Origin of the sequence: Streptomyces glaucosporus (genome assembly GCF_039533345.1) — a bacterium.
Classification (GTDB): domain Bacteria; phylum Actinomycetota; class Actinomycetes; order Streptomycetales; family Streptomycetaceae; genus Streptomyces; species Streptomyces glaucosporus.
In genome coordinates this window covers 155,154-198,659 of the sequence record NZ_BAAATJ010000008.1, presented here as the reverse complement: position 1 = coordinate 198,659, position 43,506 = coordinate 155,154, and the positions used below count along the sequence as shown (strand labels likewise).

Here is a 43,506-nt window from a genome sequence, read left to right as displayed (position 1 = left end):
CGCCGCCGGCCTGCTCAACCCGATGATCGCCGGAGCGGCCATGGCCTTCTCCTCCGTCTTCGTCGTCACCAACAGCCTCCGCCTGCGCGCCTTCCGCTGACGGCCCGCGGGAACGGCGGCCGCTCCGGACGGAGGGCGGGGAGGCGGCCGGAAAGGCGAGAGCGCCCCGCACGACAGGTCCCCCCACGGGCCCGTCGACGGGGCGCTCCCCTTCTCCCGGTCACGGACTCCCCCCACGGGATCCTGGCCGGGTGTCTTCCGGGCGATGTACGGGCGGGAGGGCCGCTCAAGCTCCCCCGAGGCACATCGTCCGCGGACCACCGTCCTCGTCCCCCACAGACGAAAACGGCGGGCGGCGGCGGCTCCGCCGGAGTACCGACCGCCACCCCCTTAGACACGCGGGGGGCCCGGATGGTTACCCCCGCACTCGTGTGAACTGCGTCACTCTTCCTCAACGCGTTCTCCACGGTTCTCGTTCCCGGTTTCCCGTTTCCGGTTTCCCGTTCCCGGCGGTCGCGGGCATGCGCCGGGGCCCCGCTCCGCACGGGCGTGCGGAGCGGGGCCCCGGGGTCCTGGCCGGCCCTGCGGGGGCGGGGCGCCGGACGGGTCAGCCGCGCTGCTCCACCGGGACGTAGTCGCGCTCGACGACACCGGTGTAGACCTGGCGCGGACGGCCGATGCGGGAGCCCGGCTCCTTGATCATCTCGTGCCACTGGGCGATCCAGCCCGGCAGGCGGCCCAGCGCGAACAGCACGGTGAACATGGTGGTCGGGAAGCCCATGGCCCGGTAGATCAGGCCGGTGTAGAAGTCGACGTTCGGGTAGAGGTTGCGCTCGACGAAGTAGTCGTCGGCCAGCGCGTGCTCCTCCAGCTTCAGCGCGATGTCCAGCAGCTCGTCGGACTTGCCGAGCGCCGAGAGGACGTCGTGCGCCGCCGCCTTGATGATCTTCGCCCGCGGGTCGAAGCTCTTGTAGACGCGGTGACCGAAGCCCATCAGCCGGACGCCGTCCTCCTTGTTCTTCACCCGGCGGATGAAGGAGTCGACGTCGCTGCCCTCGGCCCGGATGCGCTCCAGCATCTCCAGCACCGCCTGGTTGGCGCCGCCGTGGAGCGGGCCCCACAGGGCGCTGATGCCCGCGGAGATGGAGGCGAACATGTTCGCCTGGGAGGAGCCGACCAGGCGGACGGTGGAGGTCGAGCAGTTCTGCTCGTGGTCCGCGTGGAGGATGAGGAGCTTGTCCAGGGCGTTCACCACGACCGGGTTCAGCTCGTACTCCTCCGCCGGGACCGCGAAGGTCATGCGCAGGAAGTTCTCGACGTAGCCCAGGTCGTTGCGCGGGTAGACCACCGGGTGGCCCACCGACTTCTTGTACGCGTAGGCCGCGATCGTGGGCAGCTTGGCCAGCAGGCGGATGGTGGAGAGGTGGCGCTGCTTCTCGTCGAACGGGTTGTGGCTGTCCTGGTAGAAGGTGGACAGCGCGCTGACCACGGAGGACAGCATCGCCATGGGGTGCGCGTCACGGGGGAAGCCGTCGTAGAACCGCTTGACGTCCTCGTGCAGCAGGGTGTGCTGGGTGATCTCGGTCCTGAACTCGTTCAGCTGGTCGACGGTGGGCAGCTCGCCGTTGATCAGCAGGTACGCCGTCTCGAGGAACGTGCCGTGCTCGGCGAGCTGCTCGATCGGGTAGCCCCGGTAGCGGAGGATGCCTTTCTCACCGTCGAGGAAGGTGATCGCCGATTTGTACGCGGCGGTGTTGCCGTAACCGGAGTCCAGGGTCACCAGACCGGTCTGGGCGCGCAGCTTGGAGATGTCGAAGCCACTGTCGCCGACAGTGCTCTCCACCAGCGGAAGGCTGTACTCGCCATCCCCGTACCGCAGTACTACAGAGTTGTCGCTCACGTCATCCCTCACCGACGTAGTGCCTCTTCTTCGAGTGCCCTGTCCTCTTCCCACTCTCTCCCATCCGGTGCCGTGCGGTGCACTCGGGGTCGATCAGCGGGCTCTCGGGTGGCACGGAGTGCCTCCGGAAAGCTACGCGGGGTGTGGCGTGCCGCGCAATCGATGGTCCAGAGCGGTGCAGCGCCGCCCCGCCGAGACCGTCCGAACGGCCTGACCGATGGCCCTCCGGGAGCCCACCAGCACCACGAGGCGCTTCGCCCTCGTCACGGCCGTGTAGAGCAGGTTGCGCTGCAGCATCATCCAGGCCCCGGTGGTGACCGGAACGACCACCGCCGGGTACTCGCTGCCCTGTGAGCGGTGGATGGTCACCGCGTAGGCGTGCGCGAGTTCGTCCAGTTCGTCGAAGTCATACGCGATCTCCTCGTCCTCGTCGGTCCGCACGGTCAGCCGCTGCTCCTCCGGGCTCAGGGACGTGACCACGCCCACCGTGCCGTTGAAGACCCCGTTGGCTCCCTTCTCGTAGTTGTTGCGAACCTGAGTCACCTTGTCGCCCACCCGGAAAACCCGTCCGCCGAAGCGCTTTTCCGGAAGGTCGGGCCGGGCGGGGGTGATGGCCTGCTGGAGCAGGCCGTTCAGGGTGCCCGCGCCGGCCGGGCCGCGGTGCATCGGAGTGAGCACCTGCACGTCGCGGCGCGGGTCGAGGCCGAACCTGGCGGGGATGCGCCGCGTCGCCACGTCCACGGTCAGCCGCCCGGCCTCCTCGGTGTCCTCCTCCACGAAGAGGAAGAAGTCCGACAGGCCCTGGGTGATCGGCGGGACCCCCGAGTTGATGCGGTGGGCGTTGGTCACCACACCGGACTGCTGGGCCTGCCGGAAGATCCTCGTCAGCCGCACCGCCGGGACCGGGCCGCCCTCGGCGAGCAGGTCCCGCAGCACCTCGCCGGCGCCCACCGACGGCAACTGGTCCACGTCCCCCACCAGCAGCAGGTGGGCGCCGGGCGGCACGGCCTTGATCAGCTTGTTGGCGAGCAGCAGGTCGAGCATCGACGCCTCGTCCACCACCACCAGGTCGGCGTCCAGCGGCCTGTCCCGGTCGTACGCGGCGTCCCCGCCGGGTTTGAGCTCCAGCAGCCGGTGGACGGTGGACGCCTCGGCGCCGGTCAGCTCCGACAGCCGCTTGGCCGCCCGGCCGGTGGGCGCGGCCAGCACCACCTTCGCCCTCTTGGCCCGCGCCAGCTCCACCACCGACCGCACGGTGAAGGACTTGCCGCAGCCGGGGCCGCCGGTGAGCACCGCGACCTTCTCGGTCAGCGCCAGCCGCACCGCGGCCTCCTGCTCGGGGGCCAGTTCGGCGCCGGTGCGCTTCGCCAGCCAGGACAGGGCCGCCTCCCAGTCCACGTCCCGGAAGGCGGGGAGGCGGTCCTCCCCGGTGCGCAGCAGCCGCAGCAGCTGGCCCGCCAGGGAGAGCTCGGCCCGGTGGAAGGGCACCAGGTAGACCGCCGTGACCGTCCCCTCGGGGTGCTCCGCGTCGGGGACGCGCTCGCGCACCACCCCCTCCTCCTCGCCCGCCAGCTCGTCCAGGCACTCGATGACCAGGCCCGTGTCCACCTGGAGCAGCTTGACGGTGTCGGAGATCAGCCGCTCCTCCGGCAGGTAGCAGTGCCCCTGGTCGGCGGACTGCGACAGCGCGTACTGCAGCCCGGCCTTGACCCTGTCGGGGCTGTCGTGCGGGATGCCCACGGCCTGGGCGATGCGGTCGGCGGTGAGGAAGCCGATGCCCCACACGTCGGCGGCCAGCCGGTAGGGCTGGTTCCGCACCACCGAGATCGAGGCGTCGCCGTACTTCTTGTAGATGCGCACCGCGATCGAGGTGGAGACGCCCACGCCCTGGAGGAAGACCATCACCTCCTTGATGGCCTTCTGCTCCTCCCAGGCGGCGCCGATCAGCTTCGTCCGCTTCGGGCCGAGGCCGGGCACCTCGATCAGCCGCTCCGGCGCGTTCTCGATGACCTCCAGCGTCTCCAGGCCGAAGTGGTCCACGATCCGCTCGGCGATCTTCGGGCCGATGCCCTTGATCAGGCCGGAACCCAGGTAGCGCCGGATGCCCTGGACGGTGGCGGGCAGCACCGTCGTGTAGTTCTCGACGTGGAACTGGCGGCCGTACTGCGGGTGGGAGCCCCAGCGGCCCTCCATCCGCAGCGACTCCCCCACCTGCGCGCCGAGCAGCGAGCCGACGACGGTGAGCAGCTCGCCGCCGCCGCGCCCGGTGTCGACCCGGGCCACCGTGTAGCCGTTCTCCTCGTTGGCGTAGGTGATGCGCTCGAGGACTCCCTCGAGCACGGCGGGTTGGAAGGACATGTCACAGACCGTAACGCCGGGCGCCGACAATCGGGCGGCCCGGTGGGCGACGGGACGCCCGCCCGCGGGTCACGATCCGGTGTCGCCCCGGCGCCGGGGCCCCCGGAGGGAGGGCCCGCGCCCGGGGCCGAACGTTTACGAGGGGTCCGGCCGCGGCCGGACCCCTCGTGCCCCCCGTCGGTCTCCCCCGTCACCCCCCCGGTGCGACCGACACCAGCTATGACCCGCGAGCCCCCGGAACGGTTGCACGGCCGAACATGATTTTTTCCGAGGATTTCCCGGCGGCCCGCGCCGGCCCGTGCGGCCGGGTGGATTCGGCGGCCGGCTGGGTACCCGGCAAGCGCTGCGACCCACTGACCGACCGTCCGGCTGCCGCCGGCGGACCAGAGCAGAGAAGGAGGCGGCGCATGAGCGGGTGGACGCCATCCCAGGCCGAGGGCGAGCGGGACGACGACGAGGGTGTCGACCAGACCCGTGGGCTGAGCGAGCGGCACTCCGCCGAGAAGGCCGGGAAGCCGGAGAAGTCCGGGCGGACCGGGAAGTCCGGCGGCCGGGGCCCGACGCCTTCCCAGGCCGAGGGTGGCCGCGGGGACGCGGAGGGCTCCGAGCAGGACCGGGGCGGGAAGTGACGCCGCCGTCGCCTCCCGCGTGCGGGAGGCGACGGCGGCGGGCCGACGCGGACCGGGCGCGACAGGGTCCACCACGTCGGCGGTTCAGGGGTGTCCGGGCGCACGCGGCCTGTGCCGGCGCGCGCTCCGGTCACGGCACGCGGGCTACAGCACGTGGGCGCGGAAGCGCTCCGCCGTCTCCGCGAGGGCCTCGCGTCCGTCGCGGGCCCACAGCGCCTCGTTGAAGATCTCCACCTCCGTCCAGCCCGTGTACCCGGCCTCGTCGACCAGCTTCCGCCAGGCGCGGAAGTCGACCGAGCCGTCGCCGAGCTGGCCCCGGCCCAGCAGGACGCCGGCCGGGAGCGGGGTGCACCAGTCCGCGACCTGGAAGGCGGCGATGCGTCCGCCCTCGCCCGCCCGGGCGATCCCGGCGGGCGCCCGGTCGTCCCACCAGAGGTGGTAGGTGTCCACGACCACGCCGACCTGCTCGGCCGGGAACCGTTCGGCCAGGTCGAGGGCCTGGCCGAGGGTGGAGACCACACAGCGGTCCGAGGCGAACATCGGGTGCAGCGGCTCGATGGCCAGCCGCACCCCGCGTTCGGCCGCGTAGGGGGCCAGTTCGGCCAGCGCGTCGGCGACCCGCTCCCGGGCGCCGTGGAGGTCCCGGTCGCCGGGCGGCAGACCGCCGGAGACCATCACCAGGGTGTCGGTGCCGATCCCGGCGGCCTCGTCGACGGCCGCCCGGTTGTCGTCGAGCGCCCTGCCGCGCTCCTCCGGGTCGGCGGCGGTGAGGAAGCCGCCCCGGCACAGGCTGGTGACCGTCAGTCCCTCGTCCGCCATCAGGCGGGCCGTGGCCTCCACCCCGTACTCCTGGACGGGCGCGCGCCACAGGCCGACGCCGCCGACGCCCAGTTCGGCGCACGCCCTGGCCAGGTCCGGCAGGGGGAGCTGCTTGACGGTCTCCTGGTTGATGGAGAAGCGGGCGGTGCCGCTGTCGGCGAACAGGGTCATGCCGTCACCCCGTACACCGCCAGGAGCTGCCGCATCCGGGCCTCGGCCAGGGCCGGGTCGGGGAACAGCCCGAGGGAGTCGGCCAGCTCGTACGCCCGCGCCAGGTGGGGCAGCGAGCGCGCGGACTGGAGGCCGCCGACCATGGCGAAGTGGTCCTGGTGCCCGGCCAGCCAGGCCAGGAACACCACGCCGGTCTTGTAGTAGCGGGTGGGCGCCTGGAACAGGTGGCGGGACAGCTCGACGGTGGGGTCCAGCAGCTTGCGGAAGCCGGCCGGGTCGCCGGTGTCCAGCACCCGGACGGCCTCGGCGGCCAGCGGGCCCAGCGGGTCGAAGATGCCCAGCAGGGCGTGGCTGAAGCCGCGGTCGTCGCCCTCGATCAGCTCGGGGTAGTTGAAGTCGTCGCCGGTGTAGCAGCGCACCCCGTTGGGGAGGCGGCGGCGCAGGTCCACCTCGCGGCCCGCGTCCAGCAGCGAGATCTTGACGCCGTCGACCTTGTCGGGGTTCTCGGCGATGACCGCCAGGAAGGTCTCGGTGGCGGCGTCCAGGTCCTTGCTGCCCCAGTAGCCGGTCAGCGCCGGGTCGAACATCGGGCCGAGCCAGTGGAGGATCACCGGCTCGGACGCCTGGCGCAGCAGCCGCCCGTAGAGCTCGACGTAGTCCTCGGGGCCCCGGGCGGCGGCGGCCAGGGCGCGGGAGGCCATCACGATCGCCTGGGCGCCGGCCTCCTCCACCACGGCGAGCTGCTCCTCGTAGGCGGCGCGGATCCCGTCCAGGGAACCGGCGGACCCGGTGAGCTGGTCGGTGCCGACGCCGCAGGCGATGCGGCCTCCGCAGGCGGCGGCCTCGGCGGCCGAGCGGCGGATCAGTTCGGCGGCGGTGGGCCAGTCCAGGCCCATGCCGCGCTGGGCGGTGTCCATCGCCTCGGCGACGCCCAGCCCGTGGGACCACAGGTGGCGGCGGAAGGCGAGCGTGGCGTCCCAGTCCACGGCGGCCGGGCCGTCGGGCGTGGTGTCGGCCAGGGGGTCGGCGACGACGTGGGCGGCGGAGAACACCGTGCGGGAGACCAGCGGCGGACCCCCGGCCGCGGGGAGCGCGGACTCGGTGCGGGGGGTGTACTCGCGCAGGGCGCCGGAGAGGTCGGGGAGGCGGATCACAGGCTCAGCTCCGGAACGTCGAGGCGGCGGCCCTCGGCGGCCGAGGCCAGGCCCAGCTCGGCGAGCTGGACGCCGCGGGCGCCGGCCAGCAGGTCCCAGGTGTAGGGCTCGTCCAGCACGACGTGGCGCAGGAACAGCTCCCACTGGGCCTTGAACCCGTTGTCGAACTCCTCGTTGTCCGGCACCTCCTGCCACTGGTCGCGGAAGGCCTCGGTGACGGGCAGGTCCGGGTTCCACACCGGCTTCGGGGTGACGGAGCGGTGCTGGACGCGGCAGGTGCGCAGGCCCGCGACCGCCGAGCCCTCGGTGCCGTCGACCTGGAACTCCACCAGCTCGTCGCGGTTGACGCGCACGGTCCAGGAGGAGTTGATCTGGGCGACGACGCCGCCCTCCAGCTGGAAGATGCCGTACGCGGCGTCGTCGGCGGTCGCCTGGTAGGGCTTGCCGTGCTCGTCCCAGCGCTGCGGGATGTGGGTGGCGGTGACGGCCTGGACGGTGCGCACCGGGCCGAACAGCTCGTGGAGCACGTACTCCCAGTGGGGGAACATGTCGACGACGATGCCGCCGCCGTCCTCGGCGCGGTAGTTCCACGAGGGGCGCTGCGCCTGCTGCCAGTCGCCCTCGAAGACCCAGTAGCCGAACTCGCCGCGGACCGAGAGGATCCGGCCGAAGAAGCCGCCGTCGATCAGCCGCTTGAGCTTGAGCAGGCCCGGCAGGAAGAGCTTGTCCTGCACCACGCCGTGCTTGATGCCGGCGTCGCGGGCGAGCCGGGCCAGCTCCAGGGCGCCCTCCAGGCCGGTGGCGGTGGGCTTCTCGGTGTAGACGTGCTTGCCCGCCGCGATGGCCTTGCGGATGGCGGCCTCGCGGGCGGAGGTGACCTGGGCGTCGAAGTAGATGTCGATGCTCTCGTCGGCCAGGACGGCGTCGAGGTCGCAGCTCACGGCCGCCGGGTCGAGCCCGTGGCGCTCGGCGAGGGCCTTCAGCGCGTGCTCGCGGCGCCCCACGAGGACGGGCTCGGGCCACAGCACGTCACCGTTGCCGAGGTCCAGTCCCCCCTGCTCGCGGATGGCGAGGATGGAGCGGACCAGATGCTGGCGGTATCCCATCCGGCCGGTGACGCCGTTCATGGCGATCCGTACGACCCTGCGTGTCATGAGCGTTTCCCTCTCGCTTTAGAAAGCGCTTTCTATCTGAGGGCAAGCTAGCCTGCCCACAGCACTCACGACAAGACCCGCAGACAAGAACCGCACCGGAGGACGGAATGGCAGTGACGCTGGCGGATGTGGCGGCCCGGGCCGGGGTCTCGGCCGCGACCGTCTCACGCGTACTGAGCGGCAACTACCCGGTGGCGGGCGCCACCCGGAGCCGCGTCCTGCGCGCGGTGGAGGAGCTGGAGTACGTCGTCAACGGGCCGGCCAGCGCGCTGGCCGCCTCCACCTCCGACCTCGTCGGCGTCCTCGTCAACGACATCGCCGACCCGTTCTTCGGCATCATGGCAAGCGCCGTCCAGTCGGAGATGGGACCGGAGAAGGCCGGCGGGAAACTGGCCGTCGTGTGCAACACCGGCGGCTCCCCCGAGCGCGAGCTGACCTACCTCACCCTCCTCCAGCGCCAGCGCGCCGCCGCCGTGGTCCTCACCGGAAGCGCCGTCGAGGACGAGAAGCACACCACCGCCCTGGCCGCCCGGCTGCGCCGGCTCACCGAGGCCGGCACCCGGATCGTGCTGTGCGGCAGACCGCCGCTGCCCGAGGCCGCCACCGGGAGGGCCGACGGAGCCGACGGAGCCGACGGGGAGGAGACCGGCGACTCCACCGCGCCGATCACCGTCGCCTTCGACAACCGCGGCGGCGCCCGCCGGCTGACCGAGCACCTCCTCGCCCTCGGCCACCGCCGCATCGGCTACGTCGCCGGCCCGGTCGAGCGGACCACCACCCGGCACCGGCTGGAGGGCCACCGGGCGGCCCTGGCCGACCACGACCCGCAGCTCCTCGCCGCCTCCGACCGCCTCACCGTGCACGGCGCCTACGACCGCTCCTCCGGTTACGACGGCGCCCTGGAACTGCTGCGCCGCGCACCGGACCTGACGGCCGTCCTGGCCGCCAACGACACCGTCGCCCTCGGCGTCTGCGCCGCCCTCCGCGACCAGGGCCTGCGCATCCCCGAGGACATCTCCGTGGCGGGCTTCGACGACCTCCCCTTCAGCGCGGACGCCGCCCCGGCCCTGACCACCGTCCGCATCCCCCTCCACGAGGCCGGCGCCCGCGCCGGGCGGCTGGCGCTGGGCCGCGAGTCGGCGCCCCCCGGCGGCGTGGCGACCGTCCGCACCGAGCTGATGGCCCGCGCCTCCACCGCGCCCCCGCGCGTCAACTGAGGCCTGCCGCAGGGGGGTTGACGCGCCCGCTCCCCGGAGCGCCGCACCGGCCCTGCGGGGCGCTCGATAGTCTTCGGGTGACCTGAACGATCGATGGGGGGATCGGCCGGGAACGCCGCCCCCTGCCCGCGGAGGCACGCGGTGCGGACCGTGAGGACGATCATCGCCGCCGTGGTGGCCGTCCACGACCTGAAGACCGGGAAACTGGAGGTGTCCACGCCCTGCCGGGTGGACGAGCCGGAGGCCCCCGTCCTGTCCCCGGACAGCCGCTACGCCGTCGCAGGCCCCCTCGACTTCGACCTCGAGCGGAAGAAGGCGTACTGCTTCGCGGAGACCGAGGAGCGCAAGGGGATCCGGCTGCTGTCCGTCGGCGACGACGGCACCGCCTACGGCCTGACCGGAGGGGACCGGACCACCGATCTCGCCTACGTCACCGTCCCCCTCGACACGGGTGAGACCGAGGCGCTGCCCTAGGGGACCGAGGTCCCGTTCCTGTCCCTGAGGAAGGCCGGGGGCTTCTCGCCGGACGCCGACGGCGGAGGGCTGCTGTTCGTCTTCCACCCGCGTGCCTGACCGCGCCCCGAACGGACGGCGGGCGCGGCCGGACTTCCCCGGCCGCGCCCGCCGTCCACTCGGGCGATCCGCGTCCCTCTACGGGCGCAGCATCCGCCGCTCGTCCTTCTCCGCCTTGTCGAGCTTCGCGTCGTACGGCGCGAGCGGCGCCGCCTTCCGCTCGGCCGCCGCTCCGGCACCGGCCTCCAGACCGGCCCACTCCAGCAGGGCGGCGGTGGCGACGGCCCGGTCGTCCTCCTCCAGCGCGGCGATGTTCGCGCCGTGGTTGGCGCCCGGCGCGGTGAAGACGTGGGAGTCCTCACTGCCGCGGCCCAGACGGAAGGGCTCCGCGCCCCACGGGTCGTTCTCGCCGTAGACGAACAGCATCCGCTCGGCGTCCGTGCGCACCCACCTGTCGATGTCGCGCATGGCCTTCCGGTCGAAGCTCATCGGGATGTCGCGCGGCACGTAGGAGCGCGGCTCGTAGATGCCCGGGTGGCGCAGCAGCCCCTTCAGGTGCGGGGTGGCGAACGTCGGCGAGCCGAGCTGGGTGCCCGCCTGGTAGTAGTACGGCGTGTAGTACTCCAGCCCCTGGTCGGTGTAGAACGCGAAGCCCGACACCTGGTCGACGAACTCGTACAGCTCGTCGGTGCTCGCGCTCGCCGGCGGGACCTCGTCGCAGTCGGCCTCGGAGCCGTACTGCCACCAGGCCCACACCAGGTCCAGGCCGACGTTCTCGAACGCCTTGTCGGCGCTGCCGACCACCTCGAAGGTGCGGCCCTCCCGCTCGGCCCAGGCCTCGTAGCGGTCCACGAGTTCGTCGCGGCGCACGAAGACCTCGCGCTGCACGGCGTTCAGCCTCTCGCGGCACTCCTCGGTGGAGACGGTGGCGAAGAACTCGTCGTAGGCCGAGTCCTCCTTGTCGTTCACGTCGTTGGGCGCGACGTAGGCGACCGTGCCGTCCATGTCGTCCGGGTAGAAGCGGCGGTAGTAGGTGGCCGTCATGCCGCCCTTGCTGCCGCCGGTGGAGATCCACTCCTCGTCGTAGATCCTCTTCAGGGCGCGGAAGATCCTGTGCTGGTCGCTGGCCGCCTGCCAGATGTCGAGCTTGGACCAGTCGGCGGGCTGAGGACGCGACGGAGTGAAGAACCGGTACTCCATGGAGACCTGGTTGCCGTCGACGATCCGCGTCGGCTCGCTGCGCGCCGGGTTGGTGTTCAGGCCGTAGCCGGAGGTGTGGAAGACGGTGGGCCGGTCGTCGTCCCTGTGGAGCACCGTCAGCCGCTGCTGGAAGGTTCCCTTCCAGGGTTTGCGGTGGTCGACGGGCTGGCGGTAGTTCAGCACGAAGAAGCGGTATCCCTCGACCGGCTTCTCCTCTATCAGGCTCATCCCCGGTATCGCGAGGATGCGGTCCTCGATGTCGGGGGTGTCGGAGATGCCGGCGGTGTCGGCCTCGGCCGCGGTGGCGGCTCCCGCCGACACGCCGCCGGCGCCGGTGGCGCCGATCAGCGCCAGCGACGTCAGCAGCGCTCTGAACGCCTTGCGCATGTGCCCTCCCCTGGGCTCGTCCACAAAACGCCGTGAACCTATCCGCCGCACCACACGCCCCGCCAGACCCCATTGGGCTCATCTGGCTCGTGCGGCTCGTACGGCTCGTACGGCTCGTGCGGCCCCGCGGCCACCGCGGCGGACTCCCCGTGCCGCGCGGCCCCGCGGACCTGCGCTCGCCGCCGCGGACCGCCGGCGGACATCCGGCTGCGCACCGCCGCCCCGGACCGTGCCGTTCCCGCCATGCCCCGACCCCACGGATTCGACCGGCGCCGGTACGAGGACGGCACGGTCGTCGTCACCCACCACGGCCGGACGGCCGCCACCCTGCGCGGCGACCGCGCCCGGCGCTTCCTGGCGGAGACCGGGTCCGGCGACCCGCAGGAGGTGATGGCCCGCTGGACCGGAAACCACCGGCGCGGCAACCACCGGCGCGGCAACCAGCGCACGGCGCGGAACCACCCGCGCAACCGCCGCCGAGCGCCCCCGGCAAAGGGGCGCGCTCGGCGGCGCCGCTCTCACGCAGCCGCGGGCTCCGTCTCCCCCACGTAGGTGCGCCACAGCTCGGCGTACCGTCCGCCGCGCTCCAGCAGCTCGGCGTGGGTGCCGTCCTCCACCACCCGGCCGTGGTCCAGGACCACCACCCGGTCGGCGCGGGCGGCCGTGGTCAGGCGGTGGGCGACGACCAGGGTGGTGCGGCGGCCCGCCAGCCGGTCGGTGGCCTCGTTGACCAGGGCCTCCGTCGCCAGGTCGAGCGCGGCGGTGGCCTCGTCCAGCAGCAGGACGTCGGGCCGGACCAGCTCGGCGCGGGCCAGGGCGATGAGCTGCCGCTGCCCGGCCGAGAGGTTCCGGCCGCGTTCGGCCACCGGGTGGAGGTAGCCGCCGGAGAGGGTCGCGATCATGTCGTGCGCGCCGACCGCCCGCGCCGCCGCCTCCACCTCGGCGTCGGTGGCGTCGGGACGGCCGTAGGCGATGGCGTCGCGGACGGTTCCCGGGAAGAGGTACGGCTCCTGCGGCACCACGCCGAGGCGGCGCCGGTAGGCGGTCAGGTCCATCTCGCGCAGGTCCACCCCGTCCACGCGGACGGCGCCCGAGGTCGGGTCGTAGAACCGGGCGACCAGCTTGACCAGCGTGGACTTGCCCGCGCCCGTCTCGCCGACGAAGGCGACCGTCTGCCCGGCGGGGATCGTCAGGTCGACGCCGGACAGCGCGTCCTCGCCGCCGTCCGCGCCGTCCCCGGCGTTCCCGTCCCGGTTGCCGTAGCGGAAGCGCACGTCGTCGAAGACGATCTCGCCGCGCAGCGCCTCCACCTCGCGGGGCCGGGCGGGCGGGGGCGTCGTCGTCGGCTCGCGCAGCAGTTCCTGGACGCGGCCGAGGGAGACGACCGCCTGCTGGTAGCCGTCGAAGACCTGCGAGAGCTGCTGCACGGGGGCGAAGAACAGCTCGATGTAGAGCAGGTACGCCACCAGCGCGCCCGCCGTCAGCGTGCCGTCGCCCACCCGGTTCGCGCCCACGACCAGGACGGCGGCGGTGGCCAGGGAGGCGAGGAACTGGATGAAGGGGAAGTAGACCGAGATCAGCCACTGGCCGCGGACGCGCGCCTGCCGGTAGCCGTCGCTGCGCTCGGCGAAGCGGCGGGAGTCCCGGTGCTCGCGGCGGAACGCCTGCACGATCCGCAGGCCCGCGACGCTCTCCTGGAGGGCGGCGTTGACGCCGCTGACGCGTTCGCGCGCCAGCTCGTACGCCTTCAGGCTCTGGCGGCGGAAGACGATCGTGCCGATCACCAGCGGCGGCAGGGTCGCCAGGACCACCAGCGCCAGGCCGGCGTCGATCACGACGAGGACGACCATGATGCCGAAGAAGGTCAGCAGCGCCACGACGGCCTGGACCAGGCCGGTCTGCAGGAAGGTCGTCAGGGCGTCCACGTCCGTGGTCATCCGGGTCATGATCTTCCCGGTCAGCTCGCGCTCGTAGTAGTCGAGCCCGAGCCGCTGGAGGTGGGCGAAGATCTTGACGCGGAGGGTGTAGAGGATCCGCTCGCCGGTGCGGCCGATGGCGCGGGTCTCGCCGACCTGCGCGGCCCACTGGGCGATCACGACCAGCAGCGCCAGGGCGGAGGCGGTCCACACCGCGCCGATCGCCACCCGCTGGACGCCCTCGTCGATGCCGTGCCGGACGAGGACGGGCAGCAGCAGGCCGGCCACGGCGTCGGCGACGACCAGCGCCAGACTCAGCAGCAGCGGCCCGCGGAAGCCGCGCAGCAGGTGCCGCAGGCCGTAGGACGTCTCGGGGGCGGCGGCGCGCTCCTCGTCGATGTCGGGGGCGTCGGTGGCCGGCGGCAGGGCGGCCACCTTGGCGAGCAGGTCGGGAGTGGCCGGGCTGCCGGCCAGGACCCCCGCCATGCCCGGCCCGCCGCCCGCGGCGGGCGGGGCCGCGGCGCCGCCGGCGCCCGCTCGCTCCTCGGGGTCGCCCTCCCGCTTCCACAGGGAGGGGGTGACGCCGTCCACCCGGCCGTCGTCCCCGCCGTCTCCCCCGCTGCCGCCGTCCGGCGCGGAGCCGGACCGGGCCGCCAGGCCGGCCGGGTCGCGTTCGACGTCCCCCAGCTCGTCCGGGTCGCTGAGCAGCCGGCGGTACAGCTCGCAGCGCTCCTGGAGCTCGGCGTCGGTGCCGATGTCCACCAGACGCCCGCCGTCGAGGACGGCGATGCGGTCGGCCAGGGAGAGGGTGGAGCGGCGGTGGGCGATCAGCAGGGTGGTGCGGCCCGCCATCACACCGCGCAGCGCCTCGTGGATCTCGTGCTCGACCCGGGCGTCCACGGCGGAGGTGGCGTCGTCCAGGACGAGCAGGCGGGGGTCGGAGACGATGGCGCGGGCCAGGGCGATGCGCTGCCGCTGGCCGCCGGAGAGGGTCAGGCCGTGCTCGCCGACCTCGGTGTCGTAGCCGTTCGGCAGCTCGGAGATGAAGCCGTCGGCCTGGGCGGCGCGCGCCGCGGCCCGCACCTGCTCGTCGGTGGCGTCGGGGCGGCCGTAGGCGATGTTGGCGCGGATGGTGTCGGAGAACAGGAAGCTGTCCTCGGGGACCAGGCCGATGGCCGCGCGGAGCGAGTCGAAGGTCAGGTCGCGCACGTCGTGGCCGCCGATCCGCACCGCGCCCTCGGTCACGTCGTAGAAGCGCGGCAGCAGCAGCGAGACGGTGGACTTGCCGCTTCCGGAGGTGCCGACGACGGCGACGGTCTCGCCCGGTGAGATGCGCAGCGAGAAGTCCTCCAACACGGGCCGCGCGCCGGGGCCGGTGTCGTAGGCGAAGCCCACGCGGTCGAACTCGACGGTGGCGGGGGCGTCGGCGGGCAGCTCGCGGGCGTCCTCGCGCTCGCGGATGGCCGGCTCGGCGTCGATCAGTTCCAGGACGCGCTCGACGCCGGCCCGGGCCTGCTGGCCGACCGTCAGCACCATGGTGAGCATCCGCACCGGCCCGACGAGCTGGGCGAGGTAGGTGGAGAAGGCGACGAAGGTGCCCAGGGTGATCTGGCCGCGGGTGGCCATCCAGCCGCCGAGGGCGAGCATCGCCACCTGGCCGAGCGCGGGGACGGCCTGGAGGGCGGGGGTGTAGCGCGCGTTGAGCTTCACCGTCCGCAGCCGCGCGGCGAACAGCTCGCGGCTCGCGCCGCGCAGCTTGCCGGTCTCCTGCTCCTCCTGTCCGAAGCCCTTGACCACCCGTACGCCGGTGACGGCCCCGTCCACCACCCCGGCCACGCCCCCGGCCTGGCTCTGGGCGTACCAGGTGGCGGGGAAGAGCCGGGTGCGGCTGCGCTGCGCGATGAACGCCAGCGCGGGCGCGACGGCCAGCGCCACCAGCGTCAGCAGCGGGGAGAGGGTGACCATCACCACCAGGGAGACCGCGAAGAGCAGCACGTTGCCGATCATCATCGGCATCATGAAGAGCAGGCCCTGGACGAGCTGGAGGTCGCCGGTGGCCCGCCCGACGACCTGCCCGGTGGACAGCTCGTCCTGTCTCCGCCCGTCGAGGCGGACCAGGGAGTCGTACATCTCGGTGCGCAGGTCGTGCTGGACGTCGAGCGCGAGTCTGCCGCCGTAGAAGCGGCGCACGTACGTCAGCCCGTACACCACCACCGCGGCGGCGGCCAGCAGCCCGATCCACAGCCCGAGGTCACCGCCGTCGTCCTCGACGATGCCGTCGATGACCTCCTTGGTGATCAGGGGCACGAGCGCCATCACGGCCATCCCGGCGAGCGAGGCGCCCAGGGACAGCCACACGTTGCGGCGGTAGCGCAGGCAGTACGCCGTCAGCCGCCGTGCCCAGCCGGGCCGCCGTTCGTCCCCGGTCTCCCCCGCTTCCGTGCCCACCACTCCGGTTACCTCCCGCTGACCGTCCGTCGCCGTGCGTGACCGCGCACAGCCCTGTGTTGACAGAGCCGCAATGATCCAACGCGCCCGGACGGGTGTTTCATCCCGGCGGCGGGAAGTGGGAGAGGTCACTCCGGTCCGGGACCGGTGCGGCCTCCGCGGGAGCGGCGGGCGCACCGCCGGCGAACGGCGAAGGGGCGCGGTCCGGAGAGCCAGGCATTCTCTCCGGACCGCGCCCCCGGTGGGCCGCGGCGTCGACGGGCGGCGGTGTGCCGGCACCCCCCACAGGACCAGCTCGCCGTCTCCCGTCCGCTCGTCCGGCCCGCCCCGCGGCGAGGAGGGACCGCGGGACCCGCCGGTGAACGCTCGCGCCGCCTGTCCCGGGCGTGCACGGCGCACCGGCCGTCGTACGGGGTTCCGGAAGGGGCCGGGCCCGGAACCCCGGATCGCTTCAGGAGGCGGGGACCACCCCGCTCCCGGACCCGCGCTCCGGCGGCTCGGGGCGGTCGCCGTCCGGGGAGTGCCCCCGGCGTCCGCCGCCCGCGGCGACGACCACCGGGCCGCCGTGCGCCGCGGGGGACGGGAGGGCCGCACCCCGCGGGGACGCCTGCCCGCCGTCCGGCCGGTGCGGCGCCTCCGCGAGGACCAGCACCCGCGGCGCCGACGGCGCCGGCGCGGCGAGGGCCGCCCCGTACAGCGGGCCGAGCACGCCCGCCGTCAGCAGGCAGCCGCCCGCCAGGGCGCACTTCACCGCGTTCCGCATGGCGTGTCCCTCCGCCCGTCGTGTGTAACGGATAGCGAACGCGAGTCTGTCGAGAACAGGCGCGGAATGCACCTCCATCGATCATTTTCAGTAACGTTACGTATTAAAATAGTGGCACTTCGTGATGCCCCCATTCCCCCTCGACGCCGGACGCGTCCCCCGGCAACCAGCGGTGTTGCGGCGGCCGACGTCGTCCGATCCCGGCACGACCCGCGTACGGCCCGGCGCGCCCCGCGCCAAAGACGGCCGAAACCCATCCGGTGCCGCCCCGGGCACACGGCTCCGCCGGGCGGCGCGGCCTCTTCCCCGTCCGTCCGGCGAAAGCGGTTGCTCCCGCAACCTTCCGGCAACCTTTCCGCCGGTGCCCGGGTTCCGTCCGGCGCGGTGCTACGCCCGCTCCTCCGCGATCCGGCGCGCCATGAGCGTGGTCAGCTCGTAGGCGGTGTGGGAGGCGGCGACCGAGGTGATCTCGGCGTGGTCGTAGGCGGGGGCGACCTCCACCAGGTCGGCGGAGACCAGGTTGCAGCCGGCCAGACCGCGCAGGATCTCCAGCAGCTCGCGGGAGGTCAGGCCGCCGGCCTCGGGGGTGCCGGTGCCCGGTGCGTGGGCCGGGTCCAGGACGTCGATGTCGATGGAGACGTACAGCGGCCGGCCGCCGATGCGCTGCCGCAGCTGGTCGGCCACCTCGTCCACGCCGCGCCGCATCACGTCGGCGGAGGTGACGATGCCGAAGCCCATCTTCGCGTCGTCGGTGAGGTCCTGCTTGCCGTACAGCGGGCCGCGGGTGCCGACGTGGCAGAGGGCCTCGGTGTCGAGGATGCCCTCCTCCACCGCCCGGCGGAACGGGGTGCCGTGGGTGTACTCGGCGCCGAAGTAGGTGTCCCAGGTGTCCAGGTGGGCGTCGAAGTGGAGCAGCGCGACCGGGCCGTGCCTGCGCGCCACCGCGCGCAGCAGCGGCAGGGCGATGGTGTGGTCTCCGCCGAGGGTCATCAGGCGGGCGCCGGTGTCCAGCAGGTCTCCGGCGGCCGCCTCGACGGCCTCGACCGCCTCGTGGATGTCGAACGGGTTGGCGGCGATGTCCCCGGCGTCGGCCACCTGGGCGAGCGCGAAGGGCGAGGCGTCCTGGGCCGGGTTGTAGGGGCGCAGCAGACGGGACGCCTCGCGGACGGCGTTGCCGCCGAAGCGGGCGCCGGGACGGTAGGAGACGCCGGAGTCGAACGGCACGCCGACGACCGCGATGTCGGTACGGCCTCCCACCTCGTCCAGGCGCGGCAGCCGGGCGAAGGTCGCCGGGCCGGCGAAGCGCGGGACGCGGGAGGAGTCGACGGGGCCACGGGGCTGCTGGTCGGTGGTCATGCGGTCGAGGGTAGGGGCGGACCGGGCTCGGACACATGGCCTGGGACGACAGTCCGGCGGAGCCTTTTGTACGGTCCGTACAGGCGGCCGCCGCGCCGGTCACCCGGAAGCCGATCGCCCCCGCGGGCGTGTGCGGGGGACAATGCCCCCATGCCGATAACCCCCGCCGCCCCCACCCGCGCCGAGCTGATCGAGCACCTCGTCCGCACCCGCATCGCGGGCGACGTCGCCACGCCCCGGGAGAACAACCTGGACCACTACCGCAGACTCGCCAACGGTGACCGGCACTACTGGCTGGGCCTGGAGCTGGGCGAGCGGTGGGCCGACGAGCAGGACGTGCTGGCGGTGATGGCCGAGCGCTGCGGCGTCGTCGACGACCCCGAGCACCGCCACGGCCAGGACACCATCGACCCGGAACTGACGGTCGCCGCCCTGGACCGGGCCGCGGCCCAGCTCCGCAAGTCGGCCGAGGCCGGTCACCGGGTGCTGTTCGCCACCGGCCACCCGGGCGCGCTGATCGACCTGCACAGCCGGGTGGCGAACGCGCTGCGCCTGGCCGGGTGCGAGATCGTCCGGGTGCCGCTGGGCCTGATCGCGGACCAGGGCGTGGTGGTGCAGCTCGCGGACATCGCGATGCACGAGCGCGGGGCCTCGCTGTGGCACACCCACTCCCCCGAGCCGATGACCGCGATCCTGGACGCCCTCCAGCGGGAGGGCGAGCCGCTGCCGGACCTGGTCTTCGCCGACCACGGCTGGGCGGGCTGCGCGGCGCAGCGCGGCATCCTCACCATCGGCTTCGCGGACTGCAACGACCCGGCGCTGTTCATCGGCGAGGCGGAGGGCACCCTCGCCGTCACCGTCCCCCTGGACGACCACGTGGTCAACCCGCGCTACTACGAGCCGATGACGGCGTACCTGCTGGACGCGGCGGGTCTGACGCCCGCGTAGCGCGGAAGGCGTGATCCGGCCGCCCGGCGGCGGGAGCCGCCCCGGCGCCGGCGCCAGGTGTTCCGCAGCCCGCTCGGCGGTCACCGACGGGGCGCGCGTCGACGCGCGGCACGCCGCCCGGCCCCGCCGGCGGCCCGCCGCCCACCGGGAGTTCACCGCCCGCGGCTTCACCGGGGCGGGCGGTTCCCCGGCCGCCCCGCTGACGCGGTGGTACGGGGCGCGGGCGGTGCGGTCCGCCGTCCGGGCGGCCAGGGACACGCCGGTGGGTCCGGTGACGCCGGATCAGCGGCCGGTGCCGGTCCGGGAGCTGGAACGGCCCTGAGTGCTCTCCTCCCGGCCCGAGGCGTCCCCGCCCGTCCCGGACCTGCCCCTCCGTGCGAGCAGCGCCCGCAGGGCGAGGAAGATCAGCACACCGAAGGGCGACAGCAGGATCGTCAGCACCAGCAGCGGCCCCATGGCCAGCGGGTGCACGCCGAGCCTGCGCCCCTCGCGGAACATCCACTGGCCGACGAGCAGGTCCCAGGCGATGACCTGCGCCCAGACGGCCGCGGCTCCGTCGGCGAGGGCCGTCAGCTCCCGGAACTCGTCGAGTCCGGGGCTGCCGACCGCCGCCCACAGTTCCGGCAGGACGGACGGGACGAGCGCCGAGTAGACGAGCAGGATCGGCACCACCGTCAGCGGGGAGGCCGCGATCCGGTGCGTCGGGCCCCATCCCGGAGCGAAGATCATCAGCAGCCAGACCGGGGCCGCCAGCCAGAAGGAGAGCTCGAAGAGGAAGCCGGTCATGCCACGGTCTCCTTCTCGCTCTCGCCCAGGGCCCCGCTCCCGGACCGGAGCCGCCGCGGAGGCGGGACGGAGGCCGGGGCGGAAGGCGTGCGCAGGGCGTACCGGACCCCGGCGCATCCCGCGGCGGCGACGGCGGCGGCCGCGCCGAGGGTGAGGCCGTCCGGGTGCGTCAGCGGCTGCCCGCGCAGGGCCTGCCAGGTGACGAGGCCGAACACGGCGGCGTACACGACCGCGCCCACCAGGACCAGCCGCAGCCGGACGTCCTCGTGCCGCAGGCGCGGGAAGTACGGCGCGAGGGCCAGGAGCGCCAGCAGGAGCAGCGGGAGCGCCTGGAGCGCGTGCATGCCGACGAAGTGGGGGATCCTCAGATCGCCGCCGGTCGTCGACCAGCCGGTGAGCGGCATCGAGGGCCCGCCGTCCGGAACGCCCACGCTGTGCGCGCCGACCGCGTCCACCGCTCCCCGTTCCATGGCGGCCCGCTGTTCCGGAGTGGGCCGCGTCATCAGGAAGCCGAGCCCCGCGCCGGCCAGGGCGAGCACCGCGCCGAGCCGGACCGCCCAGGCGGCGGCCCGGCCGGCCGACAGCGACCGGAACAGCAGCAGGGCGATGACGAGGGTGCCGGACCACAGCACGACGACGGTCGCGCCCATGACGCCGAACAGCGTCTGGTCGAAGGCGGTTTCGACGTTGAAGTGGCTGCGCCTGCCCCGGACGGTCTGGAGGACGATGACCGCCATCTCGACCGCCGAGGCCGCGGCGACCACCGTCCCGGCCCACCAGCCCGCGCGGCGCCACCGGGTGAGCAGCGAGAGCGTCCACGCGAACGTCATGCAGTAGGCGGCGAACGAGACCGAGAACTTCAGCGGCTTGGACCAGATCGGAGCACCGACCAGGACCCGGTCGTCGACCGCCGTTCCCACGGCCGAGACCACCGCGAGGACGGACATGGCGGCGGCGAACAGCATCAGCGGCCGGTGCCAGGCGAGCGCCTGACGCGCTAAGGACATGAGGACCCCAGAGAGGTTATAGATAGCGGCACTATCCGCTATCGGATAGTGGAACTATCTAGGATGGGGAGTGTTCTGGCAAGGGTCTGGCATGGGCGTATCCCGCGGGGCGCCAGGAGGGAGCGCGACCGTGCGCATCGGCGAGCTGAGCCGCAGGACCGGGGTGTCCGTACCGACGATCAAGTTCTACGTGCGGGAGGGCCTGCTGCCGCCGGGCCGTCTCACCAGCCCCAACCAGGCGCACTACGACGAGGAGCACGAGCGCAGACTGCGGCTGATCCGCGCGCTGATCGGCATCGGCGGCCTCTCCGTGGCCGCGGTGGCGGACGTGCTCGCGGCGATCGACGACCCGTCACGGCCGGTGCACGCGGTGCTCGGGATGACGACCGGCAGCATCGCGGGGCACGGCGCCGGCGGGAGCGCCGGCAGGGGCGGCGACAGGAGTGGCAAGGGCGGCGAGGAGGCCGGGGAGGACGGCGAGGACGGCAGCGAGGGCGGCGGGGACGACGAGGAGACGGCGGCCGCGCGGGCGGAGGTCGAGGCCCTCGTCGCCCGGCGCGGCTGGCGGGTGAACCCCCGCCGCTCCGCCGCCCAGTCCCTCGTCGAGGCCGTCGCGGCGATGGCCCGCGTCGGACACGGGGACTTCTTCGAGCGGGTCGTGGAGGCCTACGCGGACGCCGCGGAGCTCATCGCCCGGGCGGACCTGGAGTACGTGTCCGGCCGGACGGACCGGGACAGCCTCGTGGAGGGCGTGGTCGTCGGCACGCTCCTCGGCGACAAGGTCATCGCCGCCATGCGGCGCCTCGCCCAGGCGGACGCCTCCGCGCGCCGCTTCGACGACGGACCCGACCCCGCCGACGGCCCTGCCGGCACCGGCGGCGGGGCACCGGAGTGAGCGGGCGGGACGGGCCGGCCTCCCGGCTTCCCGGCCCGTCCGCGCGGCCTCAGCCGCGCGGCACCCGCACCACGCCCTCCTGCATCACCGTGATCGCCAGCCGCCCGTCGGCGGTGAAGATCCGGCCGCGGCCCAGTCCGCGGCCGGACTGGGAGGTGGGGCTCTCCTGGTCGTACAGCAGCCAGTCGTCCACGCGGAAGGGGCGGTGGAACCACATCGCGTGGTCCAGGCTCGCGCCCACCACGTCGCCGACCGTCCAGCCGCCGCGGCCGTGGGCGAGGAGGACGGGTTCGAGCAGGCTCATGTCGGAGACGTAGGCCGCCAGGCACTGGTGGAGCGTCGGCCGGTCGAGGTCGCCGTCCAGCTTGCCGTTGACGCGGAACCAGATCCGCGAGCGCGGTTCGCGCGGCCGGCCGGCCGTCAGGTACGGCGGATCGTCGACGTACCGCAGGTCGACCGGCGCCCGCGCCTCGGCGAGGCGGTCGGCCACGCCCGGGTCGGAGAAGAGGTGGGCGTGGCGCGGCAGCAGCTCGGCCGAGGGCGTCAGCGTCTCCGGGTCCGGGACGTCGGGCATCGGCTCCTGGTGCTCCAGCCCCTCCTCGTCCGTCTGGAAGGACGCGGACAGGTGGAAGATCGGCCGTCCGTGCTGGACGGCGACCACGCGGCGGGTGGTGAAGGAGCGCCCGTCGCGGATGCGGTCCACGGTGTAGACGATGGGCGCCGCCGGGTCGCCGGGGCGCAGGAAGTACGCGTGCAGCGAGTGGGCGAGCCGGTCCTCGGGGGCCGTGCGGGAGGCCGCGACGAGCGCCTGCGCGGCGACCTGCCCGCCGAAGACCCGGGGGACGACGGCGGAACGGCTCTCGCCGCGGAAGATGTCGCGGTCCACCCGCTCCAGGTCGAGCAGGTCGAGCAGGTCGTGCAGGGGCGCCCGCCCGGCGCCCCCGCCGCTGTTTCCGGCTGTGTTCACGGTGGTGCGGTCCTTCGTGCGGTCCTTCGCGCGGTCCCGCCTCACAGGCCCATGGACTTGGCGATGATGGACCGCATGACCTCGCTGGTGCCGCCGTAGATGCGGGTGACGCGGGTGTCGGCGTAGAGGCGGGAGATCGGGTACTCCCGCATGTAGCCGTAACCGCCGTGGAGCTGGAGGCACTTGTCGATGACCTTCGCCGCCGTCTCGGTGGTGAACAGCTTGACCGAGGCGGCGTCGGCGGGGGTCAGCTCCCCGGCGTCCAGCGCATCCAGGGCCCGGTCCACGACGGCCTGCATGGCGTCCACGTCGGACTTGCAGTCGGCGAGCACGAACTTGGTGTTCTGGAAGGAGGCCACCGGCTTGCCGAAGACCGTGCGGTCCTTGACGTAGTCGTGGGCGAAGCGGACGGCCGCCGCGGCCTGGGCGTAGGCGCCCACCGCGATGCCCAGGCGCTCCTGCGGGAGGTTGTGGGTGAGGTAGGAGAACGCCTTGCCCTCCTCGCCCAGGAGGTCCTCGACGGGGACCTTGACGTCGGTGAAGGACAGCTCGGCGGTGTCGGAGGACTTCAGGCCCAGCTTGTCGAGGTTGCGGCCGACGGCGTACCCCTCGCTCCTGGTGTCCACGACCAGGATGGAGATGCCCGAGCGCCGGTCCTCCGGGGAGGGCGGGGCGGTGCGGCAGCAGACCAGGACGCGGTCGGCCTGCACCCCGCCGGTGATGAAGGTCTTGGCGCCGTTGAGGATGTAGTGCGTGCCGTCCTCGGACAGCCTGGCGGTGGTCTTCATCCCGGCCAGGTCCGAGCCGGTGCCGGGCTCGGTCATGGCGATGGCGGTCATCATCTCGCCGGTGACGAAGGGCGGCAGCCAGCGGCGCTTCTGCTCCTCGGTGGCGTACTTCAGCAGGTAGGGCAGGCACAGCGCGGTGTGGACGCCGGAGCCGCCGAAGCTGACGCCGGCGCGGGCGGTCTCCTCGGAGATGATCGCGTTGTACTTGAAGCTGGTCTCGCCGGCGCCGCCGTACTCCTCGGGCACCTCGATGCCGAAGACGCCCAGCTCGCCGAGCTTCAGGTAGAAGTCGCGGGGGACGTAGCCCTGCTTCTCCCACTCGTCGTAGTGGGGCACGACCTCGGCGGCGATGAAGTCGCGGATGGTCTCCCGGAACGCCTCGTGGTCCTCGTTGAACACCGTGCGACGCATGTCATCGCCTCCTGGGGCCGGAAACTAAGCGCTTGCTCAGCGCAAGCTACCCAAGAGTCCGTTCGACTGTCCAGAGGGGTCCGCCAGGTTGTCCGCGAGTGTGCGCGGAGTCATGCCCCCGCGGCGCCGTCCGCGTTCCGCGCGCCGTCCGCCGCGGCGGCGAAGGCGCCGCGGGCCAGCCGGTGGAGGAGGGCGGCCGTCGTCGCGCGGTCCGGGAGGGCCGAGGGACGGCTCAGGTGGGGCGTGGAGTTCAGCAGGCCGAAGACGGCGTGGACCGAGGCGCGGGCCTCCTTCTCCGGCAGCGCCGGGTGGACCTCGCGGACCACCCCCACCCACAGTTCCACGTACTGGCGCTGGAGCTGCCGCACCAGCTTGCGGTCGCTGTCGCGCAGCCGGTCCAGCTCCCGGTCGTGGAGGGTGATCAGGGCCCGGTCGTCGAGGGCGAAGTCGATGTGGCGGTCGATGAGCGCGTCCAGGGCGGCCTCCGGCCCGAGCCCGGCCCCGGCCGACTCCGCCAGGCACCTGCGCCCGCCCGTGTACAGCCGCTCGCTGATGCCGACCAGCAGTTCCGCGAGCATCGCGTCCTTGCCCGCGAAGTGGCGGTAGAGGCCCGGACCGCTGATGCCGACCGCCGCGCCTATCTCGTCCACGCCGACGCCGTGGAAGCCGCGCTCGGCGAACAGTCGGGCGGCCTCGCCGAGGATCTGCTCGCGGCGGGTGGGGGCGTCGGTCCTGCTGCTCATGAAGGAATTGTAGACAGCCGGGTTAGCGGACGTTAACCTGATGGCGAGGTTAACGCTCACTAACCGAGCAAGGGGGCTCGAAGGGCATGCAGCAGGCACCTCCGCTGGTCAGCACCGTGGACCCGGCGTCCGAGGCGGCCCGGGCGAACGAGGCGGCGCACCGCGAGCTGGCCGCCCGGTTGCGGGAGAAGCTCGCCGCGGCCCGGCTGGGCGGCGGCGAACGGGCCCGGGCGCGGCACGTCGCACGCGGCAAGCTGCTGCCGCGCGACCGCGTGGACGCCCTGCTGGACCCGGGTTCGCCCTTCCTGGAGCTGGCTCCGCTGGCGGCGGACGGGATGTACGACGGGCAGGCGCCGGCCGCGGGCGTGATCGCCGGGATCGGCCGGGTGTCGGGGCGCGAGGTGGTGATCGTCGCCAACGACGCCACCGTCAAGGGCGGCACCTACTACCCGATGACGGTCAAGAAGCACCTGCGGGCCCAGGAGGTGGCCCTGGAGAACCGCCTGCCGTGCGTGTACCTGGTGGACTCGGGCGGCGCCTTCCTGCCGATGCAGGACGAGGTCTTCCCCGACCGGGAGCACTTCGGGCGGATCTTCTACAACCAGGCGCGGATGTCCGGCGCCGGCATCCCGCAGATAGCGGCGGTGCTGGGCTCGTGCACGGCGGGCGGGGCGTACGTCCCCGCGATGAGCGACGAGGCCGTGATCGTGCGGAACCAGGGCACGATCTTCCTGGGCGGCCCGCCCCTGGTGAAGGCGGCCACCGGCGAGGTGGTCACGGCCGAGGAGCTGGGCGGCGGCGAGGTCCACTCCCGCACCTCCGGGGTGACCGACCACCTCGCCGAGGACGACGCCCACGCCCTGCGGATCGTGCGGCAGATCGTCTCCACCCTCCCCCGGCGCGGCCCGCTGCCGTGGCCGGTGGAGCCCGTGGAGGAGCCGAAGGTCGACCCGGCCGGGCTCTACGCCGCGGTCCCGGTCGACTCGCGCACCCCCTACGACGTGCGCGAGGTCATCGCCCGCGTCGTGGACGGCTCGCGGTTCGCGGAGTTCAAGGCCGAGTACGGGACGACGCTGGTGACGGGCTTCGCCCGCATCCACGGCCACCCGGTCGGGATCGTCGCCAACAACGGCATCCTGTTCTCCGAGTCCGCCCTCAAGGGCGCGCACTTCATCGAACTGTGCGACCAGCGCGGCATCCCGCTGCTGTTCCTGCAGAACATCTCGGGCTTCATGGTGGGCCGCCAGTACGAGGCGGGCGGCATCGCCAAGAACGGCGCCAAGATGGTGACGGCCGTCGCCTGCGCACGGGTGCCCAAACTGACCGTGGTCGTCGGCGGCTCCTACGGCGCGGGCAACTACTCCATGTGCGGCCGGGCCTACTCGCCCCGCTTCCTGTGGATGTGGCCCAACGCGAAGATCTCGGTGATGGGCGGCGAGCAGGCCGCCTCGGTGCTCGCCACCGTCAAGCGCGACCAGCTGGAGGCGCGCGGCGAGGAGTGGAGCGCCGAGGAGGAGGAGGCGTTCAAGGCCCCGGTCCGCGCGCAGTACGAGACCCAGGGCAACGCCTACTACGCGACCGCGCGGCTGTGGGACGACGGCGTGATCGACCCGCTGGAGACCCGCACGGTGCTGGGTCTGGCGCTGACGGCCTGCGCCAACGCGCCACTGCCCGAGAAGGATCCCGCGGCGCCCGGCTACGGCGTCTTCCGGATGTGAGGGGGATGCGTTCGATGTCCATCAAGGCGTTCGACACGGTGCTGGTCGCCAACCGCGGCGAGATCGCCGTCCGCGTCATCCGTACGCTGCGCCGGCTGGGGGTGCGCTCGGTCGCGGTCTTCAGCGACGCGGACGCCGACGCCCGGCATGTGCGGGAGGCGGACACCGCGGTGCGGATCGGCCCGGCGCCGGCCGCCGAGAGCTACCTGTCGATCGAGCGGCTGCTGGCGGCGGCCGAGCGGACGGGCGCGCAGGCCGTGCACCCCGGCTACGGCTTCCTCGCCGAGAACGCGGCCTTCGCCCGCGCGGTGGAGGCCGCCGGGATGGTCTTCGTCGGCCCGCCGGCGGACGCCATCGAGCTGATGGGCGACAAGATCCGCGCCAAGGAGACGGTGCGGGCGGCCGGGGTCCCGGTGGTGCCTGGCAGCAGCGGCAGCGGCCTGACCGACGCCGAACTGGCCGCCGCCGCACTGGAGATCGGCATGCCGGTCCTGCTCAAGCCGTCGGCGGGCGGCGGCGGCAAGGGCATGCGGCTGGTCCGCGACGAGGCCCTGCTCGCCGACGAGATCGCCGCCGCCCGGCGCGAGGCCCGCGGCGCCTTCGGCGACGACACCCTCCTGGTGGAGCGGTGGATCGACCGGCCGCGGCACATCGAGATCCAGGTGCTCGCCGACGGCCACGGCACCGTGGTGCACCTCGGCGAACGCGAGTGCAGCCTCCAGCGCCGCCACCAGAAGATCGTCGAGGAGGCCCCCAGCCCCCTGCTGGACCCGGCCACCCGCGCGGCCATGGGCGAGGCCGCCGTGCGCGCGGCCCGCTCCTGCGGCTACCGCGGCGCGGGCACGGTGGAGTTCATCGTCCCCGGCGGCGACCCCGGGGCGTACTGCTTCATGGAGATGAACACCCGCCTCCAGGTCGAGCACCCGGTGACGGAGCTGATCACCGGCCTGGACCTGGTGGAGTGGCAGCTTCGGGTCGCGGCCGGCGAACCCCTGCCCTTCGGGCAGGAGGACATCGTCCTCGACGGCCACGCGGTCGAGGCCCGGATCTGCGCGGAGAGCGCGCGCGCCACGGGCGGGAGGGTGGACTTCCTGCCCTCCGCCGGCACCGTCCACCTGCTGTCCGAGCCGTCGGGCGAGGGCGTCCGGGTGGACTCCGGGCTGACGGAGGGCACCGAGGTGGGCACCGTCTACGACCCGATGCTCGCCAAGGTGATCGTCCACGGCCCGGACCGGTCCTCCGCCCTGCGGCGGCTGCGCTCGGCCCTGGCGGAGACGACGGTCCTGGGGGTGGAGACCAACACCTCCTTCCTCCGCGCCCTGCTGGCGCACCCGGACGTGGTCTCCGGGAACCTGGACACCGGGCTGGTGGACCGCGACGCGGCCTCGCTGCTGCCGCCGGAGGTCCCCGGGGAGGTGTACGCGGCGGCGGCGCTGCTGCGCCACGCCGACCTGGAACCGGAGGCCTCCCCCACCGGCTGGACCGACCCGTTCTCCGCGCCGACCGGCTGGCGTCTGGGCGGCGAACCCGCCTGGACGGTCCACCACCTGCGGGTCCCGGGCCGCGAGCCGGTGGCCGTGCGGGTGCGCGGCCGGGCCGGCGGTGCCGAGGTCCGCGTCGGGGACGCCCCGCCGGTGCGTGCCGCGCTGCGCACCGACGCCCCCGGCCGGGCGCTGCTGGAGTGGGACGGTGTGGTGCACGTCTTCGCCCACGCCCGCGCGGACGGCGGCCGGTGGCTGGGCCGGGACGGGGCCGGCTGGCACCTCGCCGACCACGATCCGGTCGAGGCGTCCCTGCGGGGCGGTGCGGGGGCGCACGGCGCCGACACGCTGACCGCTCCGATGCCCGGCACGGTCACCGTCGTCAAGGCGGCCGTCGGCGACGTGGTCACCGCCGGCCAGAGCCTGCTGGTGGTGGAGGCGATGAAGATGGAGCACGTCATCGCCGCCCCCTACGACGGCACCGTGGTCGAGCTGGACGTCACACCCGGCAGCACCGTCGCCATGGACCAGGTGCTGGCCGTCGTCGAGCCCAAGGAACCCGGCACACCGGCCGACGGGGCCGAGCCGGTCGAGGGGGCGGCGCGATGACCGAGGGACTGCCCATGGCCTTCCCCGCCGAGGGGCTTCCGGCCCGCGTCCGCATCCACGAAGTGGGGCCGCGCGACGGCCTGCAGAACGAGCAGACCGTCGTACCCGCCGAGGTGAAGGCGGAGTTCATCCGCCGGCTCGCCGGCGCCGGGCTGCGCACCATCGAGGCGACCAGCTTCGTCCACCCCAAGTGGGTCCCCCAACTCGCGGACGCGGAGCGGCTGTTCCCGGCCGTCTCCGACCTCGCCGACCGCGAGGGGGACGCGGCCGTACGGCTCCCGGTGCTCGTCCCGAACGAACGCGGCCTGGACCGGGCGCTGGCCCTCGGCGCCCGCGAGATCGCCGTCTTCGGCAGCGCCACCGAGTCCTTCGCCCGGGCGAACCTCAACCGCACCGTCGACGAGGCCCTGGCGATGTTCGAACCGGTGGTCGCCCGGGCGAAGGAGGCGGGCGCCGGGGTGCGGGGCTACCTGTCGATGTGCTTCGGCGACCCGTGGGAGGGCCCGGTGCCCGTGGAGCAGGTGGTCGGCGTCTGCCGCCGCCTGATCGACCTCGGCTGCGACGAGCTCAGCCTGGGCGACACCATCGGCGTGGCCACCCCCGGCCACGTCACCGCCCTGCTGACCGCCCTGAACGAGGCCGGGATCCCCACCGGCCGCCTCGCCGTCCACTTCCACGACACCTACGGCCAGGCCCTGGCCAACACCCTTGCCGCCCTGCGGCACGGCGTCACCACCGTGGACTCCTCCGCGGGCGGCCTCGGCGGCTGCCCCTACGCGAAGAGCGCCACCGGCAACCTCGCCACCGAGGACCTCGTGTGGATGCTGCACGGCCTCGGCATCGACACCGGGGTCGACCTCGGCCGCCTCACCGCCACCAGCGTGTGGATGGCCGGCCGGCTGGGCCGCCCCAGCCCCTCCCGCACGGTCCGTGCCCTGGCCCCGCGGGCCACCGCCCCCGCCCAGGACTCCCCCGCCTCCCACAAGGAGCAGTGAAGCCATGTCCCTTGACCACCGCCTCTCCCCCGAGCACGAGGAACTGCGCCGCACCGTCGAGGAGTTCGCGCACGACGTCGTCGCGCCGAAGATCGGGGAGTTCTACGAGAACCACGAGTTCCCCTACGAGATCGTCCGGGAGATGGGCCGCATGGGCCTGTTCGGCCTGCCCTTCCCCGAGGAGTACGGGGGGATGGGCGGCGACTACCTCGCCCTGTGCCTGGCCCTGGAGGAGCTGGCCCGGGTGGACTCCTCCATCGCCATCACCCTGGAGGCGGCCGTCTCGCTGGGGGCCATGCCGATCCACCGCTTCGGCACCGAGGAGCAGAAGCGCGAGTGGCTGCCGAGGCTGTGCTCGGGCGAGATGCTCGGCGCGTTCGGCCTGACCGAGCCGGAGTGCGGCTCGGACGCGGGCGGCACCCGCACCACCGCCGTCCGCGACGGCGACGAGTGGGTGATCAACGGCACCAAGTGCTTCATCACCAACTCCGGCACCGACATCACCGGCCTGGTCACGGTCACCGCCGTCACCGGCCGCAGGCCCGACGGCCGCCCGGAGATCTCCTCGATCATCGTCCCGTCCGGCACCCCGGGCTTCACCGTCGCCGCCCCCTACTCCAAGGTCGGCTGGAACGCCTCGGACACCCGTGAGCTGTCCTTCTCCGACGTCCGGGTCCCGGTCTCCAACCTGCTGGGCGAGGAGGGCCGCGGCTACGCCCAGTTCCTGCGCATCCTGGACGAGGGCCGCATCGCCATCTCGGCCCTGGCCACCGGCCTGGCCCAGGGCTGCGTGGACGAGTCGGTGCGGTACGCCGGGGAGCGCCACGCCTTCGGCCGCCCGATCGGCGCCAACCAGGCCATCCAGTTCAAGCTCGCCGACATGGAGATGCGCGCCCACACCGCCCGTCTGGCCTGGCGCGACGCGGCGGCCCGCCTGATGGCGGGCGAGCCGTTCAAGAAGGAGGCGGCCATCGCCAAGCTGTACTCCTCCGAGATCGCGGTCACCAACGCCCGCGAGGCCACCCAGATCCACGGCGGCTACGGCTTCATGAACGAGTACCCGGTGGCCCGCATGTGGCGGGACTCCAAGATCCTGGAGATCGGCGAGGGCACCAGCGAGGTGCAGCGCATGCTGATCGCCCGGGAGCTGGGCGTCGTCTCCTGAGCGCCGGCCGGACGCGCCTCGGGCCGCCGCGGCCCGAGGCGCGTCCGGCCCCGGTCAGTCCCGCGGCAGCGGCTGCTCGACCCAGATGACCTTCCCGTTCCCGGTGTAGCGGGTGCCCCAGCGCTCGGAGAGCTGCGCCACCAGGAACAGTCCCCGTCCCCCCTCGTCCGTCGTCGCGGCCCGGCGCAGGTGCGGCGAGGTGCTGCTGGTGTCGGAGACCTCGCAGATCAGGCTGCGCTCCAGCCTCAGCAGCCTGACCCGCACCGGGCCGGTGGCGTGCCGGATGGCGTTGGTGACCAGCTCGCTGAGGATCAGCTCGGTGGTGAACACCAACTCGTCCAGGCCCCAGTCGGCCAGCCGCCGCGTCACACCGCCGCGGACCGCGGAGACCGCGGCGGGATCGGACGGCACGTCCCACACCGCGATCCGGTCGGGTCCCAGGGCCCTGGTCCGGGCGACGAGCAGCGCGACGTCGTCGCGCGGACGCTCGGCCAGCAGCGCGCCGGTCACCTCGTCGCAGGTCTCCTCGGGGGAGTCGCCCGCGCGGGCCAGCGCCTCCCCCAGGAGGGCCAGGCCGACGTCGATGTCGCGCCCCCGGTCCTCGATGAGTCCGTCGGTGTACAGCACCAGCCGGCTGCCCTCGGGCAGGTCGATCTCGGCGGTCTCGTAGGGCGGGCCGCCCAGCCCCAGGGGCGCGCCGACGGGGATGTCGGGGAACTCCACGGTGCCGTCGGGGTGGACGAGCGCGGGCGGGGGGTGCCCGGCGCGGGCCACGACGCAGCTCCGGGAGGCGGGGTCGTAGATCGCGTACAGGCAGGTCGCGCCCATCATCCCGCTGGTGCCGTCCGGCGTTCCGTCGCCGTCGCCGTCCCGGTCGCTGCGGTCCACCAGCTCGTCGAGGTGCCCGATGATCTCGTCGGGCGGCAGGTCCAGGGCGGAGAAGTTGTGGACGGCCGTGCGCAGCCGTCCCATGGTGGCGGCCGCGTGCAGGCCGTGGCCAACCACGTCGCCGACCACCAGCGCGACGCGGGCGCCGGACAGCGGGATCACGTCGAACCAGTCCCCGCCCACCCCCGACTGGGCGGGGAGGTAGCGGTGGGCGACCTCCAGCGCCTCCTGCCCGGGCAGGGCGCGGGGCAGCAGGCTGCGCTGGAGGGCGGCGGCCATGGTGTGCTCGCGGGTGTAGCGGCGGGCGTTGTCGACGGCCGCCCCGGCACGGGCCACCAGTTCCTCGGCCAGCGACAGGTCGTCGTCGTCGAAGGCCCCGTGTTCCCGCGTACGCCAGAAGTTGACCACGCCCAGGGCGATGCCGCGCGCCCGCAGCGGGACCGTGATGAGCGAGTGGACGCCCTCCTCGACGATCCGCCGCGCCCGCTCGGGGTCCTGCTCCTGCCATCCGGGGGCGGTGGCCAGGTCGGCCTCCAGGACCGCCTGCCCGGCCCGGTAGCCCTGCCCCTGCGGCGTGGACGGCAGGAAGGCGATCAGCTTGCCCGTCGGGTAGAAGGACGGGATCTCCCTGATGCCGTGGGCGGCCACCCGGCGCATGGTCACCGTGCCGCCCGCCGGCTCCTCGCCGCGCAGCACGGCGTCGGCCAGGTCGACGGTGACGAAGTCCGCGAACCGGGGCACCACGGCCTCCGCCAGTTCCTCGGCCGTGCGCACCATGTCCAGGGTGGTGCCGATGCCCGTGCCCGCGTCGTACAGCAGCTTCAGCCTCCGGCGCGCCTCCTCGGCGCTCTCGGAGAGCACCCGCAGCTCGGTGGAGTCCCGGAACGTCGCCACACTGCCCGGCGGTCCGCCGAAGCGGTCGGTGGGCTCGTGGTTGACGGCCAGCATCCGGTCCCCGACCTGGTGGACCTCGTCCACGGCCGCGCGTCCGGAGGAGAGCAGCCTGCCGGTGCGCGGGGGGAGGCCGAGGTCGGTGACGGAGCGCCCCTCGGCGTCCGGGGGCAGGTCGAGCAGCCGCCGCGCCTCGTCGTTGGCGAGCACCAGGCGGCCGTCGGCCCCGACGATGAGCACGCCCTCGCGGACGGCGTGCAGCACGGCGTCGTGGTGCTCGTACATGCGGGTCATCTCGGCCGGGCCCAGGCCGCGGGTCTGGCGCAGCAGCCGCCTGCCGATCACGGCCGTGCCCGTCACGGACAGCAGCAGCGCCGCCGCGGACGCGCCGAGGAGCAGCGGCACCTGGTCCTGGACCCCGCTGCTGACCTTGTCGACGGTGATGCCCGCGGAGACCAGGCCCACCACCGAGCCGTCGGGGCCGAAGACGGGGACCACCGCCTGCACCAGGGGGCCGATGGTCCCGACGATCTCCTCCGTGACCGTCTCCCCCTCCAGCGCCGGTCCGACGGTGCCGACGAAACGCTCGCCGATCCGGTCGGGCCTGGGGTGGGTGTGGCGGGTCCCGTCCGTGTCCATCACGACGACGAAGTCCACCCCGGAGCGCTCTCTGGCCCGTTCGGCGAGCGGCTGGAGGGACTCGGTGGGGTTCTCGCTCCTCAGTGCCTCCGGCAGTCCGGGCGAGTTGGCGAACGCCTCGGCGACGGCGACCGACCGCCGGCGCGCCTCCTCCTCGGCGCTGCTCCCGGCCTGGACCAGCAGTGCCGCCACCGCGGTGACGACCAGCAGGAGCACGAGCACGGCCTGGAGGACGAACACCTGGCCCGCCAGGCTGCGCACGCCCAGCAGTGAGCCGGGGTGCCGCCCCGGCGGTGTCCGTTCTGCCCGCTGCCCGGAATTCCCGCTCCCCGTTCTCCCGCCCCCGTGCCGTTCCGGCGGGCGACGGGTGCCGAGCAGACGGGACAGCGAATCCCAAGATCGGCTGAAAAGTCCGATCACAAGCCTATTCTTAGCACTGTCCTCCGCCCGGAGGCGAGCGACCCCCCTCCACCCCCTCCGTGACCACGCGGGACGGACGTCCCGGAGGGCGCCGCCGTCCGCGGCCGCCCGCGAGGTGGGAGCGCTTCAAAAAATCATGGACCATCCCATGGGGACGCGCACGGGGGTGGGTATGAGAGAAACACATACTTCTACCCAAAGTAGTCGGGAGAACACTCATGGCTACTCCCATTGGTGCGAGCGCGCTCGTCGCCGCGCTGAAGAAGGAGGGGCTCAGGGTCGTCGAGGTCGGTGACTGGCGCACGCACAACCGCAACCACAAGGGTCCCTGGGGGCCGGTGCACGGGGTGATGATCCACCACACCGTCACCTCCGGGTCGGCGCGGACGGTCGAGATCTGCCGGAACGGCCACAGCAGCCTGCCCGGCCCGCTGTGCCACGGGGTGATCACCAAGGACGGCCGGGTGCACCTGGTCGGGCACGGCCGCGCCAACCACGCCGGCATGGGGGACGACGACGTGCTCCGCGCGGTGATCGACGAACGCGCCCTGCCCGCGGACAACGAGGCCAACACCGACGGCAACCGCCACTTCTACGGCTTCGAGTGCGAGAACCTCGGCGACGGCAGGGACCCCTGGCCGGCCGCCCAACTGGACGCGATCGAACGCGCCGCCGCGGCCCTGTGCCGCCACCACGGCTGGAACGAGCGCTCGGTGATCGGCCATCTGGAGTGGCAGCCCGGCAAGGTCGATCCCCGCGGCTTCTCCATGAGCAGCATGCGCGCCCGCATACGCGAGCGCCTGTCCCACGCACCCGGCTGGAACCGGAACGAGGAGGAGGACGACGTGCCGAACGTGATCGGCGAGTACCGGACCGGCGACATCCGGCTGGCCCCCCGCACCTGGACGACCCTCGACATCAAGGGCGTGGACATCGTGACCGGCGCGACGCGCTACCAGGTGATGGCCCACCTCACCGCCACGATCCCGCCCGGCTCCACGATCCAGGGCCGCTTCTACCACCTGAGGCCCGACGGTACGCGCTGGGAGTCCGGCATCGTCGAGCGCATCGGCACCTCGGGCTCCACGTACGCCGACTTCCACCACTCCGGCAGCATCGCGAAGAACGAGAAGCTGCGGTTCGAGGCCGCCTACTACCCGGCCGACCCCTCCGACGACGGGCCGGCCACCATCACCACGTCCCGCCTGCGCGGCCTGTACTGGACCTGAGGGCGCCGGAGGCGGACCCCGGGCGGCGCGGGCGGCGACGCGGGCCGCGAACCCCGGGGTCCCCGCCGCCGCGGGCTGAGAGAATCGGCCCATGGCGGAGATACTCCATCAGTCCGGGACCTGGACGTTCGACGGCGACACCGTGCGCATCGTGCCCGGACACCACAAGAGCGTGCACAGACTGCGCCGGCTGCTCGGCGAGCTGGCGGTGCCGCTGAAGGCGGTGGCCGGGGTCTCGTACGAGCGCGGACGCAAGGGCGGGTGGCTGCGGCTGCGGCTGCGGCACGGGGCCGATCCGCTCCTCCAGGCCGCGGGCGGGCGGCTGCCCGACGCGGCCGACCCGTACCGCCTGGAGGTGGAGCCGAGCCGCTCGGGGGTGGCCGACTACTTCGTGGACGAGGTCCGCCACGCCCTGCTGCTGGAGCAGGTGCCCACCGAGGAGCCCTGCGACCGCTACCTGCTGCCCGGGCCGCCGGTTCCCCTGTCGGTGCAGGGCACCGACGGCACGGCGTCCTTCGACGGGGAGCGCGTCCGGCTCGAATGGAACTGGATGGCCGAGAGCAGCAAGACCTCCGGCGGCCCCCGCGCGTTCGCGCTGCACGAGCTGGAGGGCGTGGAGTGGTCCCCGGCGATCGGCCTGGAGAACGGCTACCTGCGGTTCCGTCCCAAGGGGACGCACCCCGTCCTCGACCCCGACCACGACCCCAACTGCCTGGTGCTGTGGGGGCTGCGGCAGGCGAAGGACACCAGCTCGGTGCTGGTGGCCGCCGCCGTCGCCGCCCGTCTGCCGCACCCCTCCGCCTCCTCCGCCTCCTCCGCCGCAGCCTCCGCCACCGCCTCCGCCGCGTCCGGGGCCGCCGAGGGCCTGCCGGCCGGCGAGGGCGCCCCGCCCGCGCTCACCGCGGGCGGGGCAGAGGTCCCGGCCGCCCCGGACGCGGACCACGACGTCCTGCTGCGGCGGCTGCGCGAGCTGGGCGAGCTGCGCCGGGAGGGGATCCTCACCGACGAGGAGTTCGCCGCGGCCAAGCAGGCGGTGCTGCGCCGTTTCTGACGGCGGGACGGCGGGACGGCCGGAGGGCGCGCCGGACGCCGTCCCGCCGTCTCCGGGCTCAGTCCGTCCAGGGGACCTGGGGCGAGCGCCAGTAGTCGATGCCCATCAGCTCCCAGCGCGGGCCCTGCGCGGCCAGCCGGGTGCGGTAGTCCTCCCAGTCGTGGGCGGACGCGGGCGACCAGCCGAGTTCGGCGATGCCCGGCAGCCGGGGGAAGGCCATGAACTCGATGTGGTCGCCGTTCTCGACGGTCTCCGTCCACAGCGGCGCCTCCACGCCGAGCACCGCGTCCCCGGGGACGCCCTCGATGTGGGCGCCGGGGTCCCAGTCGTAGGACTGCCGCACCTCGACGTGGCCCGCCCAGCTCAGTCCCAGCGGCGTGGTCTCGTCGTACTTCATGTCCAGGTAGGCGCGGTCGGCCGGGGAGAGGATCAGCCGGGTGCCGTTCCGCGCCGCCTCCGCGACCCCCTCCTCCCTGCCGGCGGTCCCCCAGTACTGCGCGATCGCGCCCTCGGCGGGTTCGGCGCCGGTGATCTGGTGCCAGCCGACGACGGTCTTGCCGTGCTCCGCCACGATCCGCTGCGCGCGCTCCATGAAGCGGGCGTAGTCCTCCTCGCCCGTCCGGTGCGCCTCGTCGCCGCCGATGTGGAGGTACGGGCCCGGGGTCAGCTCGGCGATCTCCCGCACCACGTCGTCCACGAAGTCGTAGGTGGTCTCCAGGGGGACGCACAGGGAGCTGAAGCCGACCTCGATGCCGGTGTAGAGCGGGGGCGCGACGCCGTCGCAGTTGAGCTCCGGGTAGGAGGCGAGGGCCGCGTTGGTGTGGCCGGGCATGTCGATCTCGGGCACGACGGTCATGTGCCGGGCGGCGGCGTGGCGGACGATCTCGCGGTAGTCGTCCTTGGTGTAGTGGCCGCCGGGTCCGCCGCCGACCTCGGTGCTGCCGCCGTGGGTCGCCAGCCGGGGCCAGGAGTCGATGGCGATGCGCCAGCCCTGGTCGTCGGTCAGGTGCAGGTGGAGGGTGTTGATCTTGTAGAGCGCGAGCTGGTCGATGTAGCGCTTGACCTGCTCGACCGTGAAGAAGTGCCGTGCCACGTCGAGCATCGCGCCGCGGTACGCGTAGCGCGGGACGTCCGTGACGGTGCCGCCGGCCACCCGCCAGGGTCCGGGCTGCTTCCGGCGCGCCTCGACCCTCGCGGGCAGCAGCTGCCGCAGCGTCTGCACGCCGTGGAAGAGGCCGGACGCCGTACGGGCCCGGATCTCGACCGAACGCGGTGAGGCGTGCAGCCGGTAGCCCTCCTCCCCCAGTTCCTCCGGCCCGCCGAGCCTCAGCCGGATGCCGTCGGCGCCCGGGCGGGTGGTCAGCGGCAGCGGGTGGCCGGTGGAGGGACGCAGCAGCCCGGCCAGGTACGAGCCGACCCGGCGCGCCTCGGCGGAGCCGGCGGGCACCCGGATCACGGTCCTCCCGCCGATCGTGTACGGGTCCCCGCCCGGCCGTACGGACGCGGGGGCGGGGATCACCTGGTCCAGCGGCCGGGGTCCGGCGGCCGGCGGGGCGGGCCCGTCGGCGGCCGCGGTTCCCTGCGGGAGGGAGGCGAGGAGGGCGGTGCAGAGCAGCAGGATCGGGAGGCGGAGTCGTCTCACGGGCGGTCCCTTCGGGCCGTGGCACGGACGGGGCGTGTACATGGAGCGACCGTTCGATGACATGGGTATCGCTCGCCCCGTCGGCGGTCAAGGTATAGACCATCCCCGGGGGCCTTGCCGCTCTTTCGCCTCACTCCTGCCCGATAGCGGGCAGATTTCTTGCGAAAGGGTCCGCCGGGCCGCGAGTATCAGCGGGTGCTCGAACGCCTCGCGCCCCATGAAGACCTCATCGACCACCTCGTCCGCTCCACGCCGCTCCGGCGCGGCGAGGCGGCCCGCGTGGTCCTGGACGTCCTGGCGTACTTCGACGAGACGGTCGAGGAGTTCGTGCGGCGGCGCCACCGCGAGCTGCAGTCCCGGGGGCTGACGAACCCGGAGATCTTCGAGCGGATCGCGGCCGAACTGCCGCACCGCGCGGTGGCCCCGCCCGAACTCTCCCTGCGGCAGCTCCGCCGCATCGTCTACGGCTGAGCCCGTGCCGCCGCGGGTCCCGGCCGGCGGCACGGGACCGCCCGGAACACGGCACGACGGCAGAACGACCACAGAGCGACAGCAGAACGATCACAGAGCGACCCCAGAGCGACGGAACCGGAGGACCCCGTATGTGCGGAATCGTGGGATACATCGGGAAACGCGACGCCACCCCCCTCCTGCTGGAGGGCCTTCAGCGCCTGGAGTACCGGGGCTACGACTCCACCGGCCTGGCCATCCACGGCAACGGCACCGGGCGGGCGGGAGGTCTGCGGACGGTGAAGGCCAAGGGCCGCGTCCGCGACCTCCGGGACCGCGTCCCCGAGCGCTTCACGGGCACCACCGGCATCGCCCACACCCGCTGGGCCACCCACGGCGCCCCGAGCGACGAGAACGCCCACCCGCACCAGGACGCGGGCGGCCGGGTCGCGGTCGTCCACAACGGCATCTTCGACAACGCCGGCGAGCTGCGCGCGAGGCTGGCCGCCGAGGGCGTGGAGTTCGCCTCCGAGACCGACACCGAGGTGCTGGCCCACCTGATCGGCCGCTCCCAGGCCCCGACGCTGGAGGAGCGGGTCCGCGAGGCGCTGGCCCGCATCGAGGGCACCTACGGCGTCGCCGTCCTCCACGCCGACTTCCCCGACCGCATCGTGGTGGCCCGCAACGGCTCCCCGGTGGTGCTCGGCATCGGCGAGCACGAGATGCTCTTCGCCTCGGACGTGGCCGCGCTGGTCTCCCACACCCGCCAGGTGGTCACCCTCGGCGACGGCGAGATGGCCACCCTCACGGCCGGCGACTACCGCACCTACACCACCGAGGGCAGCCGCACCTCCGCCACCCCGACGACGGTGGAGTGGGAGGCCGAGTCGTACGACATGGCCGGCCACGACACCTACATGCACAAGGAGATCACCGAGCAGGCCGAGGCCGTGGACCGGGTGCTGCGCGGCCGGATCGACGACCGCTTCGCCACCGTCCGCCTGGGCGGCCTCAACATGGACGCCCGCGAGGCGCGCGGGGTGCGGCGGGTGAAGATCCTCGGCTGCGGCTCGGCGTACCACGCGGGGATGATCGGCGCCCAGCTCATCGAGGAGCTGGCCCGCATCCCGGCCGACGCCGAGCCGGCCAGCGAGTTCCGCTACCGCAACCCGGTGGTGGACCCGGACACGCTCTACGTGGCGGTCAGCCAGTCCGGCGAGACGTACGACACCCTGGCCGCCGTCCAGGAGCTCAAGCGCAAGGGCGCCCGGGTGCTGGGCGTGGTGAACGTCGTGGGCTCGGCCATCGCCCGCGAGACCGACGGCGGCGTGTACGTCCACGCGGGGCCGGAGGTGTGCGTGGTGTCCACCAAGTGCTTCACCAACACCGCCGTCGCCTTCGCGCTGCTCGCCCTCCACCTCGGCCGCATCCGGGACCTGTCGGTGGCGGACGGCCGGCGGATCATCTCCGGCCTGCGGAGGCTGCCGGGGCAGATCGCCGAGATCCTGGCGCAGGAGGAGGCGATCGCCAAGCTGGCCGCCGAGTACGCGGACGCGAAGTCGATGATGTTCGTCGGCCGGGTGCGCGGCTACCCGGTGGCGCGCGAGGCGGCCCTGAAACTGAAGGAGGTCTCCTACATCCACGCCGAGGCGTATCCGGCCTCCGAGCTCAAGCACGGACCCCTGGCCCTGATCGAGCCCGCGGTGCCGACCGTGGCGGTCCTGCCGGAGGACGAGCTGCTGGAGAAGAACCGCGCCACGCTGGAGGAGATCAGGGCCCGCGGAGGACGCATCCTGGCCGTCGCACACGCCGAGCAGGAGAAGGCCGACCACACGGTCGTCGTGCCGCGCAACGAGGTCGAGCTGGACCCGATCCTGATGAGCGTCCCGCTCCAGCTCCTCGCCTACCACACGGCCCTGGCCCTGGGCCGGGACATCGACAGGCCGCGCAACCTGGCGAAGTCGGTGACGGTGGAATGACGGCGGGGCGGGCGGGGGACGTGCGGGCGGTCCCCTCGTCCGTGCCACCATGCGCACGAGGGGACCGCCCTCCTCCCGCCGGGGCCGCCCGTCGCGCCGGCGGTGGGCCGCAGCACGGGACCGTCACTTCCCGTGCGGCGGCGCGCTGACCCCTATATGCCCGCCGCACGTGCGCGATCCACCTCTACGCACGGGTAGATTTGTCGATTTCCCGTCTTGTGGCACGAGTCGGGACGGGGAGCGCACAGGTCCGCCCCGAGGGATGAGGGACCCGGAAGCGCCCGGGACGGCCGGGGAGGCGGCTCAGGGGATGACGATGACCGGCCGCCGCGCCCGGCGGGCGAGGCGCCCCGCGACCGAGCCGAAGATCCGGCCGACGAGGCCGTGCGTGGAGCCGACGACGATGGCGTCGGCCTCGTACTCGCGGCCGACCTCTTCCAGTTCGTGGCAGATGTCCCCGCCCCGCTCGACGAGGATCCAGGGCACGTCGGACAGGTGGTCCGCGCAGGCCAGCTCGAGGCCCAGCACCTCGGTGCGGTGGTCGGGCACGTCCACGAAGACCGGCGGCTCGCAGCCGGCCCACACGGTCGTCGGGAGCCGGTTGGCCACGTGGACGATGATCAGACCGGAGTCGGAGCGGCGGGCCATGCCGACCGCGTAGGCCAGGGCGCGCTCGCTCGACGTGGAACCGTCGAAACCCACCACGACCCCGTGCTGGAACGCCGGATCGCAGGAGTGGCGCGCTTCATCCGCCGCCTGGGGCATCGCCGTCGGATCGGCGACCCGTTTGCGGTCCGCGGGGTCGGGGATCTCGTGTCCAGCCATCGGTAACTTCACGTGCGCCTTGGAATACGACCGGGGTACGGATCCCCGGCCCATACCCCTGAGGGTACGTCGGCACTCCCCTCTTGCCCAGAGGCTGCGGTCACTGTCGGTTCGGTGCAGCATGCCCGAGCCGAAAGCGTTGCGCAATGCCCGGGCGCGCCCCGCGCGCCCCTCCGGGAGCCGGGGCGGGCGCCTCGCGGCCCCGGCTCCCACGGGCCCTGCCGGGCCTCTCCTTCCTCCTTCCTCCGGCCGAGGGCCGGAGGAAGGAGGAAGGAGAGGCCCGCGGCGGCCGGATCGGCTCCCCCGCCGGTGACCGGGGCGCCGGCGGGGCGTTGGACAGGGCATGCCCGGCCTCCTGCCCACTCGCCCGTCCGCGCGGAAGAACGTCCGCGCCCGCCGCCCGGCCCCTCCCCAGGCGCGCCCGGCCCACGGGGTGGACGAGGTCGTCCGCTGGGCGGCCTTCGGCTGCCTCCTGGTCCCCCTGGCGCTGCTGGCGTGCGGCTCCCCGCCCGGCGGCGCGGCCGCCGCGGCCGCCGGGCTCTCCCTGCTGACGGCCGTCTGCCGCGCCGTTCTGCGGCACTGCGAGCGCGTCGCGGCGCGGTCGGCCGGGCGGTCCGGCCCGCACCGGGGCCGGCACGGCCGTACCGGAACGGGAGCGCACAGGGGCGGACACCGGCAGCGGTAGAACGCCCGGCGCGGAACGCGCGCTTCCGCAGATCTCGGTCCACCTGTTCCGGCCCCTGTGCTTTTCGGCCAACTTCCAGCCGTGGTACACAACTTGCCAGAGGCGAATCCGAATACCGCCCGTCAGGGCGGCCAGGACCGAGGGGAACATGTGCACCCTGCGGACGGACGGCGACGGGGGTCCGGCCTTCTTCGCGGGGGCGGCGACGAATGGAACGCTCCGTGATCGAATGCTTCACGCCAAGTTGTCTTGTCGACATAGCGGCGAGTGGTGAACTAGTCCCATCGGCCTCGTCGAACACAGTAGATTCGATCTTGGCTGACTACGGCGGGGGAACCGTGCAGGACCGGAAGGACGCGACGACCGAGGGGGGCTTAGTTCCATGAGCCAGGACCCAACGCACGGCCCTGCGCCGGCGCGCAAGCTGTCCGCGCGCCGCCGCCGCGAGATCGTCGCCGTACTGCTCTTCAGCGGCGGCCCGATCTTCGAAAGCTCCATCCCGCTGTCCGTCTTCGGCATCGACCGGCAGGACGCCGGCGTCCCCCGCTACCGCCTCCTGGTGTGCGCGGGCGAGGAGGGGCCCCTGCGCACCACCGGCGGCCTGGAGCTGAGCGCGCCGTACGGGCTGGAGGCGCTGTCCCGGGCCGGGACGATCGTCGTCCCCGCCTGGCGGTCCATCACCCAGCCGCCCCCCTCCGCCGCGCTCGACGCCCTGCGCCGCGCGCACGAGGAGGGAGCGCGGATCATAGGCCTGTGCACGGGCGCCTTCGTGCTCGCCGCCGCCGGGCTGCTGGACGGCCGGCCGGCGACGACGCACTGGATGTACGCGCCGACGCTGGCCAAACGCTATCCGGCGGTCCATGTGGACCCGCGCGAACTGTTCGTGGACGACGGCGACATCCTCACCTCGGCCGGAACGGCGGCCGGCATCGACCTGTGTCTGCACGTGGTCCGCACCGACCACGGCGCCGAGGCGGCGGGAGCCCTGGCCCGCCGCCTCGTCGTACCGCCCCGGCGCGGCAACGGCGGTCAGGAGCGCTACATCGACAGGTCTTTACCGGAGGAGATCGGCACCGACCCGCTCGCCGAGGTCGTCGCCTGGGCTCTGGAACACCTCCACGAGCAGTTCGACGTGGAGACGCTCGCCGCACGCGCCTACATGAGCCGCCGGACCTTCGACCGGCGGTTCCGCTCGCTGACCGGCAGCGCGCCGCTGCAGTGGCTGATCACCCAGCGGGTGCTCCAGGCGCAGCGGCTGCTGGAGACCTCCGACTACTCGGTGGACGAGGTCGCCGGACGCTGCGGCTTCCGCTCGCCGGTCGCGCTGCGCGGCCACTTCAGGCGGCAACTGGGCGCCTCCCCGGCGGCGTACCGGGCCGCCTACCGGGCCCGCACCCGCGCGGACGGCGGCGGCTCGGGCGAGGAGCGCGCGCAGGAGGCCCGTACGGAGCGGACGGCGGCGGCCGAGTCCACCGGTCCCGGGGCCGTCCACGCCACACGGCACGAGCGGGGCGAGCGCGGGGAGCCGCCCGAGCGGGCGGGGCGGAGCGGCCGCGGCGAGCGGGGCGAGCAGAAGGAGCGGGGCAAACCCGGCTCGGACGCCTACACGCCGCGACTGCCCTCCCAACGGGCCCGCAAGCCCGGCCGGGCCCCGTAGGCTGGACACATGAACGATCGTTTGGTGTGGATCGACTGCGAGATGACCGGGCTCTCGCTGTCCCAGGACGCTCTCATCGAGGTGGCCGCCCTGGTCACCGACTCCGAGCTGAACGTGCTCGGCGACGGGGTGGACATCGTGATCCGCCCGCCCGCCGAGGCGCTGGAGACCATGCCCGACGTCGTCCGCGAGATGCACACCGCCTCCGGGCTGCTCGACGAGCTGGAGGGGGGCACCACGCTGGAGGACGCCGAGCGTCGGGTGCTGGAGTACGTCGGGAAGTACGTGCCGGAGCCCGGCCGGGCCCCGCTGTGCGGGAACTCGGTCGGGACCGACCGCGGCTTCCTGATGCGCGACATGCCCACGCTGGAGAAGTACCTCCACTACCGGATCGTCGACGTCTCCTCGATCAAGGAGCTGGCGCGGCGCTGGTATCCGAAGGCGTACTTCAACAGCCCCGAGAAGAGCGGCAACCACCGGGCGCTGGCGGACATCCGGGAGTCCATCGCGGAACTGCGCTACTACCGCGAGGCGGTGTTCGTGCCCCCGCCGGGCCCGGACTCGGAGACCGCGCGCAGGATCGCCGCCCGGCACGTGCTGCCGGCCGCCCGGTAGCCGGCCGGGCGGAGTCGGAGGCCAAGCGGTCTTAGGA

At 73.6% G+C, this 43,506-nt stretch carries 33 protein-coding genes and 2 pseudogenes; 18 read left to right on the top strand and 17 right to left on the bottom strand.

The annotated features are described in order from the left end of the window. Window positions 1-100, top strand: a pseudogene (locus tag ABD358_RS28420) (HAD-IC family P-type ATPase); the annotation flags it as partial. A 507-nt stretch (window positions 101-607) separates the two neighbouring features. Here ABD358_RS28420 and ABD358_RS11995 read toward each other — a convergent pair. Next, entirely contained in the window at window positions 608-1,900 is a 1,293-nt protein-coding gene (locus ABD358_RS11995) for a citrate synthase (RefSeq protein WP_344630908.1), read from the bottom strand. Window positions 1,901-2,032: 132 nt separating this feature from the next. Beyond that, window positions 2,033-4,258 carry an SF1B family DNA helicase RecD2 gene (gene recD2 / locus ABD358_RS11990; protein WP_344630907.1) on the bottom strand — a complete coding sequence of 742 codons (2,226 nt, stop codon included), beginning with the start codon at window positions 4,256-4,258 and terminating at the stop codon, window positions 2,033-2,035. Between the two features lie 407 nt (window positions 4,259-4,665). Here recD2 and ABD358_RS11985 point away from each other — a divergent pair, with 407 nt between their 5' ends. Further along, window positions 4,666-4,887, top strand: a complete 222-nt coding sequence (locus tag ABD358_RS11985) for a hypothetical protein (protein ID WP_344630906.1) — start codon at window positions 4,666-4,668, stop codon at window positions 4,885-4,887. 144 nt (window positions 4,888-5,031) lie between these two features. Here ABD358_RS11985 and ABD358_RS11980 read toward each other — a convergent pair whose 3' ends face one another. From ABD358_RS11980 to ABD358_RS11970, 3 genes are read right to left on the bottom strand one after another with little or no spacing between them, the layout of a single operon-like run. Then, window positions 5,032-5,877, bottom strand: coding sequence for a sugar phosphate isomerase/epimerase family protein (locus ABD358_RS11980; RefSeq protein ID WP_344630905.1), 846 nt, complete (start codon window positions 5,875-5,877; stop codon window positions 5,032-5,034). Next, entirely contained in the window at window positions 5,874-7,031 is a 1,158-nt protein-coding gene (locus ABD358_RS11975) for a dihydrodipicolinate synthase family protein (protein ID WP_344630904.1), read from the bottom strand. Before ABD358_RS11975 ends, ABD358_RS11980 begins: the two co-directional genes overlap by 4 nt. Next, entirely contained in the window at window positions 7,028-8,185 is a 1,158-nt protein-coding gene (locus ABD358_RS11970) for a Gfo/Idh/MocA family protein (RefSeq protein WP_344630903.1), read from the bottom strand. The genes ABD358_RS11975 and ABD358_RS11970 overlap by 4 nt, the downstream gene beginning before the upstream one ends. A 107-nt stretch (window positions 8,186-8,292) precedes the next feature. Between ABD358_RS11970 and ABD358_RS11965 the strand changes: the two genes are divergently transcribed. Next, window positions 8,293-9,402: a LacI family DNA-binding transcriptional regulator gene (locus tag ABD358_RS11965; protein WP_344630902.1), complete on the top strand. Its 1,110-nt coding sequence runs from the start codon at window positions 8,293-8,295 to the stop codon at window positions 9,400-9,402. Between the two features lie 150 nt (window positions 9,403-9,552). Continuing rightward, window positions 9,553-9,876, top strand: coding sequence for a hypothetical protein (locus ABD358_RS11960; RefSeq protein ID WP_344630901.1), 324 nt, complete (start codon window positions 9,553-9,555; stop codon window positions 9,874-9,876). Window positions 9,877-10,053: 177 nt separating this feature from the next. Here the strand turns inward: ABD358_RS11960 and ABD358_RS11955 are convergent, their stop codons facing one another. Further along, window positions 10,054-11,502, bottom strand: coding sequence for a S28 family serine protease (locus ABD358_RS11955; RefSeq protein ID WP_344630900.1), 1,449 nt, complete (start codon window positions 11,500-11,502; stop codon window positions 10,054-10,056). 243 nt (window positions 11,503-11,745) lie between these two features. Here ABD358_RS11955 and ABD358_RS11950 point away from each other — a divergent pair, with 243 nt between their 5' ends. Beyond that, entirely contained in the window at window positions 11,746-12,054 is a 309-nt protein-coding gene (locus ABD358_RS11950) for a hypothetical protein (protein WP_344630899.1), read from the top strand. Here the strand turns inward: ABD358_RS11950 and ABD358_RS11945 are convergent. The 3 genes from ABD358_RS11945 to speB form a co-directional block, all read right to left on the bottom strand. Next, window positions 12,021-15,869, bottom strand: coding sequence for an ABC transporter ATP-binding protein (locus ABD358_RS11945; protein ID WP_344630898.1), 3,849 nt, complete (start codon window positions 15,867-15,869; stop codon window positions 12,021-12,023). The two genes, ABD358_RS11950 and ABD358_RS11945, sit on opposite strands and share 34 nt — an antisense overlap. Window positions 15,870-16,317: 448 nt before the next feature. Continuing rightward, window positions 16,318-16,629: a hypothetical protein gene (locus ABD358_RS11940; protein WP_344630897.1), complete on the bottom strand. Its 312-nt coding sequence runs from the start codon at window positions 16,627-16,629 to the stop codon at window positions 16,318-16,320. A gap of 387 nt (window positions 16,630-17,016) precedes the next feature. Beyond that, window positions 17,017-17,985 (bottom strand): agmatinase, encoded by a 969-nt coding sequence (gene speB, locus ABD358_RS11935; protein WP_344630896.1) that lies wholly within the window; start codon window positions 17,983-17,985, stop codon window positions 17,017-17,019. A gap of 150 nt (window positions 17,986-18,135) precedes the next feature. Between speB and ABD358_RS11930 the strand changes: the two genes are divergently transcribed. Next, window positions 18,136-18,933: a phosphatase gene (locus ABD358_RS11930; protein WP_344630895.1), complete on the top strand. Its 798-nt coding sequence runs from the start codon at window positions 18,136-18,138 to the stop codon at window positions 18,931-18,933. A gap of 282 nt (window positions 18,934-19,215) precedes the next feature. Here ABD358_RS11930 and ABD358_RS11925 read toward each other — a convergent pair whose 3' ends face one another. Continuing rightward, window positions 19,216-19,719, bottom strand: coding sequence for an ABA4-like family protein (locus ABD358_RS11925; protein ID WP_344630894.1), 504 nt, complete (start codon window positions 19,717-19,719; stop codon window positions 19,216-19,218). Then, the gene (locus ABD358_RS11920; RefSeq protein ID WP_344630893.1) at window positions 19,716-20,726 is read right to left on the bottom strand and encodes a hypothetical protein; all 1,011 of its coding nucleotides are present in this window, start codon (window positions 20,724-20,726) and stop codon (window positions 19,716-19,718) included. The genes ABD358_RS11925 and ABD358_RS11920 overlap by 4 nt, the downstream gene beginning before the upstream one ends. A 130-nt stretch (window positions 20,727-20,856) precedes the next feature. Between ABD358_RS11920 and ABD358_RS11915 the strand changes: the two genes are divergently transcribed. Then, window positions 20,857-21,621 (top strand): MerR family transcriptional regulator, encoded by a 765-nt coding sequence (locus ABD358_RS11915; protein WP_344630892.1) that lies wholly within the window; start codon window positions 20,857-20,859, stop codon window positions 21,619-21,621. A 49-nt stretch (window positions 21,622-21,670) separates the two neighbouring features. On the opposite strand, the gene tesB is transcribed toward ABD358_RS11915, so the two are convergent. From tesB to ABD358_RS11900, 3 genes are all read right to left on the bottom strand, one after another. Then, window positions 21,671-22,588, bottom strand: coding sequence for an acyl-CoA thioesterase II (gene tesB, locus ABD358_RS11910; RefSeq protein WP_344630891.1), 918 nt, complete (start codon window positions 22,586-22,588; stop codon window positions 21,671-21,673). A gap of 41 nt (window positions 22,589-22,629) precedes the next feature. Continuing rightward, window positions 22,630-23,787, bottom strand: coding sequence for an acyl-CoA dehydrogenase family protein (locus ABD358_RS11905; protein WP_344630890.1), 1,158 nt, complete (start codon window positions 23,785-23,787; stop codon window positions 22,630-22,632). 110 nt (window positions 23,788-23,897) lie between these two features. Then, window positions 23,898-24,530: an SACE_7040 family transcriptional regulator gene (locus ABD358_RS11900; RefSeq protein WP_344630889.1), complete on the bottom strand. Its 633-nt coding sequence runs from the start codon at window positions 24,528-24,530 to the stop codon at window positions 23,898-23,900. An 86-nt stretch (window positions 24,531-24,616) separates the two neighbouring features. Here ABD358_RS11900 and ABD358_RS11895 point away from each other — a divergent pair, with 86 nt between their 5' ends. Genes ABD358_RS11895 through ABD358_RS11880 form a run of 4 tightly spaced genes read left to right on the top strand, consistent with a single transcriptional unit; the run spans window position 24,617 to window position 30,498 of the window. Next, window positions 24,617-26,248: a carboxyl transferase domain-containing protein gene (locus tag ABD358_RS11895; RefSeq protein WP_344630888.1), complete on the top strand. Its 1,632-nt coding sequence runs from the start codon at window positions 24,617-24,619 to the stop codon at window positions 26,246-26,248. Between the two features lie 5 nt (window positions 26,249-26,253). Further along, window positions 26,254-28,338 (top strand): acetyl/propionyl/methylcrotonyl-CoA carboxylase subunit alpha, encoded by a 2,085-nt coding sequence (locus tag ABD358_RS11890; RefSeq protein ID WP_425576308.1) that lies wholly within the window; start codon window positions 26,254-26,256, stop codon window positions 28,336-28,338. After that, a complete protein-coding gene (locus tag ABD358_RS11885; protein WP_344630886.1) occupies window positions 28,335-29,333 on the top strand; it encodes a hydroxymethylglutaryl-CoA lyase in 999 nt (332 codons plus the stop codon). Before ABD358_RS11890 ends, ABD358_RS11885 begins: the two co-directional genes overlap by 4 nt. Before the next feature lie 4 nt (window positions 29,334-29,337). After that, a complete protein-coding gene (locus ABD358_RS11880) occupies window positions 29,338-30,498 on the top strand; it encodes an acyl-CoA dehydrogenase family protein (RefSeq protein ID WP_344630885.1) in 1,161 nt (386 codons plus the stop codon). Between the two features lie 54 nt (window positions 30,499-30,552). Here ABD358_RS11880 and ABD358_RS11875 read toward each other — a convergent pair whose 3' ends face one another. After that, a complete protein-coding gene (locus ABD358_RS11875) occupies window positions 30,553-33,303 on the bottom strand; it encodes a SpoIIE family protein phosphatase (protein WP_425576310.1) in 2,751 nt (916 codons plus the stop codon). A 251-nt stretch (window positions 33,304-33,554) separates the two neighbouring features. On the opposite strand from ABD358_RS11875, the pseudogene ABD358_RS11870 reads away from it, so the two are divergent. Then, a pseudogene (locus ABD358_RS11870) lies at window positions 33,555-34,139 on the top strand (N-acetylmuramoyl-L-alanine amidase); the annotation flags it as partial. Between the two features lie 517 nt (window positions 34,140-34,656). After that, window positions 34,657-35,616, top strand: coding sequence for a DUF4429 domain-containing protein (locus ABD358_RS11865; RefSeq protein WP_344630884.1), 960 nt, complete (start codon window positions 34,657-34,659; stop codon window positions 35,614-35,616). Window positions 35,617-35,674: 58 nt separating this feature from the next. On the opposite strand, the gene ABD358_RS11860 is transcribed toward ABD358_RS11865, so the two are convergent. Next, entirely contained in the window at window positions 35,675-37,258 is a 1,584-nt protein-coding gene (locus tag ABD358_RS11860; RefSeq protein ID WP_344630883.1) for a beta-N-acetylhexosaminidase, read from the bottom strand. Window positions 37,259-37,453: 195 nt separating this feature from the next. Between ABD358_RS11860 and ABD358_RS11855 the strand changes: the two genes are divergently transcribed. Continuing rightward, entirely contained in the window at window positions 37,454-37,729 is a 276-nt protein-coding gene (locus ABD358_RS11855; protein WP_344630882.1) for a hypothetical protein, read from the top strand. A gap of 131 nt (window positions 37,730-37,860) precedes the next feature. Then, window positions 37,861-39,687 (top strand): glutamine--fructose-6-phosphate transaminase (isomerizing), encoded by a 1,827-nt coding sequence (glmS, locus tag ABD358_RS11850; protein ID WP_344630881.1) that lies wholly within the window; start codon window positions 37,861-37,863, stop codon window positions 39,685-39,687. A gap of 303 nt (window positions 39,688-39,990) precedes the next feature. On the opposite strand, the gene ABD358_RS11845 is transcribed toward glmS, so the two are convergent. After that, the gene (locus tag ABD358_RS11845) at window positions 39,991-40,512 is read right to left on the bottom strand and encodes a universal stress protein (RefSeq protein WP_344630880.1); all 522 of its coding nucleotides are present in this window, start codon (window positions 40,510-40,512) and stop codon (window positions 39,991-39,993) included. Window positions 40,513-40,855: 343 nt separating this feature from the next. Between ABD358_RS11845 and ABD358_RS11840 the strand changes: the two genes are divergently transcribed. The 3 genes from ABD358_RS11840 (at window position 40,856) to orn (ending at window position 43,469) form a co-directional block, all read left to right on the top strand. Next, entirely contained in the window at window positions 40,856-41,197 is a 342-nt protein-coding gene (locus tag ABD358_RS11840) for a hypothetical protein (RefSeq protein WP_344630879.1), read from the top strand. A gap of 382 nt (window positions 41,198-41,579) precedes the next feature. After that, window positions 41,580-42,854, top strand: coding sequence for a helix-turn-helix domain-containing protein (locus ABD358_RS11835; protein ID WP_344630878.1), 1,275 nt, complete (start codon window positions 41,580-41,582; stop codon window positions 42,852-42,854). Window positions 42,855-42,863: 9 nt separating this feature from the next. Next, on the top strand, window positions 42,864-43,469 hold the full coding sequence (gene orn / locus ABD358_RS11830) for an oligoribonuclease (protein ID WP_344630877.1): 606 nt from the start codon (window positions 42,864-42,866) through the stop codon (window positions 43,467-43,469). Window positions 43,470-43,506 lie beyond the last annotated feature (37 nt).

What these genes read in the sequence shown, in the direction of transcription:
- recD2 (WP_344630907.1), bottom strand. Translation starts at nt 4,258, where the DNA reads ATGTCCTTCCAACCCGCCGTGCTCGAGGGAGTCCTCGAGCGCATCACC.
- ABD358_RS11985 (WP_344630906.1), top strand. Translation starts at nt 4,666, where the DNA reads ATGAGCGGGTGGACGCCATCCCAGGCCGAGGGCGAGCGGGACGACGAC.
- ABD358_RS11980 (WP_344630905.1), bottom strand. Translation starts at nt 5,877, where the DNA reads ATGACCCTGTTCGCCGACAGCGGCACCGCCCGCTTCTCCATCAACCAG.
- ABD358_RS11970 (WP_344630903.1), bottom strand. Translation starts at nt 8,185, where the DNA reads ATGACACGCAGGGTCGTACGGATCGCCATGAACGGCGTCACCGGCCGG.
- ABD358_RS11965 (WP_344630902.1), top strand. Translation starts at nt 8,293, where the DNA reads ATGGCAGTGACGCTGGCGGATGTGGCGGCCCGGGCCGGGGTCTCGGCC.
- ABD358_RS11955 (WP_344630900.1), bottom strand. Translation starts at nt 11,502, where the DNA reads ATGCGCAAGGCGTTCAGAGCGCTGCTGACGTCGCTGGCGCTGATCGGC.
- ABD358_RS11950 (WP_344630899.1), top strand. Translation starts at nt 11,746, where the DNA reads ATGCCCCGACCCCACGGATTCGACCGGCGCCGGTACGAGGACGGCACG.
- ABD358_RS11940 (WP_344630897.1), bottom strand. Translation starts at nt 16,629, where the DNA reads ATGCGGAACGCGGTGAAGTGCGCCCTGGCGGGCGGCTGCCTGCTGACG.
- speB (WP_344630896.1), bottom strand. Translation starts at nt 17,985, where the DNA reads ATGACCACCGACCAGCAGCCCCGTGGCCCCGTCGACTCCTCCCGCGTC.
- ABD358_RS11930 (WP_344630895.1), top strand. Translation starts at nt 18,136, where the DNA reads ATGCCGATAACCCCCGCCGCCCCCACCCGCGCCGAGCTGATCGAGCAC.
- ABD358_RS11925 (WP_344630894.1), bottom strand. Translation starts at nt 19,719, where the DNA reads ATGACCGGCTTCCTCTTCGAGCTCTCCTTCTGGCTGGCGGCCCCGGTC.
- ABD358_RS11920 (WP_344630893.1), bottom strand. Translation starts at nt 20,726, where the DNA reads ATGTCCTTAGCGCGTCAGGCGCTCGCCTGGCACCGGCCGCTGATGCTG.
- ABD358_RS11905 (WP_344630890.1), bottom strand. Translation starts at nt 23,787, where the DNA reads ATGCGTCGCACGGTGTTCAACGAGGACCACGAGGCGTTCCGGGAGACC.
- ABD358_RS11900 (WP_344630889.1), bottom strand. Translation starts at nt 24,530, where the DNA reads ATGAGCAGCAGGACCGACGCCCCCACCCGCCGCGAGCAGATCCTCGGC.
- ABD358_RS11895 (WP_344630888.1), top strand. Translation starts at nt 24,617, where the DNA reads ATGCAGCAGGCACCTCCGCTGGTCAGCACCGTGGACCCGGCGTCCGAG.
- ABD358_RS11890 (WP_425576308.1), top strand. Translation starts at nt 26,254, where the DNA reads ATGCGTTCGATGTCCATCAAGGCGTTCGACACGGTGCTGGTCGCCAAC.
- ABD358_RS11885 (WP_344630886.1), top strand. Translation starts at nt 28,335, where the DNA reads ATGACCGAGGGACTGCCCATGGCCTTCCCCGCCGAGGGGCTTCCGGCC.
- ABD358_RS11880 (WP_344630885.1), top strand. Translation starts at nt 29,338, where the DNA reads ATGTCCCTTGACCACCGCCTCTCCCCCGAGCACGAGGAACTGCGCCGC.
- ABD358_RS11865 (WP_344630884.1), top strand. Translation starts at nt 34,657, where the DNA reads ATGGCGGAGATACTCCATCAGTCCGGGACCTGGACGTTCGACGGCGAC.
- glmS (WP_344630881.1), top strand. Translation starts at nt 37,861, where the DNA reads ATGTGCGGAATCGTGGGATACATCGGGAAACGCGACGCCACCCCCCTC.
- ABD358_RS11845 (WP_344630880.1), bottom strand. Translation starts at nt 40,512, where the DNA reads ATGGCTGGACACGAGATCCCCGACCCCGCGGACCGCAAACGGGTCGCC.
- ABD358_RS11840 (WP_344630879.1), top strand. Translation starts at nt 40,856, where the DNA reads ATGCCCGGCCTCCTGCCCACTCGCCCGTCCGCGCGGAAGAACGTCCGC.
- ABD358_RS11835 (WP_344630878.1), top strand. Translation starts at nt 41,580, where the DNA reads ATGAGCCAGGACCCAACGCACGGCCCTGCGCCGGCGCGCAAGCTGTCC.
- orn (WP_344630877.1), top strand. Translation starts at nt 42,864, where the DNA reads ATGAACGATCGTTTGGTGTGGATCGACTGCGAGATGACCGGGCTCTCG.